Annotated in this window: 53 protein-coding genes and 1 tRNA gene (2 of these 54 cut by a window edge); 35 read left to right on the forward strand and 19 right to left on the reverse strand. The window is 57.2% G+C overall.

Annotation, left to right across the window (positions count from 1 at the left end):
• The 6 genes in view from rutA to EKM04_RS21710 are tightly spaced (at most 29 nt apart) and all read left to right on the forward strand, a layout consistent with a single transcriptional unit that may run on beyond the window.
• On the forward strand, window positions 1–459 hold the end of the coding sequence (gene rutA, locus EKM04_RS21685) for a pyrimidine utilization protein A (RefSeq protein ID WP_183893456.1). It extends 633 nt beyond the left edge of the window; 459 of the gene's 1,092 nt are visible here — the last part of the coding sequence; its start codon lies off the left edge, out of view; the stop codon is at window positions 457–459.
• A complete protein-coding gene (rutB, locus tag EKM04_RS21690) occupies window positions 456–1,196 on the forward strand; it encodes a pyrimidine utilization protein B (RefSeq protein WP_183893457.1) in 741 nt (246 codons plus the stop codon). Before rutA ends, rutB begins: the two co-directional genes overlap by 4 nt.
• A 29-nt stretch (window positions 1,197–1,225) precedes the next feature.
• The gene (gene rutC, locus EKM04_RS21695; protein WP_183893458.1) at window positions 1,226–1,612 is read left to right on the forward strand and encodes a pyrimidine utilization protein C; all 387 of its coding nucleotides are present in this window, start codon (window positions 1,226–1,228) and stop codon (window positions 1,610–1,612) included.
• An 18-nt stretch (window positions 1,613–1,630) separates the two neighbouring features.
• A complete protein-coding gene (gene rutD / locus EKM04_RS21700; RefSeq protein WP_183893460.1) occupies window positions 1,631–2,416 on the forward strand; it encodes a pyrimidine utilization protein D in 786 nt (261 codons plus the stop codon).
• Between the two features lie 15 nt (window positions 2,417–2,431).
• Complete coding sequence (locus EKM04_RS21705; protein ID WP_183893461.1) at window positions 2,432–3,016, forward strand: malonic semialdehyde reductase; 585 nt, start codon at window positions 2,432–2,434, stop codon at window positions 3,014–3,016.
• Window positions 3,017–3,041: 25 nt separating this feature from the next.
• The gene (locus EKM04_RS21710; protein ID WP_174154914.1) at window positions 3,042–3,566 is read left to right on the forward strand and encodes a flavin reductase; all 525 of its coding nucleotides are present in this window, start codon (window positions 3,042–3,044) and stop codon (window positions 3,564–3,566) included.
• 69 nt (window positions 3,567–3,635) lie between these two features.
• Here the strand turns inward: EKM04_RS21710 and EKM04_RS21715 are convergent, their stop codons facing one another.
• Window positions 3,636–5,522, reverse strand: a complete 1,887-nt coding sequence (locus tag EKM04_RS21715; RefSeq protein ID WP_183893462.1) for an MFS transporter — start codon at window positions 5,520–5,522, stop codon at window positions 3,636–3,638.
• Between the two features lie 497 nt (window positions 5,523–6,019).
• On the opposite strand from EKM04_RS21715, the gene EKM04_RS21720 reads away from it, so the two are divergent.
• Window positions 6,020–7,054, forward strand: a complete 1,035-nt coding sequence (locus EKM04_RS21720; protein WP_174154910.1) for an aspartate-semialdehyde dehydrogenase — start codon at window positions 6,020–6,022, stop codon at window positions 7,052–7,054.
• A gap of 192 nt (window positions 7,055–7,246) precedes the next feature.
• A complete protein-coding gene (locus tag EKM04_RS21725; protein ID WP_174154908.1) occupies window positions 7,247–8,062 on the forward strand; it encodes a lytic murein transglycosylase in 816 nt (271 codons plus the stop codon).
• Between the two features lie 26 nt (window positions 8,063–8,088).
• On the opposite strand, the gene EKM04_RS21730 is transcribed toward EKM04_RS21725, so the two are convergent.
• From EKM04_RS21730 to EKM04_RS21740, 3 genes are all read right to left on the reverse strand, one after another.
• Window positions 8,089–8,730, reverse strand: a complete 642-nt coding sequence (locus EKM04_RS21730; protein WP_174154906.1) for a carbonic anhydrase — start codon at window positions 8,728–8,730, stop codon at window positions 8,089–8,091.
• Window positions 8,731–8,807: 77 nt separating this feature from the next.
• Window positions 8,808–9,683, reverse strand: coding sequence for a pyridoxal kinase PdxY (gene pdxY, locus EKM04_RS21735; RefSeq protein ID WP_183893463.1), 876 nt, complete (start codon window positions 9,681–9,683; stop codon window positions 8,808–8,810).
• 123 nt (window positions 9,684–9,806) lie between these two features.
• Window positions 9,807–10,454 carry a GntR family transcriptional regulator gene (locus tag EKM04_RS21740; protein WP_183893464.1) on the reverse strand — a complete coding sequence of 216 codons (648 nt, stop codon included), beginning with the start codon at window positions 10,452–10,454 and terminating at the stop codon, window positions 9,807–9,809.
• Window positions 10,455–10,713: 259 nt separating this feature from the next.
• Between EKM04_RS21740 and EKM04_RS21745 the strand changes: the two genes are divergently transcribed.
• The 5 genes from EKM04_RS21745 to EKM04_RS21765 are packed head-to-tail and all read left to right on the forward strand — an operon-like array spanning window position 10,714 to window position 16,898.
• Entirely contained in the window at window positions 10,714–11,955 is a 1,242-nt protein-coding gene (locus tag EKM04_RS21745) for an NRAMP family divalent metal transporter (RefSeq protein WP_183893465.1), read from the forward strand.
• Window positions 11,956–11,965: 10 nt separating this feature from the next.
• On the forward strand, window positions 11,966–12,733 hold the full coding sequence (locus EKM04_RS21750) for a LamB/YcsF family protein (RefSeq protein ID WP_183893466.1): 768 nt from the start codon (window positions 11,966–11,968) through the stop codon (window positions 12,731–12,733).
• 10 nt (window positions 12,734–12,743) lie between these two features.
• Window positions 12,744–13,553 (forward strand): putative hydro-lyase, encoded by an 810-nt coding sequence (locus EKM04_RS21755; RefSeq protein ID WP_174154896.1) that lies wholly within the window; start codon window positions 12,744–12,746, stop codon window positions 13,551–13,553.
• Between the two features lie 7 nt (window positions 13,554–13,560).
• Complete coding sequence (locus EKM04_RS21760; RefSeq protein WP_183893467.1) at window positions 13,561–15,180, forward strand: 5-oxoprolinase subunit B/C family protein; 1,620 nt, start codon at window positions 13,561–13,563, stop codon at window positions 15,178–15,180.
• Window positions 15,177–16,898 carry an acetyl/propionyl/methylcrotonyl-CoA carboxylase subunit alpha gene (locus tag EKM04_RS21765; RefSeq protein WP_183893468.1) on the forward strand — a complete coding sequence of 574 codons (1,722 nt, stop codon included), beginning with the start codon at window positions 15,177–15,179 and terminating at the stop codon, window positions 16,896–16,898. Before EKM04_RS21760 ends, EKM04_RS21765 begins: the two co-directional genes overlap by 4 nt.
• A 75-nt stretch (window positions 16,899–16,973) precedes the next feature.
• On the opposite strand, the gene phnE is transcribed toward EKM04_RS21765, so the two are convergent.
• The 10 genes from phnE to phnG all read right to left on the reverse strand — a co-directional run bounded on the left by phnE (window position 16,974) and on the right by phnG (window position 24,974).
• Window positions 16,974–17,786: a phosphonate ABC transporter, permease protein PhnE gene (gene phnE, locus EKM04_RS21770; RefSeq protein ID WP_183893470.1), complete on the reverse strand. Its 813-nt coding sequence runs from the start codon at window positions 17,784–17,786 to the stop codon at window positions 16,974–16,976.
• A gap of 66 nt (window positions 17,787–17,852) precedes the next feature.
• Window positions 17,853–18,851 (reverse strand): phosphonate ABC transporter substrate-binding protein, encoded by a 999-nt coding sequence (gene phnD, locus EKM04_RS21775; RefSeq protein WP_183893472.1) that lies wholly within the window; start codon window positions 18,849–18,851, stop codon window positions 17,853–17,855.
• Between the two features lie 23 nt (window positions 18,852–18,874).
• Window positions 18,875–19,717: a phosphonate ABC transporter ATP-binding protein gene (gene phnC / locus EKM04_RS21780; RefSeq protein ID WP_183893474.1), complete on the reverse strand. Its 843-nt coding sequence runs from the start codon at window positions 19,715–19,717 to the stop codon at window positions 18,875–18,877.
• 84 nt (window positions 19,718–19,801) lie between these two features.
• Window positions 19,802–20,416 (reverse strand): DapH/DapD/GlmU-related protein, encoded by a 615-nt coding sequence (locus EKM04_RS21785; RefSeq protein WP_183893476.1) that lies wholly within the window; start codon window positions 20,414–20,416, stop codon window positions 19,802–19,804.
• Window positions 20,413–21,159, reverse strand: coding sequence for a phosphonate C-P lyase system protein PhnL (gene phnL / locus EKM04_RS21790; RefSeq protein WP_183893478.1), 747 nt, complete (start codon window positions 21,157–21,159; stop codon window positions 20,413–20,415). Before phnL ends, EKM04_RS21785 begins: the two co-directional genes overlap by 4 nt.
• A 1-nt stretch (window position 21,160) precedes the next feature.
• Window positions 21,161–21,934 (reverse strand): phosphonate C-P lyase system protein PhnK, encoded by a 774-nt coding sequence (phnK, locus tag EKM04_RS21795; RefSeq protein WP_174154881.1) that lies wholly within the window; start codon window positions 21,932–21,934, stop codon window positions 21,161–21,163.
• Entirely contained in the window at window positions 21,931–22,812 is an 882-nt protein-coding gene (locus EKM04_RS21800; RefSeq protein ID WP_183893480.1) for an alpha-D-ribose 1-methylphosphonate 5-phosphate C-P-lyase PhnJ, read from the reverse strand. Before EKM04_RS21800 ends, phnK begins: the two co-directional genes overlap by 4 nt.
• Window positions 22,809–23,900, reverse strand: coding sequence for a carbon-phosphorus lyase complex subunit (locus tag EKM04_RS21805; protein WP_183893482.1), 1,092 nt, complete (start codon window positions 23,898–23,900; stop codon window positions 22,809–22,811). Before EKM04_RS21805 ends, EKM04_RS21800 begins: the two co-directional genes overlap by 4 nt.
• A 4-nt stretch (window positions 23,901–23,904) precedes the next feature.
• A complete protein-coding gene (phnH, locus tag EKM04_RS21810) occupies window positions 23,905–24,501 on the reverse strand; it encodes a phosphonate C-P lyase system protein PhnH (protein ID WP_174154876.1) in 597 nt (198 codons plus the stop codon).
• Window positions 24,501–24,974: a phosphonate C-P lyase system protein PhnG gene (gene phnG / locus EKM04_RS21815; protein WP_174154874.1), complete on the reverse strand. Its 474-nt coding sequence runs from the start codon at window positions 24,972–24,974 to the stop codon at window positions 24,501–24,503. Before phnG ends, phnH begins: the two co-directional genes overlap by 1 nt.
• A gap of 105 nt (window positions 24,975–25,079) precedes the next feature.
• On the opposite strand from phnG, the gene phnF reads away from it, so the two are divergent.
• Window positions 25,080–25,805, forward strand: coding sequence for a phosphonate metabolism transcriptional regulator PhnF (gene phnF / locus EKM04_RS21820; protein ID WP_252094093.1), 726 nt, complete (start codon window positions 25,080–25,082; stop codon window positions 25,803–25,805).
• Between the two features lie 182 nt (window positions 25,806–25,987).
• Window positions 25,988–26,284, forward strand: a complete 297-nt coding sequence (locus EKM04_RS21825) for a hypothetical protein (RefSeq protein ID WP_183893486.1) — start codon at window positions 25,988–25,990, stop codon at window positions 26,282–26,284.
• 46 nt (window positions 26,285–26,330) lie between these two features.
• Here EKM04_RS21825 and EKM04_RS21830 read toward each other — a convergent pair whose 3' ends face one another.
• Entirely contained in the window at window positions 26,331–26,939 is a 609-nt protein-coding gene (locus EKM04_RS21830; RefSeq protein WP_174154868.1) for a J domain-containing protein, read from the reverse strand.
• A gap of 270 nt (window positions 26,940–27,209) precedes the next feature.
• On the opposite strand from EKM04_RS21830, the gene EKM04_RS21835 reads away from it, so the two are divergent.
• Together EKM04_RS21835 and EKM04_RS21840 are read left to right on the forward strand one after the other, a co-directional pair.
• Window positions 27,210–29,300 (forward strand): carboxy terminal-processing peptidase, encoded by a 2,091-nt coding sequence (locus tag EKM04_RS21835; protein ID WP_183893488.1) that lies wholly within the window; start codon window positions 27,210–27,212, stop codon window positions 29,298–29,300.
• Between the two features lie 279 nt (window positions 29,301–29,579).
• Entirely contained in the window at window positions 29,580–29,777 is a 198-nt protein-coding gene (locus EKM04_RS21840; RefSeq protein WP_183893490.1) for a hypothetical protein, read from the forward strand.
• Between the two features lie 248 nt (window positions 29,778–30,025).
• Here EKM04_RS21840 and EKM04_RS21845 read toward each other — a convergent pair whose 3' ends face one another.
• Entirely contained in the window at window positions 30,026–31,417 is a 1,392-nt protein-coding gene (locus EKM04_RS21845; RefSeq protein ID WP_183893492.1) for an aminotransferase-like domain-containing protein, read from the reverse strand.
• A 151-nt stretch (window positions 31,418–31,568) separates the two neighbouring features.
• On the opposite strand from EKM04_RS21845, the gene EKM04_RS21850 reads away from it, so the two are divergent.
• From EKM04_RS21850 to EKM04_RS23095, 6 genes are all read left to right on the forward strand, one after another.
• Entirely contained in the window at window positions 31,569–32,489 is a 921-nt protein-coding gene (locus EKM04_RS21850; protein WP_183893494.1) for a DMT family transporter, read from the forward strand.
• A gap of 85 nt (window positions 32,490–32,574) precedes the next feature.
• Entirely contained in the window at window positions 32,575–33,918 is a 1,344-nt protein-coding gene (locus EKM04_RS21855; RefSeq protein WP_183893496.1) for a fatty acid desaturase family protein, read from the forward strand.
• Between the two features lie 49 nt (window positions 33,919–33,967).
• A complete protein-coding gene (locus EKM04_RS21860; protein ID WP_183893497.1) occupies window positions 33,968–35,194 on the forward strand; it encodes a hypothetical protein in 1,227 nt (408 codons plus the stop codon).
• A gap of 9 nt (window positions 35,195–35,203) precedes the next feature.
• Window positions 35,204–35,863, forward strand: coding sequence for a 2OG-Fe(II) oxygenase (locus tag EKM04_RS21865; RefSeq protein WP_183893499.1), 660 nt, complete (start codon window positions 35,204–35,206; stop codon window positions 35,861–35,863).
• A gap of 376 nt (window positions 35,864–36,239) precedes the next feature.
• Complete coding sequence (locus tag EKM04_RS21870) at window positions 36,240–37,682, forward strand: DUF6880 family protein (protein ID WP_183893501.1); 1,443 nt, start codon at window positions 36,240–36,242, stop codon at window positions 37,680–37,682.
• 236 nt (window positions 37,683–37,918) lie between these two features.
• On the forward strand, window positions 37,919–38,743 hold the full coding sequence (locus EKM04_RS23095) for an SHOCT domain-containing protein (RefSeq protein WP_252094094.1): 825 nt from the start codon (window positions 37,919–37,921) through the stop codon (window positions 38,741–38,743).
• Between the two features lie 157 nt (window positions 38,744–38,900).
• On the opposite strand, the gene EKM04_RS21880 is transcribed toward EKM04_RS23095, so the two are convergent.
• Window positions 38,901–38,990: transfer RNA gene (locus EKM04_RS21880), tRNA-Ser, on the reverse strand.
• A gap of 225 nt (window positions 38,991–39,215) precedes the next feature.
• Here EKM04_RS21880 and EKM04_RS21885 point away from each other — a divergent pair.
• Genes EKM04_RS21885 through EKM04_RS21895 form a run of 3 tightly spaced genes read left to right on the forward strand, consistent with a single transcriptional unit; the run spans window position 39,216 to window position 42,962 of the window.
• A complete protein-coding gene (locus tag EKM04_RS21885; protein WP_183893505.1) occupies window positions 39,216–40,034 on the forward strand; it encodes an N-formylglutamate amidohydrolase in 819 nt (272 codons plus the stop codon).
• Window positions 40,031–41,905, forward strand: a complete 1,875-nt coding sequence (locus tag EKM04_RS21890; protein ID WP_183893507.1) for a flavohemoglobin expression-modulating QEGLA motif protein — start codon at window positions 40,031–40,033, stop codon at window positions 41,903–41,905. Before EKM04_RS21885 ends, EKM04_RS21890 begins: the two co-directional genes overlap by 4 nt.
• A gap of 10 nt (window positions 41,906–41,915) precedes the next feature.
• On the forward strand, window positions 41,916–42,962 hold the full coding sequence (locus EKM04_RS21895) for a glutathione synthase (protein WP_183893509.1): 1,047 nt from the start codon (window positions 41,916–41,918) through the stop codon (window positions 42,960–42,962).
• A gap of 21 nt (window positions 42,963–42,983) precedes the next feature.
• On the opposite strand, the gene scpA is transcribed toward EKM04_RS21895, so the two are convergent.
• Window positions 42,984–45,125, reverse strand: coding sequence for a methylmalonyl-CoA mutase (gene scpA / locus EKM04_RS21900; protein ID WP_183893511.1), 2,142 nt, complete (start codon window positions 45,123–45,125; stop codon window positions 42,984–42,986).
• Between the two features lie 277 nt (window positions 45,126–45,402).
• Here scpA and EKM04_RS21905 point away from each other — a divergent pair, with 277 nt between their 5' ends.
• The 7 genes from EKM04_RS21905 to EKM04_RS21935 all read left to right on the forward strand — a co-directional run bounded on the left by EKM04_RS21905 (window position 45,403) and on the right by EKM04_RS21935 (window position 55,708).
• Window positions 45,403–46,380, forward strand: a complete 978-nt coding sequence (locus EKM04_RS21905; protein ID WP_183893513.1) for an AraC-like ligand-binding domain-containing protein — start codon at window positions 45,403–45,405, stop codon at window positions 46,378–46,380.
• Window positions 46,381–46,480: 100 nt separating this feature from the next.
• On the forward strand, window positions 46,481–48,508 hold the full coding sequence (locus EKM04_RS21910) for a hydantoinase/oxoprolinase family protein (protein WP_183893515.1): 2,028 nt from the start codon (window positions 46,481–46,483) through the stop codon (window positions 48,506–48,508).
• Between the two features lie 3 nt (window positions 48,509–48,511).
• Window positions 48,512–50,479: a hydantoinase B/oxoprolinase family protein gene (locus tag EKM04_RS21915; protein ID WP_183893517.1), complete on the forward strand. Its 1,968-nt coding sequence runs from the start codon at window positions 48,512–48,514 to the stop codon at window positions 50,477–50,479.
• Window positions 50,480–50,608: 129 nt separating this feature from the next.
• The gene (locus EKM04_RS21920) at window positions 50,609–51,460 is read left to right on the forward strand and encodes an FAD binding domain-containing protein (RefSeq protein WP_183893519.1); all 852 of its coding nucleotides are present in this window, start codon (window positions 50,609–50,611) and stop codon (window positions 51,458–51,460) included.
• On the forward strand, window positions 51,460–51,933 hold the full coding sequence (locus tag EKM04_RS21925) for a (2Fe-2S)-binding protein (protein WP_183893521.1): 474 nt from the start codon (window positions 51,460–51,462) through the stop codon (window positions 51,931–51,933). The genes EKM04_RS21920 and EKM04_RS21925 overlap by 1 nt, the downstream gene beginning before the upstream one ends.
• A complete protein-coding gene (locus tag EKM04_RS21930) occupies window positions 51,926–54,274 on the forward strand; it encodes a xanthine dehydrogenase family protein molybdopterin-binding subunit (protein WP_183893523.1) in 2,349 nt (782 codons plus the stop codon). Before EKM04_RS21925 ends, EKM04_RS21930 begins: the two co-directional genes overlap by 8 nt.
• A gap of 51 nt (window positions 54,275–54,325) precedes the next feature.
• Window positions 54,326–55,708 carry an aspartate aminotransferase family protein gene (locus tag EKM04_RS21935; protein WP_183893525.1) on the forward strand — a complete coding sequence of 461 codons (1,383 nt, stop codon included), beginning with the start codon at window positions 54,326–54,328 and terminating at the stop codon, window positions 55,706–55,708.
• Between the two features lie 21 nt (window positions 55,709–55,729).
• On the opposite strand, the gene EKM04_RS21940 is transcribed toward EKM04_RS21935, so the two are convergent.
• Window positions 55,730–56,635 (reverse strand): LysR family transcriptional regulator, encoded by a 906-nt coding sequence (locus EKM04_RS21940; RefSeq protein WP_183893527.1) that lies wholly within the window; start codon window positions 56,633–56,635, stop codon window positions 55,730–55,732.
• Between the two features lie 137 nt (window positions 56,636–56,772).
• On the opposite strand from EKM04_RS21940, the gene EKM04_RS21945 reads away from it, so the two are divergent.
• Window positions 56,773–57,495, forward strand: a complete 723-nt coding sequence (locus EKM04_RS21945) for a LamB/YcsF family protein (protein ID WP_183893529.1) — start codon at window positions 56,773–56,775, stop codon at window positions 57,493–57,495.
• 73 nt (window positions 57,496–57,568) lie between these two features.
• Window positions 57,569–57,671, forward strand: the beginning of a protein-coding gene (locus tag EKM04_RS21950) for an acetyl-CoA carboxylase (RefSeq protein WP_183893531.1). The gene runs 131 nt beyond the window's last position; the window shows 103 of its 234 coding nt (coding positions 1–103); the start codon lies at window positions 57,569–57,571; the stop codon falls past the right edge of the window.

The raw sequence follows: 57,671 nt of genomic DNA on the forward strand, positions 1-57,671 counted from the left end.
AACACGCCCAAGGCTTTTGCCCCAACAAATGAGCGACTGCTGGCTGCGACTGAGAAGACAGGACGCGATGTGAGATCCTGTGTCCTGACCATGGTGCTGGCCGAGGAGAAGTCCGAGGACGCGTGGGCAAAATGGGAGCATTACAAGGCTGGCGCTGACCAAGAGGCCATCAAGTGGCTCGGACTGCAAAGCTCGGTGGATACGAAATCGGGCGCCGATACCAATGTGCGGCATATGTCGAACCCGGTTTCCGCCGTCAACATCAACATGGGAACGCTGATCGGCTCCTATGAAGAGGTTGCTGCCATGCTGGACGAGATGAGTGAGGTGCCGGGTACCGGTGGTGTCATGCTGACATTTGACGACTTTGTCGAAGGCATTGAAAAATTCGGCAAATATGTGCAGCCTCTGATGAAGAGCAGGCAGCATGTAATGGCCGCCTTGGAGGCTGCGGAATGACGGATACAGTGGTCGCAGGATATAATCCGCCCAGAAGCCTCTCGGAAAGCGTAACGCTTCCCGCAAGACCAGAACCGATTTCGTTGAAGCCCAGCGAAACCGCCGTCGTGGTCGTCGACATGCAGAACGCCTATTCCACGGAAGGCGGTTATGTTGATCTGGCCGGATTCGACATTTCGGGCGCAAAATCCACCATCGCGAATATCGGCAAGACAGTGACGGCCGCCCGTGCGGCTGGCGTGCAGGTCATCTATTTCCAGAACGGCTGGGATAGCGATTATGTTGAAGCAGGCGGCCCCGGCTCCCCCAACTGGCACAAGTCCAACGCGCTGAAAACCATGCGTTCGCGGCCGGAATTGCAAGGAAAGCTGTTGGCGAAGGGGACATGGGATTATGCCATCGTTGATGAGCTGCAGCCGCAGCCGGGCGATATTCTTGTACCCAAAACGCGCTATAGCGGTTTCTTCAATACCAATATGGACAGTGTGTTGCGGGCGAGGGGCATCCGAAACCTCGTTTTCGTTGGCATCGCCACCAATGTCTGCGTGGAAAGCTCGCTTCGCGATGCCTTTCATCTCGAATATTTCGGGGTGATGCTGGAGGATGCGACCCACCATCTGGGCCCGGATTTCATCCAGCAGGCGACCGTCTACAATGTCGAAAAGTTTTTTGGCTGGGTGGCGACGGTAAATGATTTTTGCGCCGTCATATCGCAGGCTGCACCCATCGAAAACTGATCAATCGCCATAAAAGAGGAGAACAGACAATGCCGAAAAAAATCATCGTACCGGAAGGCACAGCCAAGCCAATCGCACCGTTTTCGCCGGGAACACTGGCGGATGGCATCGTCTACGTGTCGGGCACGCTACCTTTCGACAAGAACAACGATGTTGTGCATGTGGGGGATGCGGCAGCGCAAACCCGACATGTGCTGGAAACCATCAAGTCCGTTATCGAAACCGCTGGAGGCACCATGGAAGATGTCACCATGAACCATATCTTCGTGACAGACTGGGCGAACTATCAGGCCGTCAACGCGGTTTACGCCGAGTATTTCCCCGGCGACAAACCGGCGCGTTATTGCATCCAGTGCGGACTGGTAAAGCCGGACGCGTTGGTCGAAATCGCAACCGTGGCGCATATCGGTCGGTGACGGACAGGATCTGACAAGATGTATTTCGAGGTTCAGGGTCGACGCGAACCGGACGCGCAAACTATTCTTTTGTCATCCGGTCTTGGCGGATCTGGGGCGTATTGGGCGCCGCAAATGGAGATGCTGGAGCAGCATTTCCGTGTGGTTATCTATGACCACCGTGGCACGGGACGAACGGGTGGCGCGGTTCCCGCAAATGGCGGCATTTCCGCGATGGCGGATGATGTGCTTGAGATTGCAAGCCAGTTGAACCTCGAAACATTCCACTTCATGGGTCATGCCTTGGGCGGTTTGATCGGGCTTGATCTTGCCCTGCGCAAGCCCGGTCTTTTGGATAGCCTCGTCCTCATCAATGCCTGGAGCAAGGCGGACGCCCATTCCGGACGGTGCTTTGACACACGCATTTCGCTGCTGGAAAATTCCGGCGTGGAAGCTTTCGTCAAGGCGCAGCCTCTTTTTCTCTATCCGGCAATATGGATGTCTGAGAATGCGGAGCGTCTGGCCAAAGATGATGCACATGGCGTGACGCATTTTCAAGGCAGGGATAACGTTCTGCGTCGCATTGCAGCGCTGAGGGCTTTCGATGTGGATGATCGGTTGGGCGAGATCGGCAACAGGACGCTTGTGGTGGCCGCAAAAGACGACCTGCTCGTACCCTACACACGCTCGACGCGGCTTGCAGAGGGCTTGCCAAATGCCGAGCTCTTCATGTTGGATGAGGGCGCTCATGCGGTTAATATTACCGATGCCACAGGTTTTAACGTGGGGTTGGAGAAATTCCTGCTCACTCCGAAATCGATATAATTGAGGATTTTCACGATGACTTTGGATCAACAGGCGCTCGCCACTGTGTTTACGGAAGCCCGCTCGCACAATGGATGGTCTGACAAGCCGGTCAGCGACGCATTGCTGCGCGACGTTTATGACCTGACAAAAATGGCGCCCACGTCGGCCAATTGTTGCCCAGCCCGTTTCATTTTCGTGCGCTCGCCCGAAGCCAAGGAAAAGCTGAGGCCTTCCCTGTCGTCCGGCAATCTCGAAAAGACCATGACCGCACCGGTTACGGTCATCGCTGCCATAGACAGCGAATTCTATGAAAAACTGCCAGAGTTGTTCCCGCATGCGGATGCCAGATCGTGGTTTACCTCAAGCCCGGCGGTTGCCGAGGAAACAGCATTCCGGAACGCCACGCTTCAGGCAGGCTATCTCATTCTGGCGGCAAGGTCGCTAGGATTGGACACCGGTGCGATGTCCGGTTTCGACAAGGCGAAAGTCGACGAGGCGTTCTTTGCCGGAACGACGTGGAAATCCAATTTCCTCATCAATCTTGGTTATGGCGATCCGTCGAAGCTGTTTGGTCGCTTGCCACGGTTGCCATTTGAAGATGCCTGCCTGTTGGCATGATCACGGATTAGGAAAAGGTGATGTGATGCAGCCACTGTCTCTCGAAAAGGATACCGCAATGGAGACGAAGACTGCCGAGGATCTGAGCCTCGGCTTCCGCAACGCCATGTCACGGCTGGCCGGTGCGGTGAATATCGTCACGACAGACGGACCGGCAGGCAAAGCGGGTTTTGCCGCAACGGCGGTATGCAGCGTGTCGGACAGCCCGCCGACATTGCTCGTCTGCCTTAACCGCAACTCCTCCGCCTACAAGTTCGTCGTTGAGAATGGAGTGGTCTGCGTGAACACGCTCGCTGCGGACCAGGAACAGTTGAGTAGTCTTTTTGGTGGCAAAACCCCCATTGAGGAGCGCTTTGCCGCTGGCGAATGGAATAAGCTCGAAACCGGTTCGCCGGTGCTGACTGGGGCTCTTTGCTCGTTCGATTGCCAAATCCGGACCATCCATGATGGCGGCACCCACGATATTCTGATTTGTGACGTGCGTGACACGGTGGTCAACACAGGCGAGGAAGCTTTGATCTATTTCAAACGGGCCTATCGCCACATCTGAAAAGTGACAAGCTGTCCTTACTAAAAAACCCGGCGATATCCTCGCCGGGTTTTCTGCTTCAAATGCTGACTATTGCATCTTGTGAATGTCGCGATCTTTCGTCTCGGGCAGGAACAGGAGGCCAACGACCACTGTAATGCCTGCGAAGATGATCGGATACCAGAGGCCATAGTAGATGTCGCCCTTGGCAGCACTCATGGCGAATGCCGTGGCAGGCAGAAGGCCGCCGAACCAGCCGTTACCAATGTGGTAGGGCAGGGACATGCCGGTGTAGCGAATGCGGGTCGGGAAGAGTTCGACCAAAAGTGCGGCAATCGGGCCATAGACCATCGTGACATAGATGACGAGAACGGTCAGAACGGCAATGATGACGATCCAGTTGACTGCAGCAGGATCGGCAAACATCGAGAATGCTCCACCGCCGGCGACCGTGTAGACAGCCATTTCGGTCACGCCGTTGACGTCTGCAGGTGTCAACAGCTTGTCGGCGACGAGCTTGTCTGCAGGTACCGTTTTGGCGGGTGTTGCGCGGATAGCATCTGCGTTGAGGCCGAGTTCGGGGTTCGCCGCGACGAAGGCGTCCAACTTTGCGGCTGGAACCTGAGCTGCACCACGAACCAGCGGGTAACCGCTATCGTGAAGCGCGATGTTGATCTGCTTTTGGAAGGCTCGGTCATTTGCAGCGGCATTGGCACCTGCTGCAATGGCGTCGTAGCTTGCGATCGTCGCATCGCCGATTTTGACGGATGCAGGCTGACCAGCAGGACCCTCAACAACATCATAGGGAACCGAGTTTCTGGTCAGAAACGAGGTCGCGATATCGCAGGAGGTGGTGAATTTTGCCGTACCTGTTGGGTTGAACTGGAAGCGGCAATCGCCGGGAGCTGCCGTAACCGTCGCACGAACCGTTGCTTGAGCCTGTGCAAGGGCAGGATTGCCAGCCCATGTCAGTGCTTTGAACAACGGGAAATAGGTCAGCATTGCAAGAACAAGACCTGCCATGATGATCGGCTTGCGACCGATCTTGTCGGAAAGCCAGCCGAACAGAACGAAGAAGCCTGTGCCCAGTAGCAACGCGCAGGCGACCATGATGTTGGCAGACTGTCCATCAACCTTCAAAATGCTCTGGAGGAAAAAGAGGGCGTAAAACTGGCCGGTGTACCAGACGACGGCCTGACCGATGACGGCACCGACCAGCGCAATGATCGCAATCTTGGCATTCTTCCACTGACCGAAGGCTTCGCTGAGTGGTGCCTTCGACGTCTTGCCCTCTTCCTTCATTTTCTTGAAGGCTGGCGATTCGCTCATTTTCAGTCGGATCCAGACGGATACGCCCAGCAGAATGACGGAAAGCAGGAACGGGATGCGCCATCCCCAATCGGCAAAGGCTTCGCGGCCAACAGCAAACTGCACGCCCAAGATGACGACGAGGGACAGGAACAGGCCAAGTGTCGCAGTCGTCTGGATCCACGAGGTGTAGTAACCGCGACGCCCGTTGGGTGCATGTTCGGCCACATAGGTTGCCGCTCCACCATATTCACCGCCGAGTGCCAGGCCCTGTGCCATGCGCAAAACGATGAGGATGATCGGTGCTGCAATGCCAATCTGCGATGCGTTAGGCAGAATGCCGACCAAAAAGGTCGAAAAACCCATGATCAGAATGGTGACGAGGAAGGTATATTTGCGACCGACGAGATCGCCCAGTCGACCGAACACCAGCGCGCCGAAGGGGCGAACGAGAAAGCCTGCCGCAAAGGCCAGCAGCGCAAAGATATTACGGGTTGTTTCCGGATATTGGCTGAAGAAATTCGCGCCGATATAGATGGCCAGAGAGCCGTAGAGATAAAAGTCGTACCACTCGAATACGGTCCCCAGAGAAGAGGCGAAAATCACCTTCTTCTCTTCGCCCGTCATCGGGCGCGCCTTTTCAGGCCTTGCATGTGCTATAGTCGCCATTGTCTGTCCTCCACAGAATAAATGGCACATCGCGGAAGCCTGTTTCTCCCCCAGGCGATCCTTGCGGTGCGATGTCCCTGACGACAGAGTGACAGAAAATTAACGAAAGGAAGAGCAATGCTTTCGGCTTATGACTTTAGTCTAAGGCGACGTTCGATTAATGTGGCGACTGAGGTCGGATTCCGTGGCGTGGGGACCGAAATGGCAGGCGTTTACGCTTGACAGAAATCGGAAACACCATAATAGCTTTGCCACGAAAAGGAGCACGATCTTGATGAGACATGTCATCGACATGGTTGTCTTGCAGCATCCGGCAGAACCTGCCGGTGGTCCATCGTGCTTGTCCCATTCCATCCGAATTACGGCCAAAACGACGATTAAAACCGTCTGACGTCTCTGGCCCACCGCTCTCTCCCCGGTTTGGTCGGGGAAAAGGAAGCCGCAGCCATGCGGGTTCCCCTCACCAAAAAGAGGAGAGGCAGAAAGAGAGCTTTATCATGGGTTTCAAAGTTGCAATCGCAGGTGCCACCGGTAATGTCGGTCGCGAAATGCTCAACATCCTTTCCGAGCGCGGCTTTCCGGTCGATGAGGTCGTTCCGTTGGCTTCCGCCCGTAGCCAAGGCACGGAAGTGTCCTACGGCGATCGGACGTTGAAGGTTTCCAATCTGGAAAATTACGATTTCTCCGATACCGATATCTGCCTGATGTCGGCTGGTGGTGATGTTTCCAAGAAGTGGTCGCCAAAAATCGGCGCGCAGGGCTGCGTGGTTATCGATAATTCTTCAGCATGGCGCTATGATCAGGATGTTCCTTTGATCGTGCCGGAAGTGAATGCCGACGCTATCGAAGGCTTCAAGAAGCGCAACATCATTGCCAACCCCAATTGCTCCACGGCTCAACTTGTCGTCGCGCTAAAGCCTCTGCATGATTTTGCCAAGATCAAGCGCATCGTCGTCTCCACCTACCAGTCGGTATCCGGCGCCGGTAAGGAAGGAATGGACGAACTCTTCCAGCAAACGCGTGCGGTGTTCGTAGCGGACTCGATCGAGGTCAAGAAGTTCACCAAGCGCATCGCCTTCAACGTCATCCCGCACATCGATGTCTTCATGGAAGACGGTTACACGAAGGAAGAGTGGAAGGTTCTGGCTGAGACCAAGAAGATGCTGGACCCGAAGATCAAGGTGACGTGCACCGCCGTGCGTGTGCCTGTGTTCATCGGTCATTCGGAATCGGTCAACATCGAATTCGAAAACGAAATCACCGCCGATCAGGCACGCGATATCCTGCGTGAAGCACCCGGTTGCCTCGTCATCGACAAGCATGAGAACGGTGGCTACATCACGCCGGTCGAATGTGCAGGTGAAGATGCGACCTATATTTCGCGTATTCGTGAGGATGCGACCGTTGAAAACGGCCTGAACATCTGGGTTGTGTCGGACAACCTGCGCAAGGGGGCTGCCCTCAACGCCATCCAGATCGCCGAGCTCTTGGTCAATCGTGGATTGATTAAGCCGCGTAAGGCTGTTGCCTGATACGGTTTTTTAACAAATATTAACTATAACCCGTCCACTCCACTGCGAGAATGGGCGGGTTTTTGAGTTTGTTGCTATCACGGGCAGTTTATTTGCTGGTTTTGATGTTGGCAGGCACTTTGAAATCAGCACATTTTCTGTGACGTGGCCACAGGTTGGGTATAATCCCCGAAATATTGAAGGCAGGTTCTGATGCGGGCAATGAAAGCTTTTTCCGTTGGCGTGGTGATGGTTTCGGCATTGGCGGCAACGCCGTCACTGGCCGCACAATGCGGCAATACCTCGGCCGGCTTTGACGCCTGGGTCGGTTCATTCAAGCAAGAGGCCGCAGGCCGTGGTATCAGCGCGTCTGTTCTGGATAGGGCGTTTTCGAATGTTTCCTACAACCAGCCAACTATACGCGCCGATCGCGGTCAGCACAGCTTCAAGCTGTCCTTCGATCAGTTCATGCAAAAGCGTGGCGGTCAGGCGATCATTTCTCGTGGCAAGGCCATGAAGAAGAGCAATGCCGCATTGTTTGACAACATTGAGCGGGCCTACGGTGTACCTGCGGGGCCACTTCTGGCGATCTGGGGTATGGAAACAGGTTTTGGCGGTTTCTTGGGCAACCAGCACACCCTGTCTGCGGTCGCGACACTATCCTACGACTGCCGTCGCTCTGACTATTTCACGGAGCAGCTTTACGCCGCTCTGAAACTGGTCGGCAGTGGTAATCTGAGCGTAACGGCCAAGGGTGCTGCTCATGGTGAGATTGGCCAGACGCAGTTCCTGCCGCTCAACGTTGTCCGCTATGGCGTCGATTTCGATCGCAACGGTCGTATCGATCTGGTTGGATCGCGTGCGGATGCTCTGGCGTCCACGGCAAACTTCCTCGTTGGTCATGGTTGGCAGCGCGGTGCCGGTTATCAGCAGGGCCAGACGAACTTCGCTGCTATCCAGGGATGGAATGCCGCCAGCGTTTATCAGCAGTCCATCGCCTATATCGGCAAGGCCATAGACGGCCAGTAGACCTGGCCGTCATCGGATAACATCAATCAGACAGTCGGGCGGCGAAAGTCGCCCGTTTTGCTGTCCATGACCCACAATTCGCCGGTTGAGATATCGAACCAGGCGCCGTGCAGCTTCACTTGGCCAGCGGCTTCCTGTGCCTTTACGAAAGGAAAGCCACGCAGATTGCTGATCGAGTTTCGAATCGAAACGCGCTCCAGCGCTGTCTGGCGCTCAGACGTTGTCATCACGTCATTGCTCTGTATTTGCTCGGCTGCGGATTTGACCATGTTCATCCACTTGCCGATGAAGTCACCCGGAGACAGAGACTCGAAATTGGGGTCGAGCGCAGCCTGAATTCCGCCGCAGCGGCCATGGCCCATGACGACGATGTTCTTGACCTTCAACACCTGCACGGCATACTCAATGGCAGCCGATGTCGCGTGGTACTGCCCATCGGGTTCGAACGGTGGCACCATGTTGGCCACGTTTCTCATCACGAAGAGCTCGCCCGGGCCGCAATCGAAAATGGTTTCCGGCGCAGAACGGGAGTCGCAACAGGCGATAATAAGGGTTTGTGGCTTCTGTCCGGTGTCGGCCAAGACACGATAACGTTCGCGTTCATCGGTGTAACGACCGGCCATAAAATTCTTGTAGCCATTGAGAAGGTAGTCGGGGAAATCTTTCATGGATATCTCGGTACCATTATGCTGGGCCAGTATCGTAAAATGATGCTTGGCGCGTTGAAAACCCTTTTTTTGCTCTGCTATGTGCGCTTGCTTCGCGACGGATGCAAGAGATGGCGCATCTGAACCATTGCCATGGGTGTGGAAAGGCTTGAGGCATCCGTTTCCAGTGTCAACTCATTGACGCCCCGTTTCATGGTTCGAGCCAAGACCTCAAACACGCTTGCCGTGGCCAGTTGTAACGCTTTTTCGTCATCGAGACCCTGAAGCAACCGCGCCAGAAAAAGCGCAGCGAACAGGTCGCCCAGGCCGTTCGGCACATTCTCTATCGAGCGATGCTCAGCCAGCAAAGCATGGCGACCGCTTAGGAACAGATTTCCTATGCCACCCGCCATCATCGGAACAGCCGAGGTTACCAGCATTTTCGCCGGTCCGAGTGCCAGTGCCGCGTCCATGATCTCGTTGTTTGTTTCAAGCTCCGCCCCGCTCATCCAACCGAGTTCGTAGCGGTTTGGTGTGGCAACGGTGGCAAGCGGAATGAGTTCGTCACGTATGGCTTGTGCCGTTTCGACCGGCACATAAAGCCCGCCATTGTCGCCCATGACGGGGTCGCAGACATAGATGAGATCAGCATGGCGTGCTTTCAGCGAGCGAATGAGCGTTGCTGCGGAGCGGACCTGGTCGGCGCTGCCGAAATATCCCGTCAGGACCGCTCTGACTTCGCCCGCCCATTTGCAACCGGCCAGATCCTGCATGGCCTTCTCGAACTCGCCATTGTCGAATCGCAGCCGCGTGGACGGCCCATGGCCCGGATGCCACGGCATCACGATGGTGGGCACGGCCCATACCGGAAATCCAAGTGTTTCAAGCGCAAACACAACGGCTCGGTTGCCGACTGAGCCGCGCATGACGTGGCTTGAAATGACGATGACGGAGCCGTTGGTATTATCCTGCATGGCATACTCGTTCAGCTTGGCGACGGTCGGGAATTTTACTCTGAAGCACCGGTTGTCTGATAGGTCCCTCATGGCATATTGGCACGTTGCTTTCCACTGCAATATCGGCGCGTTTTGCTGGGTCTATTTGGCTGCCCGTTCCAGTGCCTTGAGAACCGTGCGTTCGGAAAGGTTGAGGTATTGCTCCATCTGAGCGGCGGCCTCGACGACGTTGCCTTTTTCGACCAGAGAGAGGATCTGCTCATTCATGTCGACAAAGGGCGAGTGTAATTGCTCGGGGTCTTTCAACAGCCCGAAGCTGAGACGCAGTTCCGCAGCAACACGGGCATAGAAATCGCTCAGTCGGCTGCTGTCGGACAGATCGACCACGGCTGCGTGGAACCTCATATTGGCGCTACCGACTTCACGCCATTGCTTCAGATCGCGGTGTATCTTGGCGTACTCAACCGCGTCGCGCATGGTTGTCGTTGCCGGATGCCTGGGCCATGCCTGCCGTAACGCGCTGCATTCCAGCATGCGGCGTACACGGTAGATATCGATGATCTGATCCGTACTGGGCGCAGAAACGAAAACACCGCGATTGGCTTCGTGCCGCAACAGGCCGTCTTTGGTTAAAAGGCGAAAGGCCTCCCGTAGCGAGTTTCGAGACACGTCAAGGCGTTCGCTGAAAGCCGCTTCCGACAGACGCTGCCCCGGCGCCAACGCGCCGGTGATCAAAAGGTCACGAATATCCTTGGCCACACGATCTGCAAGCGGCAAATTTTCCGTCATGGCATTTCCTCAAAGCTCTTCAATCGGACATCCATCGTCCGATAGCGTTTTTGTCGCGCCGCTAATGCGGGTGCAATATCACAAATTGCGAGCAGAACAGGTAAAAATCGTGCTTATTTTCAACGCATATGTTCCAAAGATTGCGCATAATGAAAGAACGATATAATTTTATTGTTCAACAATATTGACAATTTTGTAGATGACGCCAAGATCACTGCACAGCATCCGCGAGGGGCGGAGTGCGATAAGGAGAAAATCCATGGAGCAGAACAAGCTTGCCCAGAGCGTCGAGTTTGCGAAATCGCGGCGCGCATCTCTCACAGCCGCCATCTTTCTGATGGCGACCTCGGCCATCGGCCCGGGCTTCATTACCCAGACGGCCACCTTTACCACCAAGCTCGGATCGGCCTTCGCTTTCGCCATTCTTGCATCGATTTTGATCGACTTCGTCGTCCAGTTGAACATCTGGCGTATCGTGACGCTTACCCGCATGCGCGCCTCCGACATCGCCAATGCGGCGATCCCCGGTTCGGGTTATGTGCTGGCCATTCTCGTTATTGTCGGCGGACTGTTCTTCAACATCGGCAACATCGGTGGCTCCGGCCTTGGCCTCAACGCCATGCTTGGGCTTGATCCGAAGTGGGGCGGGGCGCTGAGCGCACTTCTTGCCATCGGCATCTTCCTGTCGAAACGCGCCGGTATGGCCGTTGACCGCTTTATCATTTTCGCCGGTCTTCTGATGATCGCGCTTACGGTCTATGTGGCGTTTGCATCCAATCCGCCGGTCGGCGATGCGCTGTTCCAGACATTCCTGCCCTCCACAATCGATTTTGCGACAATTACCACCATCGTTGGCGGTACTGTCGGCGGGTACATCACCTATTCGGGCGCCCATCGTCTTCTCGACAAAGGCATGGTCGGCGTTGAAAATCTTCCATCCATCAATCGCGCCGCACTCACCGGCATCGCCGTGACGGGCGTCATGCGTTACGTACTCTTCCTTGCCATTCTGGGCGTTGTCGCCAGTGGCGTCATTATCGACGTTTCGGGCAAGGGCGCAAACCCTGCCGCGCAGGCCTTCCAGTCGGCCGCCGGTGATATCGGGTTGAGAATATTCGGCGTCGTTCTGTGGGCCGCGGCCATCACCTCGGTGATCGGTGCTGCCTATACGTCGGTCTCCTTTATTACGGTCTTCAAGAAGGATATCAGCGAACGCGGTCGCAATATCGCGACGGTCATCTTCATCGCGGTTTCTCTCTTCTTCTACCTCGTCATCACCACGCCACCAGCACAGATGCTCGTCTTTGTCGGTGGTCTCAACGGTCTCATTCTTCCCATTGGCCTGTCGATCTTTGTCTATGCGGCTTGGGCGCGGTCTGATCTGATGGAAGGGTACCGTTATCCGCGCTGGCTTCTGGTGCTCGGCATTCTGGTCAGCGCGCTGACCTGGTACATGGGCTACAAGTCCATCGGACCCATCTTCGCGCTTCTGACGGCATAAGGAGAAAGACATGGCTTCCATTGATCTGAACAGCGATCTTGGCGAAAGCTACGGTGCCTGGAGCATGGGAGACGACGGCGCGATGCTATCTGTCGTCTCCAGCGCCAACATTGCCTGCGGTTTTCATGCGGGCGATCCGGCCGGTATTTTCCGCACCGTCAAAGCGGCTGCCGACAATAGTGTCGTCGTGGGAGCCCATGTCTCCTATCCGGACCGCGTCGGCTTCGGCCGTCGGGATCTGGATGTGACGTCGGAAGAATTGATTGCCGATGTCATCTACCAGATTGGCGCGCTGAAAGGTATTGCCGCAGCCGCTGGCACCACGGTGCGTTACGTCAAACCGCACGGCGCGCTGTATAACCGCATCGCCAATGACGCAAAGCAGGGTCAAGCGGTGATCGACGGTATCAAGGCCATCGATCCCTCGCTGGTTCTCATGGGCCTTGCCAATGCGCCGATCCTCGACCTTGCACGCAAATCGGGTCTGGCAGTGGTTGCCGAAGCCTTCGCCGACCGTGCCTACACGCCGCAAGGTCAGCTCGTCTCCCGCCGCGAGGCCGGTGCGGTGTTGCATGATGCGGAAAAAATCGCTGACCGCATGGTGCAGCTTGCCCGAACGGGTACGCTTGAAGCCATCGATGGCAGCATCATCAAAATCGAGGCGCAATCCATCTGCGTTCATGGCGATAGCCCCGGTGCCGTCGCCATTGCGCAGCAAATTCGCAAACGGTTCGAAGCGGAAGGCATCGACATCCGTTCTTTCGCCTCCAACAATTAAGGAGCGATCCATGACGATCCCCACTTCCTACCTGAACCACACGGATGCCACAGCAGCACGCAAGGCGCGTGACGATTATCGCGGCGGTCTGGTCGCGCCGACATCCGGCATCGCACCTGGTTTCACGCAGGCCAACATGATTGTCCTGCCGCGTGACTGGGCGTTTGATTTCCTGCTTTATGCGCAGCGCAACCCCAAGGCCTGCCCGGTTCTGGATGTTTCCGACCCTGGCGTTCCGACCACTGTGCTTGCTCCCGGTGCCGATCTCAGAACCGATCTGCCGCAGTACCGGATCTGGCGGGATGGCAAGCTGTCGGAGGAAACCGCAGACGCTACCGCCGCATGGGCAGAGCGCGATGACCTCGTGGCCTTCCTCATCGGGTGCAGCTTCACGTTTGAAACGCCCATGGTGGAAGCCGGCATTGAAATCCGCCATATGACGGATAAATCCAATGTGCCGATGTATCTCACCAACCGGCCATGCCGTCCTGCCGGTCGGTTGAAGGGCAATATGGTTGTTTCCATGCGCCCAATCCCCGCCACGCGCGTGGCAGATGCCGCAACGATTTCGGGTCGCTTCCCGGCTGTTCACGGCTCGCCCGTGCATGTCGGTTCGCCGGCAGAACTCGGCATTGCCGATCTCGCGAAGCCGGATTTTGGTGACGCGGTGCGGATCGAAGCTGGTGAAATTCCGGTGTTCTGGGCCTGCGGTGTTACACCACAAGCCGCAGTGATGGCGTCCGGTGTGCCGTTCGCGATCACACATTCCCCAGGTTACATGTTCATCACCGATATTCCCGATTCCGCCTATCATGCGTGAGGACACGATGCGTTTTTTACCCGTCAGCCTCACGACTATTCTGGTGGAACTTGATGACCTCGACCAGACACTTGCCCTGTTTGCATCGCTTGAGGCCAACCCCGTCGAAGGTGTCGAGGAAACGGTTCCGGCTGCTCGCACGCTGATGATCCGGTTTCGGCCTGAAACCATCGGGGCGCAGGCGCTGGCGGCTGAAATCGCCACCCGTGATCTCTCGGCAAAGATTGCTCCGTCCGACAATCTGGTGGAAATACCGGTTCGCTACGATGGCGAAGATCTGGCCGATGTCGCCGAACTGACGGGCCTCAGTGTCGAAGAGGTTATTCGGCGACATACGGACAGTGAATTTACCGTCGCGTTCTGTGGTTTTGCACCCGGGTTCGGATATCTGGTCGGCGGTGATCCGGCGCTACATGTGCCGCGCCGCAAAAGCCCGCGCACCCGTATCCCTATGGGCTCGGTTGCCCTTGCCGGTGCCTTCAGTGGCGTTTATCCGCAAAACAGCCCCGGCGGCTGGCAAATCCTCGGCACCACGCCCCTGAAAATGTGGGATATCGACCGCGATCCCGGCGCGCTGTTTCAGCCCGGTTATCGCGTCCGCTTTTTCGATATGGACAAGGCTGACCGCAACATCGACATTCCCGCAGCAAAGCCTGCTGTCGCGAAACCCGTGGCGAACACAGAAGCCGCTCATTTCGACGTGCTGGCCGCACCCATGCCCGCCGTGTTTCAAGACCTTGGGCGGTTTGGCCAGACGGGACAAGGCGTGTCCGCGTCCGGCGCTCTGGATCGTTCCGCCTTAAACACGGCAAATCGCATCGTTGGCAACCCGGCCAACACCGCCTGTCTGGAAATCACACTTGGCGGCTTTTCCTTTAAAAGCACCAGCCGCGCAGTCATCGGTGTTGCAGGCGCATCCTGTATCATAACCGTGAAATCTGATGCCTACAGCGTCGAAGCCAACCCCTACATGCCAATCTCTCTGGAGGCAGGCGATGTGGTGACATTTGGCAATCCTGCAAAAGGTATGCGCTGTTACCTCGCGGTCCGAGGCGGTTTCGAAGTCGCGCCGGTTCTTGGGAGCACATCCACGGATACGCTTGCGGTTGTGGGGCCGGATACGGTCACTGCGGGGTCGATCCTCAATCTGAAAAAGAATAAAAACGGCCTTTCCAGCGTGTCCATCGATGAGGTTCCAGCCTTTGATCTGCCCCAAGTGGGTGATGTCGTCACGCTGGATGTCGTGATGGGTCCACGCACCGACTGGTTCACACAACGCGGTATCGAAACACTGACAAGCCAGCTCTGGCAGGTCACGCCGCAGTCCAGCCGCGTCGGCATTCGCCTTGCTGGTGAAACGCCGCTGGAGCGCAAGGACAGTGCGGAATTGCCGAGCGAAGGCACAGCAACGGGTGCAATCCAGATACCCCATAGCGGTCAGCCGGTGCTGTTTCTCGCCGACCATCCGCTGACGGGAGGATATCCGGTCATCGGTGCCGTTGCGGAATACCACTTGGACCTCGCGGGTCAGATACCCATCAACGCCAAAATCCAGTTTCGCCCGCTTGGGCCATTCGCGGAGATTTCGGCCATAAAAAACACAGAGCTTTCGGGAGAACGCCCATGAAAAAAGTGCTGATTGCCAATCGCGGTGAGATCGCGGTGCGCATCATTCGCGCCTGCCGAGATTACGGTATCGGATCGGTTGCCGTTTATGCCGATCCTGATCAGGACGCAGTTTTCGTGCGACTGGCCGATGAAGCCTACGCCCTGGACGGCGTGCGTCCGGCGCAAACCTATCTCGATATTGAAAAGCTGATTGCTATCGCCAAGCGCTCCGGTGCGGATGCGGTCCATCCCGGTTATGGCTTCCTGTCGGAACGTGCCGAATTTGCGCAGGCCGTTATCGACGCAGGCCTGATCTGGATTGGCCCTGACCCTGATGTAATCAAGGTTCTGGGTGACAAGGTGGAAGCGCGCCGCATTGCCACCAGCGTTGGCGCGCCTCTGGTCGCAGGCAGCGATGGGCCGGTTGAAACAGCAGCGGAAGTTACCGCCTTTGCCCAACAGCACGGCCTACCGGTTGCCATCAAGGCCGCCCATGGCGGCGGCGGACGCGGCATTAAGGTTGCCTGGAAAATGGAAGAGATCTCCGATCTCTACAGTTCTGCAGTGCGCGAAGCGACAGCCGCCTTCGGGCGTGGCGAATGTTTTCTGGAACGGTTCCTGGACCGTCCGCGCCACATCGAAGCGCAGGTCATTGCCGATAAGCACGGCAATGTTCTGGTTCTCGGCACGCGCGATTGTTCGTTGCAGCGCCGTAACCAGAAGCTGATCGAAGAAGCACCGGCGCCGTTTCTGTCACCAGAACAGCGTCAGAAAATCCATGAGGCGGCAAAGGCCATCTGTGCGGCGGCCGGTTATTCCGGGGCGGGCACCGTGGAATTTCTGCTGGGCGTGGACGGTACGATTTCTTTCCTTGAAGTCAACACACGTCTTCAGGTGGAGCATCCGGTAACGGAAGAGACCTCAGGCATTGATCTCGTCATAGAGCAGTTCCGTATTGCGGAAGGCCATAAGCTGCGCGTCTTCGAAACGCCGGAACCACGCGGCCATTCCATGGAATTCCGCATCAATGCCGAAGATCCCGGTCGCGGCTTTCTGCCGACGCCCGGAAAAATCACCCTGTTCGATCCGCCATCAGGCCCCGGCATCCGCATGGATAGCGGCGTCGTCACCGGCTCGACGATACCCGGCGTGTTCGATTCGCTAATGGCGAAACTGATCGTGACAGGTGCGGATCGAGATCAGGTGCTGCGCCGCGCCCGCCGCGCCCTGAAGGAATTCCGCATCGAAGGCATCGCCACGGTTCTGCCGTTCCACCGCGCCGCCATCGATACGGATGATTTTATCGGAACGGATGGCTTCAAGGTTCACACCCGCTGGATCGAGACCGATTTTGCCGACATGCCCGATGCCATGGAGCGCCCCGCACCGGGAGACGACGCCACGATGACCCGCACATGGCTGGAAATTGACGGAAAGCGCGTATCCGTCGGCCTGCCGCATCTATTGCTGGCAGGTTTTACCGGTGCTGGCGTACGTTCCACAGAAGCAGTCGAGGCGATCCCCAAAACAGAGGGCATCCTGGCACCCATTTCCGGCACGCTTCAATCCTTCAAGGTCGAAGACGGAGCGGATGTGGCCGAAGGCGATCTCGTCGCCGTTATGGAGGCGATGAAAATGGAGACGCAGGTGACGGCTCCGAAAGCAGGCAAGGTCCGTCTTGTGGCCAAAGAGGGCGGGTATTTGCAAGCGGGTGAGGTTCTGATCTCCTTCGATTGACCGCCGGACAACCTACAATCAAGACATGGTCTCGCGGTTGCCAATGACCGCGAGACGAGAAAGCTTTGGATCTTGTCAGATGACGAGCTTGCGGAGCTGTTGCGAAATCAGGTCCATCACGGTCACCGTCAAAACGATAATGATGATGATGGCGGAGGCTTGCGGGTAATAGAAGCCACGAATGGTTTCGAAGAGGATCTGGCCGATGCCGCCTGCGCCGATCAGGCCAAGCACGGTTGCCGAGCGGACGTTGGATTCCAGTCGGTAGAGGGAAAACGAAATCCATAAAGGCAAGACCTGCGGAATAACGCCGAAGATGACCTGCTGCACTCTGGACGCGCCAGTGGTTCGGATCGCTTCGACGGGCCGCGGGTCGATGGCTTCCACTGCTTCCGAAAACAGTTTTGCCAGAATTCCGGTCGTATGAATGAACAGGGCCATGACGCCGGCGAACGGGCCAAGCCCTACTGCAACCACGAAAAGGACCGCGAACACGACTTCGTGGATGGCACGGAACATGTCCATTAATCGCCGTACTGGCTGGTTGATCCACCAGGGCGTCATGTTGTGGGCAGAGAGAATGCCAAATGGTATCGATACCAGGACCGCGAGACATGTGCCCCAAAGCGCAATCTGCACGGTGACCATCATCTCTTCGAGATAATAGGGCCACGTCTTGAAGTCCGGACGCAGGAAGTCCTTGGCATATTCCGCCATGTTGCCGCCATCGGTAAACAGGTAGGTCCAGCGATCCATCTCTGCCGGGCTCCAGCTGAAAATCAATGCAGCCGCCAGACCGAGCATCAGGCTCCAATTGCGAATGCTGCCCGGTTGCCTGCCAGTTGGCAGACCGGCTACAGCACCCTTAGAAAGAATTGTCTCGCTCATGGCACACGATTCCGGTTTTTCAAAAGAGGGGCGGGCAACTTCTCCCGCCCCTTACGCGTGGTGACCTCAGGTCTTGGACGCCTCTGCGAGTTCGGCTTCGAACCTGGTCTTCTGGTCGGTCAAGGACTTGATCTTTTCAGCCTTGGCTTCGGCAGAAAGAGACGTGTCGGCTTCGACCTGCGAGAGTGATTTCGTTAGCTCCATCACGCGGATCGGCAGCAGCTGCTTGTTGGTCGAGGGACGGAACGGTCCCCACTTCAGGCTGGCAAGGATCTTTTTCTCCTCGGCAACATTACCTGTCGACTTGTCGGTGCCGTAGGTCACGAAGAACGTCCGGATTTTTTCCTTGGTCGCATCGGGAAGATCCTTGCGCCAAACGATCGGGTCAGACGGGATCAGCGGCGAGCGCCAGATTTCGCGGATTTTCGCAAATGCGTCCGGCTTGTTCTGCTTGATCAAGGCCATGTTTTCGGTGTTGTTGGCTGCAGCATCGACCTGCTTGTTGGCAACCGCCATTGCATTGGTTTCGTGGTTGGCGTTGGTGACATTCTTGAAGCAGGTCTTGGGATCGATACCACGAGCGCTGAAGACAAACGTCATCGGCACGAGATATCCGGATGTCGAATTCGGGTCGCCCAGACCGAAGTTGAGCGACTTGTCGCATGTCAGCACGTCATCAATGGTCTGGATCTTGCTGTCTGTAGGTACGATGACGACGGACCAATAGCCCGGATCACCATTGATCGGCATGCTCTGGACGAAGACTTCGCCATCAGCGCGATCGACCGCTTCCATCGCAGACTTGTTGCCGTACCAGGCGACCTGCACCTTGTTGAAGCGCATGCCTTCGATGATGCCGGCATAGTCGGACGCGAAGAAGGCCTTGATGTCGAGGCCTGTCTGCTTCTTCATATCGGCCAGAAGCGGGTCCCAGCTGGTCTTGAGGTTTTGCTGGGATTCCGTGGAGATAATGCCGAAATTGATCGTGTTGTCCTGCGCCAAGGCTGCGGAGGAGATCGTCAAGGCGACAGACATCGCCGCCATGCTTTTCAGTATCGCGTTCATGAGTGGTCTCCGGTGATCGTCGGTCAGACGCCTAAAAGGGCCAACTGACGGTGTTGAGGCTCCGCACAGGGTTGGGGAGCCGGGTACTCCGCCGGAGCTTCCGGCAGGACGAGTTCTTCCGACGCCGAACCGTAGAGTTCGGCAAGGAATGCATTGGAAAGTTCGCTTGAAGCGCCGTCGAACACGATTTCGCCGTCGCGCATCGCAATCGTTCGCTTGCAATATCGCCGCGCATATTCGACCTGATGCAGCGAGACCAGAATGGTGATGTTGTCTTGCGTGTTGATGGTGGCGAGAACGTCCATCACCCGCCGAGCCGAAGACGGATCAAGCGCCGAAATCGGTTCGTCCGCGATCAGAATTTCAGCACCCTGCACCAGGGTCCGCGCGATGGCCGCTCGTTGCTGCTGGCCTCCGGAAAGCGTCGAAGACCGCTGGGTCGCCACTTGTGGAATACCCACGCGGGCAAGGGCCGCAATAGCCGCATTCTTTTCTTCCCGATTGAACAGACCAAGCGTTCCACGCCAGCGCGGTATCTGGCCCAGGTGGCCGATAAGGACATTGGTGAGAACCGACATGCGGCCCACCAGATTGAACTGCTGGAAGATGACCGAGACCGCGCCGCGCTTGACCTTGTCCGTCAGGCGTCCGGCGCTCTGCGACACATTGCCTAAAACATCGATCCGGCCATTACGACCATCGCCGGTTTCAAGGCCCGCAATATGACGGATCAAAGTGCTTTTGCCGGAGCCGGATGCTCCGATGAGGGCGACCATCTCGCCTTTTTCGACCATCAGGCTGACACCGGACAGGGCTCGGGTCGAGCCGTAAGTCTTCGAGAGATTGGAAACCATAATCGCCGTCATTGCCCGTCTCCGTGCTTGGGTCTGTTCAAAGAGATTGGATGGCTTTTGATGATCGTTCAGTGACGGTTCGGTGAAAGTTTCGTGTCAACCGCCATAACGGCTGATGAATTCTTCGGCTGGGAGATCGCGAAAATCTTGGAGTGCTTCGAAAAGGCGATCATGCGACCAGTCCCACCATGCAAGGTTATCCATGCGCTGACCGGTCTGGGCGTCGAAGCGAGCCCGGATCAGACGGGCGGGGACGCCGCCGACAATGGTGTAGGCCGCGACATCGCGCGAGACGACAGCACCCGAACCGACGACGGCACCATTGCCGATTGTCACGCCCGGCAGGATGGTGGCGCCATGGCCGATCCAGACATCATGACCAATCACCACGCGTTTCGCACGCCTTGCGGCAAAGAAATCGGCCTCTTCTTCGCCTTGTGGCCAGTAGTCTCCGGCGCGGTAGGTGAAATGATGCAGGCTTGCCCTGTCCATCGGGTGGTTGGTGGCATTGATGCGGACACTGGCGGCGATATTGGCAAACTTGCCGATGGTCGCGCACCATACCTGACCGTTGCGCTCGATGTAGGAGTAGTCAGCGAGGATCGTCTCCGAGATACGACATCCCCCGGCGATCTCGGTGTAGCGCCCAAGTTGGCAGTCGCTGACCTCTGCTGTCGAATGAATCAGAGGCTCTAGGGAAAGCTTGGTCATGCTGACATCTTTCGAGCGGAAAAGGTTGATACATCCAGAATGCGGGTCGCCACCGCGTCTCGCACGGGTTGGTCATGGAAAATTCCAAGCACCGCTGTTCCAGCATCCGTCTTTTCCGCAATCATCGCAACCACGATGTCGCGGTTTTCCGAGTCGAGTGACGCCGTCGGCTCATCGAGAAGCAGGATGGGGTGATCTGTGATAAAGCCGCGTGCAATATTGACGCGCTGCTTTTCTCCACCCGAAAAGGTCGCTGGCGGCAGGCTGAAAAGTGTCTGCGGCAGGTTCAGTCGCAAAAGCATGACCTCTGCACGCTCCAATGCTTCGGCCCGGGATATGCCGCGGGCCAGCAGAGGTGCTGCAACGACATCAAGAGCGGAGACACGCGGCACGGCTCTTAAAAACTGGCTGACATAGCCGATGCTTTCGTTTCGCAGTTCCAACACCAGTCTCGGATCGCCGCCTCCCAGATTACGCATGGCTCCAGACTTGGTGTCACGGACCCAGATCTGGCCACGGTCGATGGCGTAATTACCGTAAACCATCCGCAATATCGACGATTTTCCGATGCCCGATGGTCCGCCGAGCACCACGCATTCGCCGCGATGGAGCTCAAAATTGACATCGTTGACGACGGGCAGAACAAGTCCGTCGCGCAGATGCATGGTGAAGGATTTGGCGACGTTCTCCACCGATAGAAGAACGGTCTCGGCAGCATTGATGGACGGTTGATGAAGGCTCATCTCAACTCTCCGGTATCGAGGCGACAAGAAGCTGCGTGTAGGCATGTTGCGGGTCGTCCAGCACGCGATCGGTCAAACCGTTTTCGACGACCTTTCCATCTTTCATCACGAGCATCCGCTGCGACAAAAGGCGCGCCACAGCGAGGTCATGGGTGACGAGGACGACAGACAGACCAAGGTCGCTGACCAGCCCGCGAAGCAGATCGAGAACACGCGCCTGAACGGAAACGTCCAGACCGCCGGTCGGCTCATCCATGAAAATCAGGCGAGGGTGGGTCACCAGATTGCGGGCGATCTGCAATCTTTGGCGCATGCCGCCTGAAAATGTCACAGGCTGGTCATCGATACGATCAGTGGCAATTTCGACACGCGCCAGCCAATCGCTGGCGTTGCGGCGAATATCGCCGTAATGACGCTCTCCAATGGCCATAAGGCGTTCACCGACATTGGCGCCTGCCGAAACCCGCATCCGCAAACCGTCGGCCGGGTTCTGGTGAACGAAGCCCCAGTCCGTGCGCATCAAGAAGCGTCTCTCAGCCTCAGATAGATCGGCAAGATCGGGAAAACGCCCGTCACGCATCCGATACCGGACGCTACCGGCAGAGCGGTCGAGCCGCGCCGAAGTACAGTTCAGCAATGTCGTCTTGCCGGACCCGGATTCGCCGACAATTGCGATGACCTCGCCCGGCCAGACGTCGAAAGAAACACCGGTGCAGCCGATGAAGGCGCCATAGCGACGTTCAAGATCGCGCACGGACAGTATGGGATCGCTCATGGTTGCTCTCCCATCGCAGCCTTCGGCATTCCTAGACCCTGATGGCCGTCTCCCTGTCTCGTTTCGCAATGATCTGTGTCGGAACACACGAACATGCGTCCGCCTTGGTCGTCGGTCACAACTTCATCGAGGTAGACGCCGGTGGCATTGCATAGAGCGCAGGGTGCAGTGAACGTCTGGACCTCGAAAGGATGGTCTTCGAAGTCGAGGCTAACGACGTCCGTGAAGGGTGGAAGCGCATAAATCCGCTTCTCGCGACCAGCACCGAACAGCTGTAATGCGGGCGAATTGTGCATTTTCGGATTGTCGAATTTCGGAATGGGCGAGGGGCCCATCACATAACGGCCCTCGATCTTGACGGGGTAATCGTACGTCGTTGCGATATGGCCGTGTCTGGCGATATCCTCATAAAGCTTGACCTGAATCAGGCCGTATTCTTCCAACCCGTGCATGATGCGCGTCTCCGTTTCACGCGGTTCGAGGAAACGTAGCGGCTCAGGAATGGGGACCTGATAGACAATGGTTTGGCCGGCCTTGAGAGGCGTCTCGGGAATGCGGTGGCGCGTCTGGATGACACTGGCTTCTGTGGTTTTCGTCGTCGTTGCCACGCCCGCGGTCTTGGCAAAAAAAGCACGGATCGAGACTGCATTCGTCGTGTCGTCGGCACCCTGGTCGATGACCTTGAGAACGTCGTCCGGGCCGAGGATCGCAGCCGTCACCTGAACGCCGCCGGTTCCCCAGCCATAAGGCATGGGCATCTCGCGGGAGGCGAACGGCACCTGATAGCCGGGGATGGCGATGGCCTTCAGGATTGCCCGACGGATCATGCGTTTCGTCTGCTCATCCAGATAGGCGAAGTTGTAACTGGGCAGGTTCATTCTGCTGCCTCCTTGCTGGCCGAGGTCTCTTCGTTTTCCTTCCGCAACATGCGCAGCAGACCGAGTTCGGCCTGGAAATCCACGTAATGCGGTAATTTGAGATGTTCGACGAATCCGGTGGCTTCGACATTATCGCAATGGGCCAACACGAACTCTTCGTCCTGTGCGGGCGCGGTCCGTTGCTCATCGAATTCATCGGCGCGCAACGCTCGGTCAACGAGGCTGACAGCCATAGCTTTTCGTTCGGACTGCCCGAACACCAGCCCATAGCCCCGCGTGAAGCGCGGGCCGTCTGCCGTGGTGCCCTTGAACTGCGACACCATCTGGCACTCGGTGACACGAATGGAACCAATGGAAACCGCAAAGCCAAGCTCCGGGACATCCACCTCGACCTCGACGAGCCCGATGCGCACTTCTCCGACAAAGGGGTGAGTGCGGCCGTAGCCTCGTTGCGTGGAGTAACCGAGCGACAGCAGAAATCCCTCGTCGCCACGCGCTAGCGCCTGAAGTCGCAGATCTCGGTTCGCCGGAAATGACGTCGGCTCACGGGTCATATCCGTCGGCTCTTCTTCCGACTGGATGTCAGGCTCGATCAAGCCTTCATCGTTGAGGATATCCGTGATGCGTGGATAGGTGCTCTCTTGCTGGGCCTCGCGCCGTTCCGGCTGATCAACGGTCTCGTCAACGGCCATGGCGGGGTCGATCAGGCGGTGGGTATAGTCGAAGGTGGGTCCCAACAGTTGGCCACCGGGGATATCCTTATAGGTGGCAGATACCCGGCGTTCGATCTGCATGGCCCCCGTGTCGATCGGTTGGGAATATCCGAAACGGGGCAGGGTGGTGCGATAAGCCCGCAGCAGAAAAATCGCCTCGATGAGGTCGCCGCGGGATTGCCGAACGGCCATAGCAGCCAGTTCTGGATCATAGAGAGAACCCTCGGCCATGACGCGATCAACGCCAAGCGAAAGCTGACCGGCAATCTGCTCCAATGTCAGCGCAGGCACATCGCGATCGCCTCGGCGTCTGTCGGCCAACAGCTTATGAGCTTTGTCGATAGCGGCTTCACCGCCCTTTACGGCCACATACATCGCTTCAAATCTCCTTGATGCGCGTTGTGCGCGGGAGGGCCAACGCCTCGCTGCCACAAACGATGATGACGTCGAGGCCCAGTGGGTAAGACGCGTTGTTCTCCAGCGCCCATTTGGCAAAGCCTTCCGGCAGGCCGGATGGTGAAATGGCGTGCGTGTTTTCAATCCCGGGGCCGGAGAGTTGCAGCATGGTCCCGCCAGTCATGGCGTGAACCGGAAGGATCAACGTTGCAGAGCGGTCGGGATAGCTCATCGTCCCCACAGCAAAATCTTTCCAGTTATCAATTCGGCTTTTCTCACTAAGAACCGCAAAGCTTGCCTTGCCTTGCTCTGGTGTGACCGGTGCGCCCGAATGGAAGACCAGCCATTCGGCAGCACTCTGCATGTCGCCCGCGTTTTCAAACCAGACCGGGGTGTCATAATCCGCAAGCGTCAGCAAAATGGCAGAGGCAGCGCAGGTGAGGGGCGCAGGGCCGGTTGCGACGGTGCCGAGATCAACGTTCGTTCCAGGTCTGGAAAAAGCATCCATTACCGCTCGGAAAACACTCTGGGAGGCGAAAACAGGATCGGTGAAGCCGCCATCGAATGTTGCTGTTTGCATCAGTCTTCTCCTCGTGTGACGGTGAAGAAATCGACCTTTGTCGCTTCCGTCTCTTCGGCGCGCTTTTGCTTCTCGTCGTTGATTGCGGAGAGGATGGGCCGGGTGATTTCGTCATCGATACGTTGCTGCCAGGTGTCGATTTGCCGTAGCGCATCGAGATGGGCGACGATGCGTGCCTTGTTTTGGTCCCGGCCCAGCACGATGGAGTGGCCGACCTCACCTGTCACGAGCTTGATCGTTGCACGAGTGACGCTCGCTTCGCCTAGATTAAAGGTGGCACCACCACCGCCAATTCTGCCTCGAACCATGACGGTGCCGATTTCCGGGCCGCGTACCGGTGAAGCGGTGGGCAGCGATGGAGCCATCCGCGAGTAACGTTCATCCAGCAGAACAGCAGGCGCCGCCGACAGGATGTCGAGAGCGCTTTTTCTTGAGAGAACTGCAGTGTCAAAGGGGTGCTTGATGCGTGTCATCTCTCATCCATATTTATCTAGTTGTGTAGACAACTAATCATATTTGATATATACACTCAATACGGTGACAGAAGAATGACAGCCTGGTGTTTGTGGAGGGCTTGCGTGGACGATCTCGATGATGGCGTTTCACGGTGGCGGCGCGTTGCAGACGGCATCCGCAATGCCATCAGCGAGGGGGCGATAGACGATCAATTGCCAACGGAGGGCGCCTTGGCGTCTCAGTACGGGGTCAATCGCCATACCGTCAGGCGAGCAATCGCTGCGTTATCCAGTGAGGGGCTTCTTCGCGCTGAGCGCGGTCGCGGCACCTTCGTCAATGCGGTGCCCCAGCGCATTGTTTATCCGATTGGCACGAGGGCCCGCTTTTCCGAAAACATGATGCGACAATCGTTGGAGCCATCGGGGCGATTGATCAATGCCGAGCTGATTGTTGCCAACGCTGCACAGGCAAGCCTGCTGGATTGCAAGATCGGAGCGCCGCTGCATCGTATGGAGCATCTGGCCGTGGCAGCCGGTGTTCCGCTGTCCAGATCGACCTCTCTTTTTTCCGCAGACCGGTTTCCCGGGATCATCGCCGCCTATGCCGAGACCGGCTCCATCACAAAGGCACTGGAAATGGAGGGTCTTGCGGATTATCGGCGCAAGGAAACGAGATTGACCGCTGAACGCGCATCATCTCGCGATGTCAGCTTCCTCACTTGTGCGCCCGATAGTATCGTCCTTGTCAGTCGGGCAATCGATATCGATCAGAACGATGCACCCGTACAAAGCATCGTCACGCGTTTCTTGGCAGACCGTATGGAACTTGTCTTCTCGAATGCGCCATAGCTTCTATCTTTCCGCGATCACATACAGAGCGAAACTGGAAGACGGACCGGGCTTGTACAAAACTTTTCGGGAAAAAAGACAACCGTATCAAGGTTGTTCTCACCGCTTAAGCTGTTAGAACCAAAGGACCACGCCGACCGTGTGGTCTGCATACGGTGGGTTAACCCTGGAGAGCTTTGTCGATGAATTATGCCGCACTCATCTCGGAGCTGTTGGAAACCTCTGAACACGTTTCAGACACCGACCCCGCCAAAATCCGTGAACTGCTTGATCACGCCGTTGTCGCGGTGCGGGACTTGAGAGACAAGATCGACAGACATCCAGCGCAAAACGTCCGCGATGCCGTGACGTTTCTAGAGAAGATTTCCGCTGATTTGGCCGTCGGTGACGTTCCTGTCGATCAATGTCGAAGCGCGTTGAAAGACGCTTCGGTCATGATCGAAGACCTCGCAGCAAAGTCGCGTTCCAAGATTTATTAGAACACGACCCCCTTATTGCGACATTACGGTTGACGATCACAACGCGTCAGCAAAAGCCATTCAGCTTCAGTATCTTGTGTGCCTCGATCGTCGCTTGAAGCGCTGCTTCCGAGGTGCGGTCGCCCTGGTTGCCATCTGGGTGATGCATCTTAAGCCTTTCCCGGTAACGGCGCCTGATATCTTCAGGCGTCGCATCTGCTTCGAGGCCTAGCGTGTCGAAAGCCTTTGCTTCGAGCACCTTGAGCTTGCGTTTCTGAAGATCGGCTTTTTGCGCCTGACGCTGAGCTGCCGTCTTGCGCTGATTCAATGCTTTTGCAGAACCGGAGCGTGCGGTCGAGGGCATCGGAATTTCCGTCGACCGGTCGACCCGTGTGCCAAAGGTCACGCGGCGACCTTCAGCAGCTTCCTTTTGGTAGCGCGCCACTTCATCGCTCGATGGGGCTGACGTGAAGCTGTATCCCTTGTTGTAATCTCTGACATGCTCGATGCAGAACATGAGATACAGTCCTTCGGCCATGGGTCCAACAGGTGCGCGATGCGTACCGGTCTTGTCGCAACCGTCCCACTGACATTTCGGACCTGTCGGCTCGCTAGCGCTTGTCGATTTTTTGCGCGCGGACTTCAGTCCAACGAATATTTTTGAATCAGACGTCATGACGTGTGTATGGACTCAGTGCGCCATCCCGGCAAGGGTTTTTGCGCGACCTGCCCAATGGTTTTTGCGCACCCGATATGCATGGAGGGAATTGCGCGCCATTTATCTGTGAGACGATGGTGGGAAATTGATGATGAATTGGCTGCTGCACATCGTGTAATGATCGCATCATTGTGTTCAAGACACACGGTGCGGACTTGTTAAAAAATCACAATTGCTCTCTAGATTTCAGTAGAGTTGATTCAAGACGTCGATAAGGAATAACGCTGAATGCGCATGAAGTATGGTTTTGTTGGCTTAATTCTGTTTGTTGCGTCCTCTGCTTTTTCTCAAGAGCTCGCGAAACCTCCTGTCTTGGAGCCATCCAGCACTCAGGCGCAAGCCGCCAATCTGAGTGCGCAGTTCCTTGGGAGGTATGCCTATAAGCCTGTTCCGCTCGATGACGCGCTCTCCGCAAAAATCATGGACAAGTTCATCAAGTCTCTCGACCCGGACAGGATGCTGTTCATGCAGGCTGATATCGACACCTTCATGGTTGGCAAAAACAGCATCGATAACGGGATACTGGACGAAAACCTAGAAATTCCGTTTTCCATTTTCAACGTTTATACCCAGCGGGTCGTCGATCGCATGACCTACGCCCGTGGCCTGCTCAAGCAGCCGTTCGATTTCACAGCAAAAGAAGAATATTCGCTTTTCCGAGAGGATGCCCCATGGGCGCAATCTGCGCAGGAGAGCAATGAGCTTTGGCGCAAGCGGGTTAAAAGTGACTGGCTGCGTCTGAAGCTGGCGGGTCAGGCCGATACGGCGATTCGTGATACTCTGGACAAGCGTTACAAGAATATTCTGGAGCGCGTTTATCCCTACAAGAGCGACGACGTGTTCCAGACGTTCATGGCCGCCTACACAACGGCAGTGGATCCTCATACCGACTATTTCAGTGCCGCAGCGTCCAACGAGTTCGACATCTCGATGAGACTTTCTCTGGTTGGTATCGGTGCCGTTCTGCAGGAACGTGATGGTTACACCACAATTCGTGAACTCGTTGCAGGTGGTCCGGCCCAATTGTCCGGAAAACTTGCCGTTGGCGATCGCATCATTGGCGTGGGGCAGGGTCAGGATGGCGAGATTAAAGAGGTTGTCGGAACCCGGCTGGATGAAGTGGTCCAAATGATACGGGGTGAAAAAGACTCCACCGTTCGACTGGATATCTTGCCTGCAGATGCGGGTGGAAATGCAAACCACCGTGTTATCACTCTCATCAGAGACAAGGTCAGCCTGGAAAAACAGGCCGCTCAAAAGACGATCGTCCCCGTGCTCAAGGATGGTGTCACGCGCAAAATTGGCGTGATCACGCTGCCGACCTTTTACGAGGATTTTGAAGCGCGCCGAAAAGGTGACAAGAATTACAGAAGCGCCAGCCGAGATGTTGCCAAGCTGCTTGGAGAGTTGAAGCAGGAGAATGTGGACGGCGTGCTTGTCGATCTGCGTGACAATGGCGGCGGATCCCTGTCGGAGGCAATTGATTTGACCGGCTTGTTTGTCGGCAAGGGGCCGGTTGTCCAGCAGCGGGACGCAGAGGGCAAGATCAAGGTCGAAAGCGATGATCTGTCAACGCCGGCATGGTCAGGTCCCGTCGGCGTTCTGATCAACCGCGGTTCTGCTTCGGCCTCGGAAATTTTCGCGGCCGCCATACAGGATTATGGCCGTGGGGTGATCGTGGGCGAGCCGAGTTTCGGTAAGGGTACGGTCCAGACGGTTGTCGATCTCGATCAGGTTGCCCGCAACACCAAGCCGGAATTCGGCCAGCTGAAACTCACCATCGCACAGTTTTTCCGTATCGATGGTGGCACGACGCAATTGCATGGTGTCACACCCGACATCAGCCTGCCGGGTCTGTCCGATCCCAAGCTGCTGGGTGAATCGAGCTACGACAACGCATTGCCGTTTTCCGAAATCAAGCCTGCGAAATATGCCGCTAAAGGAACGACAAGCGCTCTGTTGCCGCAACTCCAAAGCCGCCATGAGGCCCGTATCAAGGACGACAAGGCTTTTCAGCGATTTGAAGCGGATGTCGCCGACCTCAAGGCCCAACGCGAGAAACGAACTTTGTCTCTCAATGAAGCTGAACGCAGGAATGAAATGACCGCGTTGGCGGATCGTCTGAAAGCGCGCGGAGAGGCAGACGACGGGGTTATGCGCGGTAGTGATGATGGTTTGCAAGCAAACGAGCGCAGTCTAAGTGCTAATCTCGCGATCGAGACCGCTCGGAAAAATGCAAAAGACGTTCTACAGATCGAGGCAGCAACGATCGTTGCCGATGAGGCAGACCTGTCGCAGGACGTCAAGAAAAAGCAGTAAAGTCTGCAAAACAGGCTCAAAAGCATCAAGTCGCCGACCAGAGCTCACATGCAGGTCGGCGGCTTTTCTTCGACGTCGGTGGGTAACATGTGTCGCCCAATCGAGCGGATTGTCCAAAAGAAAATCGCCATGAAGATCATACCGCGGTGGATGATGCATGTGACCTCCATGGTCTGAAGGCCGTTTCACTTTATCCGTTTAAGCCGCGAAATAACGATAGTTCTGGAACCTGTTGGCGTACCACCAGTTTGCTTGGCAGTACCCTAAAGGAGAAATGTCATGAGAGATATCAACCCGGCTCCAGATAACCCCGCAGAAACGCCACGCGGCCCAACGTCGACACCCGGCATTCCAGATCGCGTGCAGGAAAAGCCACCCGTCCCGCCCATCAGTGATCCCGGTGACACGAAAAACCCAAACGATCCGACACTCAACCCAGCCTTGTTGCCGATCGGCGACCCGGCTGGTGCTGCCTGATGCCTATGACGTTTTGAATGAGGCGCGGCCCGACCGCGTCTCATTCGCGTAATGCGGCAATGGACTCACCTGTTGATCGCGGCATCTTTTGCGCCGACGACGTTCGTGAAGATTAAATCTGTTGTTATGCAGTGATTGAAGACAACAAATTTGTGTGCGCTGATTGACACCCCGGTCAAACCGCTAAGCCTGCGCGCGTGTGGGGGAGGGGCTCTCGTCTAGCCGGTTCATCCCAGTTATAGGGCCTGTTACGTCGAGATGAGCAAGGGTCGCAGCGAATTGAGACCTGCTGTGAGATCCTCGAAACTGGGCGCACCCAGACAGAGCCGCAGTCCCGACTGGCCATCTCCGGACCCTTCGATAGAACTTGGCGGTGTGATGGCAATGCCGTTCACGACCGCCGCCGACAAAACCTCTTCGGCTTTCTCGGCGGGCATCGGCAGCCAGATATGGAAGCCTCCGTCCTTGGATTTGAGCGCGACGTCCGGGCCCAGTAGTTCTTGCGCCGCCCGTGTCCGGCGTTGAGATTCTGTACGCACGTCGTCAATGATGATCCGAGCGGCACCAGTCTCTATCAGGCGAGAGGCAATGACCGTATCAAGGGACGTAGCCGTGATCATGGTTGCTTGTAGCCGACTGCTAATCGCGCTGAAAAAACGGTCGTTGGGCGCAAGGATAAATCCTGTTCGCAGAGCCGGGCAGACGGTTTTGGAAAGGCTGCTGATGTAAAAGCAGATGTCGGGCGCCAACGCCGCCAGTGGCGGTGGTGCTCCAGGGATAAGGGCGCCGTAAACATCATCTTCGACGAGGATGAGATTTAACCTTCGGGCAATCTCGATGATGTCCTCCCGACGCTTCAGGCTCATCACGCTGGTTGTGGGATTCTGCAAGGTCGGCACCAAATACGCAACCCGAGCCCCCGTTCGCCGGGCTGCCTCTTCGAGGGCTTCGGGCAAAATCCCTTCGTCGTCCATGGGAACAGCACACAGCCGAAGATCGTTCTGGGCCGCTGCAGATCGAACGCCCGTATAGGTGAAGCTCTCAACCAGCACAGTGTCTCCCCGCGCCGTGCTTACGGAGAAGGCAAGGCTGATGGCATGCTGTGCCCCTTTGCACACAGCCATCCTTCGCGAGTCTGCTGGCAGGCCCTGCGAGGTGATCCATCGTGCGAAAGAGACCCTGTGCGCATCGAAGCCTGCTGACGGGCCGTAGCTGCAGAAGTCGAGCCAGCTTTCGGGATTGTTGCCGAGTTCGGCAAACACGTCTGCAAGACGATAAAGCGACTGCACCATCGGTGGTTCATTGAGGGCAAGATTGAGCGTTGCGAAATTGCGGTTACGGATCTCTTCGGATCGTGGTTTTGCACTGGCGGTTTCATTGGCCTGACCGGCACGGGCGGCAAGCCCGCTGACACGTGTGCCTCGCCCAACATGCCCTTCAATCAATCCACGCGTTTCGGCCTCGAGGTAAGCTCGCGTAATCGTGCCTGGACTGACTCCCAGTGCCTTCGCAAGGTTTCTGTGGGGCGGCAGGGCGTCACCACCGACAAGATGACCCGACGCAACGTCACGCGACAGGGCCTCGACGATGCGCAGATAGATCGGCGCGGTGTCGACCGATCCTGTGCCTATTTTAGGCATCCACATTTCATCTCCTTACGCTTGACTCATTTTTTGTGACGTGACATTTTGTACTGGTGCATTAAATGCAAATTTTTAGATAATGCTCTAGTTCATTTTGTTCGACTGATGATATTATCAGCTGCACACGCTTGCAGAAGGAATTTTCTGAATGGCCTTATTGCAGAACGCAGGCGCGCGCGCCACAACCTCAGCTCACGAAAATATCGGCCTCATACTCGGAACAGTAGCGGTTTTGGCCTTCTCTCTTACGCTCCCTATCACGCGGTATTTAACGCACTATCTCAATACATGGGATATTGGTTTGGGGAGAAGTTGCCTTGCTGCAATGGGTGCGGTGGTTGTCCTCATGGCGACTCGTCAGCGGTTTCCAACACGGCAACAATGGGGGCGACTTGCTCTGACGGCTTCAGGTATAGCGTTCGGTTTTCCTCTGTTGACGGCGCTGGGCATGAAAACGGTGCCAGCTAGTCATGGAGGGATTGTCCTTGGTAGCCTTCCCCTCGCTACGGCCCTTATCGGCTGCTTTCTTTCTAAAGAGCGGCCATCTTTTGCTTTTTGGGTGGTCGCGTTGGTCGGCTTCGCCCTGGTTTTCACGTTTTCGCTCTACAGTCAGGGTGGTACAGCGGATTTGTCGTTCTATACCGGTGACTTGGCGCTGATCGGCGCCGTGGTAATGGCAGGGATTGGTTATGCGCAGGGAGGCATACTGGCCCGCTCCCTGGGGGGGTGGCAGGTTATCTGCTGGACCCTGGTTGCCAGCTTGCCGCTCCTCATACCTGCCACGATCGCGACGGCCAACTGGGATAATTTCGCTGCCTTGCCAGTTGTGCCATGGGTCGCCTTTGCTTTTCTTGCGCTCGTCAATTCCCTGATCGGATTTTTCTTTTGGTATCAGGCTTTGGCGATTGGTGGCATCGCTCGCGTTAGCCAAGTGCAACTCCTCCAACCGTTCTTCACATGGCTTTTTGCTGTTTGGTTCCTCGGTGAGGATCTCAGTCTCGTGACGCTGGTCTTCACGGCATTGACCATCGCCACTGTGATCATAGGTAAGAGAACACTCGTCCGATAACGCAATAGATCAATCATTCAATATTGTTATATATCAATTTAATTTCATACTAGACATTTTCAGCGATACAAGAGAGGAAATATTCATGCCTCGAGAGAATGCTTGCCCGCGCCTAGAATTGAGTTCCACCGGCAGTACAAGCCGTCATTCAAACAGGACCGACGTCGCCGATTTCGGCTCCCGCTCCTCGCGTTATGGCTGGGGGATCGATGTTCGCGCTACATATGCCCATCTTCCATGCCAATGGTTCTGGACCTGGCTGACCGGGAAGTATCCGGTCCGGCACGAGCCGCGCCGTCCTGTCGAAACGTTGCTCGCGCCCTGGCAGCTCGGTCTACAGCTTCTGTGGTCTTGGGGACTGATCGCAGCATCCTTGGTCCTTGGCGCCCACCTTTACAGCAGCCCCTACATCGGCGTGGTGACCAAGGTGGTCTGCACGCTGGCACTGTGGGTCATCGTAACCAACAGGACCCGCGGCCTGCTCCATACTTTCCACTATACCAACCATGGTGCCTCCATCCGCAACCAGCAACTGGCGCGGTTCCTCGGCAAGTGGTTCATGTCTATTCCGGTCATGCACCTGACCTGGGACGAATATCATCGCATCCATGCAGGCGATCATCATGCCAGCACATCCCTCTGCACGGAGGATGATCCGGATGAACAGTTCATGACGGACCACGGATTCTATCCCGGCATGCCGGAGCGGCTGTTCTGGCAGCGTCTGGTGCTGGCACCATTTCACCCGCGAGCGATCTGGAACCACATCCTCTTTAGGCTGCGACACAATTTCATTATTCCGGAGCGCTCTGAAATCATTTCGCGTATCGCCTTCTGGGCGGTGGTGCTTTCCGTCGTCGCGGCCACCGGTACGATGGACATCTTCCTCATCTACTACATGGTACCGCTTTTCGTGGTCACCCAGTATTCGTCCTGGTTACAGCACACGACCGAGCACCTTTGGTTTGCCACCCGGCCGGCAGACGTCCCGCCCTTCGTTTTCTATGCATCACTGACGTGGGGACGTTTCCTTGGTCGGCCTTATCCGCGCGATGAGCGGGGCTATCGCGGCTTGCTGTTGCGAGGAACATGGTGGGCGCAGGTTTTCCTCGTCGATCTCCCGGTCAAGCTGTTTTCCTTCATGCAAGATCTGCCGAGCCACGATTTCCATCACCGCTCGCCCCGGGTGAATTTCTGGTCGATTGCCCGTGAACGCGCGGCTGCCGAGGGGCTGCCTTCGAAATATGGTCCAATGGCCGAAACCTGGAGTCTTATCGAGAGCTGGAAAGTCGTCCGCGACCAGGTTTGCTACGGCGAGACAGATGCCTTCGGTATCTGGAAATGGGCACGCGAACGCGAACGTAGCGCACGACAGGTGAACCAGTGCCCATTGTGGGACTCTGCTCAGCGCGGGCGGGAAACCGCCTAAGTTTCAACTTCCACGTTTCCATATTTTCACAGTTCGTCAGGAGAAAGCAATGACGCCGGAAGCCGCGCGTGCCCACAACCTGTCTCATGGCTTTATAGACAGGGGCCTCAGTCAAACCATCTTGAAGGAAATAGCAAGCTCCACCAAGGCGCCGCCATCCGCGCCCTATCAGCCCGAAATCAATCTCGACCTGGAGATGCTCCACCGCCGTTATTGGGAAATACGCAACTCGATACCCAGCCTGCAGTGCCGAAATCTGCCTTTCTACCTGATGATCAGGGAGAAATACGCAGATTTCAGGTGGCATATCTCCGACGATGGGGTCGTCATCGATTATCATTATAAAGGGCTAAAACCGAGCCTTCTGTCGCTGCTGATGGAGCGGGTTCCGCACTACACTGCGAGACCCGCGGATCCGCTCGATCGCCTACTTCCAGACATCGCAGCCGAGATCCGCGTGGTATTTCACGAGGTGGGGATCGTCGCGCCGGAAAAGGCGCAGCTGGAGAAGCTGGCGCTCTGGCTGCGCAAGGGTCTCGATGGCGAGACCCTGACCATCGTTTCGCCGGTCTGCCCTGACTATGCGGTGGAGCCCATCAACGAAACCGAAGAAGCGGCCGGTAACGGACCCGACCGGCGCGTGCGCGCCCGCCGCCATCGGTTCACATTCGCAGGCCTCGGCGAGGATATCGGCGTGACGGCTGCCCATCTGTTCCAAGCGGCGCCACGGCTGCACGCGCTACTCTGCGAGCGGCTTGGTCTGGATGTCCGATATCTCGTGGCGCCCGGCGATTTCGAAGGGTTTTCCGACGAGACCTGCCAGCGCCTCGGCGTTGATGATGCGACCTTCCTGAGGAAGGTCGCGGCCCAGGCGCGGACGATCCAACAGCGGGCGCCTATTGCCGTTGCCAGCCATCCCTTCACCGACCTATGCGGCGGCCGACAGGGTTGGATGATGCGATGGAAGGAAATGCTTTTGCGCATACGGGACGGCGACCTGTCCGCCATTGGGCGGGAACCGTGGGTACGCGCCACCGCGCTCGGTCGACGCGAGCTCTATGATCGCTGGTACGGCTGCAAGAATCGGGAAGACGGTTTCTATCTCGATATCGCCCTCAGGCAAGCTGCGGAATATGCGGCAATGGGGCAGATCGTTGCCGCAAGCAAGGACCTGCAAAATCCCCTCATCCTGGGTGCGGACGACCATAAAATGGGGCGCTTTTATTCCATCGCCTCGGAAATTCCTGTTCTCTATCTTCAACGAAACTATGAGTAGGGCCAATATATGCTGAAGAATGTTGGTGAAGTCAGTGAGTTCCAACCTGTCCCGATCCCGATCACCAGCGAGCATTTCGATATGCTCGCAGATAGCGGTACGGCAATGTTTCCCCCCGAGATCATCTTCACGCCGGAAGAGCTGCAGCGTATCGACACAGCGCAGTCGCAACTGCCGGAAGAAAAGGTTCTGATCGGCGATGCGGGAGAGCCCAATCTACTGCATGTCCGGCGGATCGTGGTGGATCTTGCCGGAGAACTGCCGCGCCGGGTCAATTCGCCCCATTCGGACGCGATCCTGGCTATCCTCGACGACGAGAGCAGGCGCGATTTCTTTCGGCGGCTTCTCGGCACGGAGAAACATCTTCGCCGCTGCCAGATCAATCGCATGACCCAGGGGTCCTTCATCGGACGGCATGTCGACCGCGACAGCAACCCGGATTACGATGTGGCCGTGGTCATCCAGCTCGGCAAGAGCTTTTCAGGCGGCGAATTCGTCGTGCACCCCACAGAAAGCGAACCGACTGTGTTTCGTCCCGAATACGGCACCGTGCTGGTCAGTCGTTGCGAGGTCCCGCACGAGGTGCTGACCGTCACCTCGGACGAACGTACGTCACTCGTGTTCTTCCTGTCGGATCATGCTGGTAAAAACCGGCGTGTCCTTCCCTGAGACGCCAGTCCTGCAGCCGGTGACCACGGGCTGCAGGAAACCCTTCCTGACCAAGAAGGCTCGCAACATCGATCCCGCCTCCGTATGGGGCCGGAGCGAGAGCGACGCGTCCGACCGGGTCTGCGGTTTCTGCTGGTCGGCCAAAGGCGGCGCACTGTTCTGTCCGGAGTGCGGAGACACTTGGGTTTTATGCTTCGACGACGAACCTGTGCGTGCGAGCGTCCTCTGCGTTTAACGATTGCTGCCATCTCAATCTCCAGGTGCGATCGACATGACGCGCAGGAAGCCCCTTTGCCAAGGATAATTTCAGCACGCTCGCCTTGGCCAGAAGGACCAGACCGGTTAACGTTGGCGCGAAGCAAATCGAAGACGACGCATGGCAGCCAAGACGACACTCAACGCGAAGAACCTAGAGGTGCTCGGCGCACAAAGGCTTGCCGAGCTTCTCATTGAGATCAGCACTGGCAGCGCCGCACACAAGCGTCGTCTCCGGATGGAGATCGCAGGCAGCCACAGCAGCGCGGATGTTTCCAGAGAGGTTCGCAAGAGGCTGTCAACGATCATGCGCGCCCGTACATTCATCGATTGGCGCAAGGTCAAGGCAATGAAGATGGACCTGGAGACCCAGCGCAAGACGATCGTTGATGCCGTTGCGCCGCATGACCCCGCCGAGGCCTTCGAGCTGATCTGGCAGTTCCTGGCGGTCGCAGATCCGCTGTTTGGGCGGTCGGACGACGGCAGCGGTTTGTTGATCCAGAGCTTCCATCAGGCATGCCATGATGCCGGGGCGATCGCCAAGGCTGCGAATATCGACATCGACGTGCTCTCCGAAAAGATATTCACGGCATTGCAGGACAACGGCTATGGCCAGTTTGACCGGCTGATCACGGCCATGATCCCAGCTCTGGAGAATGAGGGCCTTACGCGTCTCAGAGCGCTTTTTGTCACCTGGTCGAAAGAACCGAAAGAGAAAGCTCGCAAGACGGACCGGACAGTCATCGGTTGGAGCAGTGCTGGCGCGATCTACGAGGACGAGGTCTACGGCAACCATAAAGACCTCACAATCCGCATCGCTCTCCAGGAAATCGCTGACGCTTTGGGCGACGTGGATGCCTATATCGCACAACAGCCCGAAAAGACACGCGCAACGCCGATGGTTGCAGCAGACATCGCCAACCGCCTCGTATCAGCGGGACGAGCCGAAGAAGCTTTAGAGGTGCTCGACAAAGTTGAGACGAACAGACGAACGGATGTCCCCTTCGAGTGGGAGTTGGCCCGTATTCAGGCGCTGGACGCACTAGGGCGTGGTCAAGAAGCCCAGGCATTCCGGTGGAGGTGTTTTGAGCAGTCGTTGAACGATGAGCATCTGCGCGCCTATGTCAAACGCCTGCCCGACTTCGATGACATTGAGGCGGAGGCGAAGGCGTTCGGCTACGCGCAGGCATTCCCGAACGTCCATCGTGCTCTGCACTTTTTCCTGCGCTGGCCCTCACCAGCAGAGGCAGCAAAGCTGGTCATGAAGCGAGAGGCGGAGCTGGATGGGGACCTCTACGGACTGATGACGCCGGTTGCGGACGCACTGTCCGCGAAACAGCCGCTAGCAGCGACAGTCGTCCTTCGATCCATGATCGACTTCACTCTGAGAAATGGCCGATCGAGCCGATACAAGCACGCAGCACGACACCTTGCAGAATGCGGCTCGCTGGCGAGCCAAATCGAGGACTTCGGGAGCAGACAGTCGCACGATGCTTATGTCGCTGACCTGAAACGAGAGTACGGGCGGAAGTCGGGGTTCTGGAGCCAGGTGCAGTCATCCTAGCCCGAGCTTGCGAGCGTCCTTCGAGTGTCCGTGCCATCGCCATGTGATCTCCAATCGACATTGAAGATCACGCACAGGATGCGCCTGAAGGGAGTTCCCGGTATGATTCTGGCGGATTTTTGAACCTGAGAGCCTTAAACTAACTCTGTCTCTCGATGTTGCCTCACGTGCTGCAACGCCTATCTTCACGGCCTCGCAAATGTAATAAGAAATTCCGAACCAATGGAGCGCAGCTTGTGATCAGAGATACTCAGGAACAAAGCATTGTCGATGGCCTATCCCAGCGACACGGCGTCAGCCAAGGCGTCATCGAGCATCTCACAATGGCGTTGATTGCAGGCAACACCAATCAGGCGCAGTTCAATCACTCCGAGCTTGGCGGGATGGGGCAATGGTCGAACGGCGGCATGATCATGGTCGGAGACATGTTCAACAATGGCCTGAAGCATCGCGTTGACATGCTCTGCTCCGAGATCGCCGATCACATAAGGTCAGGTAGACTGTCTGGCCCGAAACTGGATCGGCCTCATCAGTCTCAAAGCCAGGGAAACGGTAACAGCTTTTTCTACCAGTCGAGTTCGCAAAACAGCTCCTGGCCGCAACATCTGGGACAGGCGTCGTCAACGGGTTCCCAGAACAACCTCCGCTACGCGTTCTTTCCGGCAAGCCGCCGGTTGGCCATCGATGTCAACGGACAGATCACTGTCTACGATACTCAAGATCACAACATTGGCGGCTTTTCCCAGCAACAGAGCGGCGACCAGTCCCTGACCTTCACATCCCAGCATGGTCTTATCCGTGTGGCTGATCTCGATATCGTCCCCACGAGCGACAACCCGGACGCGCCCCAAGTCCCACAGAGTGCGGCTCGGATACAGATGCAGCCAGCGGAAGTTCCGCCAATGGCGCCTCCAAGTGTAAGCGCGGTTCCAGAACAGACAGCTTTCCACCAAGACGACATCATCAGCAAAATCGAGCGGCTCGCAGGTCTGCGTTCAAAAGGTATAATTTCAGACGAAGAATTTGCCGCCAAAAAGACAGAGCTACTTGACCGACTATGAGGTCGGCAAAACGGAAAACGCGCTGGTCGACTTCATAGAAAGGCTGGCGTTCAGTGGAAAGGGCCGCAGTTGTGACGTTGATCAATGTGAGCCGAATAATAAACCGAAGATAAAGCCAGGTTTTTGACCAAAGCCATTGTCACCCCTGGGTCTGTTATGGCGGAGAGGGTGGGATTTGAACCCACGATACCCTTGCAGGTATGCCGCATTTCGAGTGCGGTGCATTCGACCACTCTGCCACCTCTCCGCGGGCACGAACTGTAAGGTTCGTGCGGGCGTTCTCTTAACCAGCAAACAGGATGCGCGCAAGGGTTAAATGGCTGCTCTGGCAGCGGCGGTGCAAGTTTTTGATGCTTTTGTGACCTGACACTGTTTTGCTTGGCGAAATGGGTCAGCAGAAGCGGTGCTCCGATCAGAATAAGGAACAAGTTCCCGGTTTTCGTGTTTCCAAATCAACGTATGAGGGGGAAACATGACAAATGGCGTCGCGGAAACGGCTCGTGGAGAACAGCAATATTGGTCGGTTGTATCAGGTGATTCTCCCGTCATCGCCACAGCCATTCACGATGGTCATGCAACGCGCTCTGAGGTCGAGGAACTGATGGCGCTGTCTGGCGCGCAGCGGCTTCGGGAAGAAGACCCGTTCACAGCCGATATGATCGCTGGACTGGTCAACCGCGTTGTTGTCAACCACTCCCGGTTTGAAGTCGATCTCAACCGTGCAAAAGATGAGGCGATTTACCTTGAGCCGCAGCAGGCATGGGGGCTAGAGGTGTGGAAGGACAGACCGCCCGAACAGGTGATTTTAAGATCCCTCAATTTTCACGATGACTATTATGCCACGCTCGAGCATCTGCTGATGCAAATGCAGGCTCGTCACGGAGCATTCGTGCTTCTTGATGTTCACAGCTACAATCATCGCCGCGATGGTGCGGACGAAAAGCCTACAGCGCAAGCCAAGGCGCCTGATGTCAACATCGGCACGATCTCGATGCAGAGAGACCGCTGGGCGGATGTGATCGACGCGACGATAGAGCACTTTAGCGCTGCCAAGATCGGCGGGCGACGCCTTGATGTGCGGGAAAATGTAGCTTTTCAAGGCAAGGGCGAACAGACACGCTTCGTGCATGAGCGCTTTCCTCAAAATGGCTGCGCGATTGCAATCGAGTTCAAGAAAATCTTTATGGACGAGTGGACAGGCGAGCCGGACGTCTCGATGATTCAGGATATCGGCAAAGCGATCCAATCGCTTGAACCAATCCTTGAGGATCTGCTGGCGGGGCGCAGATGAGTGCGTCACAAACCAAGGACTTTACTGAAACAAATCGAGGCCTGGAACAGGTCGCAGCGCTCTTGGGTGAGGGGAAGGCCATTCGGCAGGATATTGGCCTTGATGGACGGCTGCACATCGACAGACCATTGCCTTTCATCTGCCTGCACCTCATCAACGGCGCAAATGGGCTTGCGGCGCGTGACATCGCGGCTGCAAATGCGTCCTATCTGATTGCCGCCGACGTTGCGGAAGCGATGCCGATTCTGGATCTGGTCGGCACCGAGATGAAAAAGCGTTTCGGCGCCTTCATCGTGCTTGATATGGGCGAGTTGGAACACGACGTCCTCTTGGCGGACGATTCGCCATTTTTGCCGCAGTACGACGTGAGGGTCTCCGCCACGCCGGACCTCGAGGCGCAACATGCGGAGCGTGTTTTTGTCAAAGCCGTTTGCGACGCTGATATTCGGTTTCGGACGCCTCGCATTATCTACCCGGACGCTGAAAACAATCCCGTCTCTCATCTGAAGGCAGCCGGGCTGCGATTTTCCTGTATCGGCGTACGCTTCGCGCCCATTTATCGCCAACCGGAATCGGGTGCGGATTACCCCGGGCTTCGCGAAACGATGATTGCGGATCTGTTCGATGCGGGACTGCGTGCGTTTGCTGCATTTTCCAGCACGTCGGACATCTTGAAAGTCACGTCTCATCGCGCATTGGGCCGTAAGGCATTTGTGGACGCTGTGCGCAGAGCCGATCGCTCGGTCGATGATATCGCGGCATCATTCGATTTTCTGCTTTCGGTGACGCCGATCAACGCACGCAAGGCGCTTGCAGACTTCAAAGCGAGCAATTTTCAGTCCGCTCCGCATTTTCTTTATCGTCCTTTGAGTGTCGATATCGAGGAGCAGAAACGCAAACTTTATTCGGTGGCTTTTGATCACCTGGAAGACCCTGTCCTTTACAATCTCTACCGTGAAAAACAGCAGGAGATCGATCTCCAGCTGAGTATGCTGGCACATCTCCACAAACGTCAGTTCACAGATTTCAGCCGGGCGCTTTACGGCTCTGTCGAGCCGTCCTTACTTGCTCTTGCCCAGACCGTCCTGGGGCAATGCCCTCGTCCAGATCATGGCGAGGAGATTGCCATGGCGGATTGTTACGAGGTAACGAAAAAAGCGCGCGAAATGGTGAATGCCTATCACCTCGAAGATCCTACGTTCGACGCGCGTGTTGATATCCGTGACGATCTGCCGCCGGGTTTGATGGTATCTGGCAGCAAGTTGTTCGTGTCGCGACACACAGTCATGGAAAAAAGACGACTGGATGCATTGTTGCATCATGAGATCGGCGTTCATCTTCTCACCTATTTCAATGGCTCCGCGCAGGGTCTGCGGCTCTTCAGAACCGGGCTTTCGGGATACGAGGGTGTGCAGGAGGGCTTGGCCGTTCTGGCTGAATATCTCGCAGGAGGCATGACGCGTGATCGATTGCGGTTGATCGCCGGGCGCGCTGTTGGTTGTGCCGCGATGCTGGATGGTGCTGAATTTCTGGAGACGTATCGCTTGATGACGAGCGAACATGGCTTTGATGATGCGGCCGCGTTCAACATGGTGCTGAGAATTTATCGCGGGGGAGGGCTTTCGAAGGACGCAATCTATCTTCGCGGACTGAGTGAAATCCTCGAGCATTTGAAAAAAGGTGGCTCACTCGATCCGTTCTGGATGGGAAAGATTTCTGCGGCTCATTTTCCCATCATGCAGGAACTGGCGTTGCGCGGCCTTCTGCGTTCACCCGTCATCAGACCCGCATTTCTCGGTTCTACCGAAGCCCAGGAACGCCTCGACATCATACGATCAGGATTACCGATAGCCGAGATGGCAACCTTGTAAGGGAGGACACATGCGTATCGCTTTTTTCGTGAATTCAATCGAAGGCGAGCAGCCGACATTCGCGACGGGACTGCTGGCTATGGCAGCACTCAACCGTGGCCACGAGGTCATCTATCTGACGCCGGGTGATTTCACGTTGCGACGGGACGACTCGCTTGTGGTGCATGGCCTCGTGGTTCCACGCCAGAAATACAAGAAGACCGAAAACTTCCACGCGCTGCTTCAGGAAAAGAAACTGGAGCGGGAGACGATCGACATCGAGGATATAGACGTGCTGATGCTGCGGAATGACCCCTCTCTGGATCAAACCGCACGTCCATGGGCGGTTCATTCTGGTATTCTGTTCGGTCGTCTGGCCGAGCAGCGGGGCGTCGTTGTCTTGAACGATCCTGAAGGCCTGGCGCTCGCTCAGAACAAGCTCTATTTCCAGAGCTTTCCAGAAATCGTCAGACCGACGACGCTCATCTCGCGCAACGTCGAGGAAATCAGAGCCTTCGCCGATGCCCACCCGAAGGGCGTCATCGTCAAGCCTCTGCAGGGTTCGGGCGGCAGAAATGTCTTCAAGATCGGATCCAGTAAGGAGACCAATCTCAACCAGATTTTCGAGGCCGTCAGCATCGAAGGATATTTGATTGCGCAGGCCTATCTGCCTGCCGCAAAAGAGGGTGACATTCGCTTTTTCATGATGAATGGCGAGCCGTTGATGCGCGACGGTCAGTATGCCGCCCTTCGTCGTGTGCCTGCAAAGGGCGACCTGCGATCCAACATCCACGCCAGCGGCACGGCAGAGGCCGTCGAAGTGAATGATGCGGTGATCGCACTGGCAGAAATGATGCGGCCGAAACTGGTGGAAGACGGCATGTTCTTGGTCGGCCTCGATATCGTGGGAGACAAGATACTCGAGGTCAACGTCTTTTCACCCGGCGGCCTTTCGCACATTCGTGAACTCGCGAATGTGGATTTTACCGATACGATTATCGAAGCCATCGAAAAGAAAGTCGCCATGCAGCAGGCATCTGCGGGCATGCTGAACAACCGGTTGCTGGCGACGCTGTAGAGGCCGCCAGTCCGATTGCCGTCACGCGTTGCGAAGCCGCCCTTGCATCAGATCGATGACGGCACGGGCGGCTTCCAGCACGTTGGTGCCGGGGCCAAAAACAGCCGCCACGCCATTGGCGAGCAGGAACTCGTAATCCTGCCGGGGAACCACACCGCCCACGATAACGATAACATTCTCCGCACCCTTGTCTTTCAGGGCTTGGACCAGTTGTGGCGCAAGCGTCTTGTGACCCGCAGCGAGCGATGACATTCCCACCACATGAACCTTGTGTTCGACGGCGAGCGTTGCAGCCTCATCCGGTGTCTGGAACAAGGGGCCAGCCAGGACATCGAAACCGATATCACCAAAGGCCGACGCGATGATTTTTGCGCCGCGATCATGCCCGTCCTGACCGAGTTTCGCGATCAACATTTTCGGTTTCGAACCAACAATGTTGGACAGTTCACCCAAGCGGGTACACAGCGTTATATATTCCGGGTCGTCCTCATATGCGGCGCCGTACACATCATGCACAACTTCCGGAACTGCTGTATGGTCTCCGAAAACGCTGCGCATCGCGTCTGAAATTTCTCCGACGCTTGCGCGGGCGCGGGCGGCTTCAATCGCGGATTCCAGCAAATTGCCGTTCCCGGTGCGGGCAATTTCGGTCAATCTTGAAAGAGCTGCATCGACGGATGCTTGATTTCGTTGGCGGCGAAGCATCTCCAAGCGTTTGATCTGCGATGTGCGAACGACGGTGTTATCGATATCAAGGATGTCGATGGGGTCTTCATTTTCGAGACGATACTTGTTGACACCGACAATGATTTCCTCCCCACGGTCGACGGCTGCCTGTCGCTTGGTGGCCGCTTCCTCGATCAACCTTTTCGGCAGGCCATCATCGACGGCTTTCGTCATCCCACCGAGCGCCTCGACCTCCTCCATCAGGGCCCACGCTTTTTCCGCGAGGTCGTTCGTCAGGCTTTCGACGTAGTAAGAGCCAGCCAGCGGATCGATGACTTTCGTGACGCCGGTTTCGTGCTGGAGGATAAGCTGGGTATTGCGGGCAATGCGGGCGGAGAAATCGGTCGGTAGTGCCATGGCTTCGTCGAGCGCATTGGTGTGGAGCGATTGCGTTCCGCCGAGTGCTGCCGAAAGTGCTTCATAGGCAGTGCGGATGATGTTGTTGTAAGGGTCCTGCTCCTGAAGCGATACGCCCGATGTCTGGCAGTGGGTGCGCAGCATCGAAGACGATGCCTTCTGCGGCTTGAATTCTTCCATGATCCGCGCCCAAAGCAACCGTGCGGCGCGCAGCTTTGCCGCCTCCATGAAAAAGTTCATGCCGATTGCGAAGAAGAACGACAGTCGTCCGGCAAAATCATCGACGTTCAAACCCTTTTTCAGCGCCGCGCGGACATATTCACGTCCATCTGCCAGGGTGAATGCCAGCTCCTGCACCAGTGTCGCTCCGGCTTCCTGCATGTGATAGCCGGAAATCGAAATCGAATTGAAACGCGGCATTTCCCTCGCCGTATATTCGATGATGTCGGCAATGATGCGCATGGAGGGTTCGGGCGGGTAGATATAGGTGTTGCGCACCATGAATTCTTTGAGAATGTCGTTCTGAATGGTGCCGGATAACTTTGCTCTGGAGCAGCCCTGCTCCTCACCCGCGACGATGAAGCTGGCGAGGATGGGGATGACCGCGCCGTTCATCGTCATGGAGACCGACATTTCGTCGAGCGGTATCCCGTCGAAGAGGATCTTCATATCTTCCACGCTGTCGATGGCGACACCGGCCTTGCCAACGTCGCCGACCACACGCTCATGGTCGCTGTCGTAGCCACGGTGGGTCGCAAGATCGAAGGCGACGGAAAGTCCTTTTTGTCCTGCGGCCAGATTGCGCTTGTAGAACGCATTGGATTCTTCCGCCGTTGAGAAGCCGGCGTATTGGCGGATGGTCCAGGGACGGCCCGCATACATGGTGGCGCGAGGCCCGCGCACGAATGGCTTGAAGCCAGGCATGCTGCCGAGGTGGGGAATGTCCTGGATATCGTCGGCGGTGTAGAGCGGCTTGATATCGATACCTTCCGGCGTCTGCCATACAAGGCTGTCCGGCGACTGCTTGAGCTCTTTTTCCGCAAGCCCAGCCCAGTCCTTTACCGTCTTTTCGTCGGACATTCCCGTCTCCTCACCTTGTTGCATTCCAGCCCTTGGCAACCGAAATGCGTCGCTCCCGAACGGGTGTGCGCACTCCACACACCTCTAACGGCAAGATAGGGAGCCCGCAGCGGCAGCACAACCAAAAACACCGCGCGTGAAGGCAGCCCGGCCCTGACAGCGATACGGCTGGCTTCAGAAACTTGTGCGTTTTTTAACAATACGCTCCTCGAAATTGATGTATCCTGACGTCAATAAAAGGAACCGGAAAATTCGGACCACAGGGGAATATCGAAGAATGAGATACGTCGTCGATAATGTCGGCGGTCTTGCTGGAGGCGATGCCTGGCAGGCCGCAGTAACGGAAACATACTTTCCGCTGGATACCGAGTATCGCAGCCGACGCGAATTTACCGGGACACTGGAAACCTGGTCTCTGGGGCTGGTGGGTGTGTCGCGGATGCAGTGCGACGGCGTGAGCTACAAAAGGCACCGCCGCCATTTCCTGAACGAAAGTGATGCCAGCCTTCTGGTTTCCATTCCCGAGCTCAGCGAGATCAATTTTTCTCAGGGCTCGCGTAGCGTCAAATGCAATCCCGGTGGTTTTTTGCTGGAACGGGGTGATGCGCCCTACGAATTCTGGCATGGGCGGCCCAACGCCTTGTGGGTCCTGAAGGTGCCATCCGCCAGCGTGCGATCCCGCATCGGCTCGACTGACCGGTTCAGCGCCTTGAGTTTCGATGGTACGAGCGGCGTTGCCGCATTGTTTCTGGATACCGTGCGCACCACCATCGGGCATGTTGAGGGTCTCAGTGAAGCGGCACGAGAAATGACCGGCAGACATATTCTTGAAATGCTCTGCCTGTCGATCGTCAGTGACGACCGGGTGCTGGACAGCAGTATTTCCTCCATCCGGGCGGGCCATCTGCATCGGGCCGAGCAGTATATCCGCGACAACATCAAGAGCCGGTCGCTTGGGCCACAGGCCGTGGCGGACGCTGGCGGAATTTCCCTGCGCTACCTGCAGGGACTGTTTCAGGAAAGCAACAAGTCGATCAACGGCTTCATCCGCGATAGCCGCCTCGACCATTGCGCCGAGGAATTGATGTCGGGGACCAATACGGCGACTATCGCCGAAATCGCCTATCGCTGGGGATTTGCCGACCAATCGCAATTCTGCCGACACTACCGGACCAGATTTGGGTGTTCTCCCAGCGATACGCGCCGGCAGGCCGTGCTGCGGGCACGCTCATCGCCGGACACGCTTCGACACTGACGCAATAAACCATCCCATTTGAGAGGATGTCGACTCTGGCCGCCTGTGCGGTTGGCCGGGCAGCATAACTGCGGCCTCAAACAGCCTTAAGGATACGAGAATGACCAGAACCAGAGTTGCCGTGGATGTCGGCGGAACCTTCACGGATATCTGCATCATGGACGAGGATACAGGTGCTATCCGTATCGAGAAAACCGGTTCGACGCCGGATGATCCGATGCGCGCCATTCTGAACGGCGTAGAGCAGGCCGGTATCGACCTGTCCGAAGTGACCATGTTTTCCCATGGCACGACGGTGGCGACCAATGCCCTGATCACGCGCCGCCTGCCGCGCGCCGCGATGGTCTGCACCGAAGGTTTTCGTGATGTCGTCGAAATTCGCCGGGCCAACAAGGAAGACCTTTGGGACACCTACAAGGATGTTGCCAAGCCTTACATTCCCAGGCGCGACCGGCTGACGGTGCGCGAGCGCGTGGATGCAGAGGGCGTGGTTTTGGAGGTGCTGAACGAGGAGGATGCCCGACGCGTGGCCGAAATCCTCAAGAAGCGAGACGTGAAATCGGTGGCGGTCTGCTTCATGAATTCCTACGTCAATGGCGCGAATGAGCGGCGTATGCGCGACATTCTGAAACAGGTCATGCCGGATATTCCGGTGTCGGTGTCTTGCGAGGTCATGCCGGAAATTTTCGAGCACGAACGGTTCTCAACCACCATGGCGAATGCCGTCTGCGCACCGGTCGTTGTGGATTACGTGTCGCGCCTCAGCGACAAACTCGCAGCAGGAGGATATCATCGGGATCTCTTGCTTCTCCACTCGGGCGGCGGCGTCATGACGCCTGCCAGCGTCAGAGAATTTTCGGCTCGCCTTGCCGGTTCCGGCATCGCCGCCGGTGCCATCGCCAGCCGTTTCATCGGCAATCTCTGCGGCTTCCCCAATTCCATCGGCTTCGATATGGGCGGGACCAGCACAGATGTGTCGTTGGCATGGAACGGCCAGTCCCGGATCACCAAGGACTGGTACATCGAATATGGATATCCCATTCGTTTCCCGTCAATCGAGGTTCTGACCATCGGTGCCGGTGGTGGTTCTCTCGCATGGCAGGACGAGGGCGGATCGCTGCGCAACGGTCCGCAGTCCGCCGGTGCCCATCCGGGACCCGCCTGCTATCGTAACGGCAACCCGGTCGCCACGAATACCGACGCGAATGTGGTTCTGGGGCGGCTCGGCAGCAGCCTTGCGGGCGGCAAGATCACGCTTGACCCGACGCTTGCGGCGACGGCGGTTCAGGAAACGGTCGCAACCCCGTTTGGAATGAGCCTTCACAAGGCTGCCGAAGCGATCATCGCGGTTGCCAACGCCAATATGGCCAATGCCGTACGCCTTCTGTCCGTCAGTCGTGGTTACGATCCGCGTGATTTTGCGCTGGTCGCCTTTGGCGGTGCTGGCGCGCTCCACGGGGCGGCGGTCGCCAGGGAACTCTCCATCCCAACGGTCATCGTGCCACCCAACCCCGGTGTCACCTCCGCCCTTGGATGCCTGCTGGTGGATGTGCAGCACGATTTCTCCGAAAGTTTCATGGCGGACGCATCCGCCGTTGCCCCCGACGAGATGGAAGCGGCGTTCCAGCGCATGGAAGGCCAAGCGACGGAGCGGCTTTCTCATGAGGGGATCGCGGCCGGTGACATGGCTTTGCAGCGCATGGTGGAGATGATGTACCAGGGCCAATGGCGCTCGCTTGCCGTCAATGCCCCCGCAAAGATCGAGAGTATCGGCGCGTTGATCGAGGCCTTCCACGCCGAACATGAACGCGAGTTCAATTATCGCCGTGATGAGGCCCCTGTCTCGATCTTCCGTATTGCCATCCAGGCTGTCGGCATCGTTCCCAAGGCCGACCTGCCGAAATACGAGGTGAGGGACCACGCACCCGACCCGGTGACACGACGGGCGGTCTGGTTCGATGGCATCGCCCATGACGCCGCCATCTATCAGCGCGACGTGCTGGAGGCGGGGGCGATGTTTACCGGACCCGCCATCGTGGAGCAGTTCGATTCCACCACAGTTGTGCCACCGGGCATGAGCGCGCGGGTCGATGCTTTCCTGAATATTCTGATCGGTACGAAAGGCTGAGACATGACCAAGTTTGCGGAAACAGAAAACGGCCTCGACCCCGTGACCTTCGAGGTCTTGAAGAACTCGTTCATCACCACGGTCGATCAGATGGCGGAGCAGATGCTGCGCACCTGCTATTCCTTCGTCATCTACAACAGAGACTTTTCCAACGCGCTGCATGATGCCGACGGCAATTCCGTTGCGCAGGGCAATTACGACATCGCCGTGCATGTTGGCACCCTGCACAACACCTGCAAGGAGGTCATCCGTGTTTTTGAGGGCGATATGGCCCCCGGTGACGTCTACGCGATCAACGATCCCTATGCCGGCGGCACGCATTTCAGCGATGTCCGCTTGGTGCGACCCATCTTCGACGAGGATACGCTGATCGGCTTTGCCCAGTCCAACGGTCACTGGTCCGATCTTGGCGGCTCCGTTCCCGGCTCTTTCGATGTCACGGCGCGCGACATGTTCCGCGAAGGTTTGCGGATTACGCCCGTGCGGCTTTTTCGGCAGGGACGGTTCTGCTCTGATGTGGCCAACATGATTGCCGCCAACACGCGTGACCCCGCGTCCATCATCGGCGACATCCACTCGCAGGCACAGGCGACGCAGGCGGCAGAACGCGAACTGCTGCGGTTGACGAAAAAATACGGTCGCCACAAGGTCACGCGCGGCATGGAGGAGGTGCAGGATTATGTCGAGCGTGCCGTGCGAAAGCGGCTCGCGGAACTGCCCGATGGCACGTGGGAGACTGTCGATTATATCGACCGCGATCTGGGTGCCGGGGAGGGGATGATCCCGATCCGCATCAAGATGACGATCAAGGGCGATGCCGTTCACTACGATTTCACCGGCAGCCATTCGACGATTGCCTCCATGTACAACTCGGCGCCCGGTGCGACGTTCTCGGCTGTCGTTGCGGGCATGAAGACCTTCTTTCCCGATCTTCCGCTCAACAGTGGTTTTTACCGTATGATCCATGTGACAGCGCCAAAAAACAGCGTCGTCAGCGCCGAGTGGCCTGTTGCCGTGACCGGCTTCCTGATGCCGTTTGAAAAAATCATGAATGCCATTTTCGAGATGTGGTCGCAGATCATGCCCGAACGCGCCATCGCCTGCGCGTTCAATCTCGAATATCTGCTGGCCGGTGGCCGGGACGCACGCAAGCCTGAAAAGCCGATTTTCATGTTTTATGAATGGCTACCAGGCGGATGGGGCGGTCGCAACGGCAAGGATGGTGCAGACGTGACGACCGCGTGCTTCGGCACCGGGCTGATGTCCCAGCCCAATGAGGGCAATGAGCGCGTCAATCCAACCCGCACCACCGAGTTTCAGATCAAGAGGGATTCCGCCGGTCCGGGCAAATGGCGCGGTGGCGTCGGTGTTCAGAAAACGTCCCTTCTGCTGGAGGCCGAAGGCGCCGTCATGTCCTATATCTGCGACCGCGAACGCGCCGTCGTTTGGGGCGTCGAGGGTGGGCTTCCATCCATGCCGCATGGCTTGACCATTCGCCGTGCCGGTGAAGACGCCGACACATGGCTCGGCTCCGTGTTTTCGGATTACCCCGTCTATACGGGTGACGAGTTTGCGAGACCGACAGCAGGCGGCGGCGGTTTTGGGGATCCACTGGAGCGTGATCCGTCCCATGTCATGGAGGACGTGATCGATGACTATGTGTCCATCGAACGTGCGAAGGTGGATTATGGCGTGGTCGTGAAAGTCATCGATGCCGATCTTTGCGCATACGAGGTCGATAGCGCTGCTACGCAGGCAGCACGCGACGAGATACGGGCAAACCGCAAGGATTGGGCGCGCATGGATCCGCACGCGGTATCCGCCCGCTACAAGGCGGGTGAAATCGATTCACTGGACGCCGTGCGCCGTTTCGCCGTTATTCTCGACTGGGAAAGCGGTGACGTCTTGGAAAAAACAACGGCGCAGTTTCGCGAGAGTTTCGAGAAGCGCAGTGTCGCGCACTGGGGGTGACCGACGCTGGACACCAGAGCCATCTGTTTAATCGATATGACTTTCAAGAAACAACTATTTCACATGGAGTGCGGGCTCGGCCACTATGACGCAACGCCGCAAAAGACGGCATAAAAGGGGTTTTGAACGATGGTCGACAATCTGGAACGGTCACTGACCGTTGCCGGCACGATCGGTGAGGCACTCGCTGCAAAACGGCGAGGTGCCGCGATTCTGGCGGGTGGTACCTGGTTGATGCGTGATCCCAGACGCGGCATTTCGCTGCCACGCGATCTGGTCTCTGTGCACGCATTGGACGGTTTGAAGGCCATCGATATCGATGTCGGTACCGTCACCATCGGCGCGTCCGTCACGCACGAGGCGCTCGGGCAGGCCCTCCGCGGCGTTGCCGGTCTGGAAGCCATCGCAAGCGCCGCCTCGGTTTCTGCCAACCCGGCCATTCGGCGTGTCGCAACGGTGGGCGGAAACCTGTGTACCTCCGATTTTTCCGCAGCCGACCTTGTTCCGGCACTTCTCGCAGTGGATGCCATTGTGGAGTTGCGGGCTGATCACGCACAGATGCGATGGCCGCTTTCGTCCTTCCTTGCCAATCGCCAGGAACTGCTGGCCGATGCCATAATGACGCGTATTCTTGTTCCACGGGCGACGACAGCCAGCGTCCATATCCGCCTGCCACTGCGCCGTGCCGGAGATTACCCGGTTGCAATCGTGTCCTGTGCCCTGTCGAGCAAGGGTAGGATCAACGTGGCGGTTGGTTCCGTCGAGGATGTCGCACGACGCTGGACGAGCCTTGAAGACGCATTTTCGAAAGAGCCCGGTGGACGTCCCGCGACTGCGCAGATTGCCGCATCGCTTGCACGGGAATGCAATGACTTCAACGGGCGAGACGGAATCGAAGCCGACAGCTGGTATCGCTGCCAGGTTCTACCCGCACTGGTTCGTCGTGGCATGGAAACGCTTTTGCGCGAGGACGCGTCTTGATGACGGTTTCATTTCAAATCAACGGTTCGACTTGCCGTTACAGCGGTGATCCGATGACGCCACTGGTCGATGTGCTGCGAAACGAACGGTTTCTGACCGGAACCAAGGCCGTATGCCGGGAAGGCTTCTGCGGTGCCTGCACCGTGCATGTCGATGGAGAGGCCGTCATGTCGTGCCTTCAGCCGGTCGGCTTGCTGGACGGCGCGAGCGTCACCTCTATCGAGGCCATGTCGACCGGCGACGGGCCGTTGCACCCGCTTCAGGCAGCCTTCGAAGCCGCTGACGCAGTTCAGTGCGGCATGTGTTTTCCCGGCATGGTAATGAGCCTCTCGCATTTTCTGCGCGACAATGCAGGCGCGAGCCGTGCCGATGTGAAGGCGGCAATGGTCGGCAATATCTGCCGTTGCACGGGTTACGAGCGGATCATCGATGCCGTCATGGGCGTCATTTCTGGAGCGCGCGCCGATGGTTGACGTTTCCACCACCGTTATGGACCTTCCGCGCCGTGACGCCCGCGACAAGTTGCGTGGTCGCACCCGCTATACCAATGACCGCGCCCGTCCAGATATGCTGCACGCCGTGTTATTGCGCTCTACTGTTCCCTGCGGTCGCATTGTCAGGCTCGATGTGTCTGCCGCACTCGGTTGCCCCGGTGTGCTGGCGATTGCCACGGCTGCGGATGCGCCGGGAAATTACGGCATCGGCATTGCCGATCATCCGCTGTTTGCCGTGGATATGATCCGCTACAACGGCGAACCCATCGCCGCAATCGCTGCTGAAACCGAGGCTGAAGCACGTGCGGCGCTGAAAGCGATTACTCTAGAGATCGATACGCTCGACCCGGTTCTCACCATGGCCGACGCTTTGGAGACTGACGCGCGGCTGGTTCATGAAAACTGGCGTGATTACGAGGTTCTGGCGGAGGGCGGTACCCGCTCCCGCAACATTGCCTGGGAAGCGAAATCGGTCCGGGGCGATGTCGATGCAGCGTTTGCGCGCGACGACGTGACGATTGTTGAAAGCAGCTTTTCGGTTGGCCGGCAGAGCCACGTGCCGTTCGAACCGCGTGTGGCGATTGGCAGTTGGGAAGACGGGCGCGCGCATATTCAGACGTCGACGCAGGTGCCTTGGACCGTGCGCAATGTGACCGGGCGCGTCATGCAACTGCCACCAGGGCGCGTTCGCGTCACCGTGCCACCGGTGGGCGGTGCTTTCGGCCTGAAATTCGATGCTTCCATTGAGCCGATCACGGCCCTTCTTGCCCGTATGACCGGGCGCAGCGTCATTCTCGAAAACACCCGTCAGGAGGAAATGGCGACGTGTCTGTGCCGGGAAAATGCGGAGATCACCATTCGCTCGGCAGTGACGGCGCAGGGTGAAATCGTTGGACGCGAGGCCGTGGTGCTGATGGATTGCGGTGCTTATGGCGGTGAGCAGGTGTTTCTCACCACCATGACATCGCACACTTTGGGCGGCAGCTACCGGCTGGGAAGCGCCCGGCTCGTCAGCCGTGCCGTCTATACCAACACGCCACCCAACGGTGCGTTCAGGGCGTGTAACGGTGTTTACAATGGTTTTGCGCTGGAACGTCACACCGACGAGATTTGCGATGCCATCGGCATGGACGGGGTCGAGTTTCGCAAGCGCAATGTGCTTGGCGATGGCGATCCCGGTCCGACCGGTCAGATATTCGAAGGTGATGTGTTACGTCCGATGCTGGAGCGTATGGACGCATTGCGAACGAAAACCGGCACTGCCGAAGACAAGGCCGATGGTCGGCTTTACGGTCGCGCGACCACGGTTGGGACGTGGTTCATCTTCGTCGGCCCGTCTGCCGCGACAATTAACATGAATGCGGATGGTAGCGCCACGCTGGTGACCTCGGGTGTCGAGATCGGCTCAGGCACCATGATGCAGTCCCTGCCGCAGATCGTGGCTGGCCAGTTGGGATTGAGCCCTGATCAGGTGGTGGTAAAAGAGGCCGACACGGACGCGGCAGCTCTGGATGCGGGCGTCGGCGGTGGACGAACCACCGTCTCCATCGGCGCTGCCAGTGTCGGTGCTGCCGCCGAAGTGAAAGAGAAGCTTTTGCGCGCCGCAGGCGAGATGCTCCAGACCGCGCCGAACGATCTGGTCTTGCGAGCAGGACGGGTGGAAATCACCGGGCGTCCCGGCTCCGGGGTCACGATCCCGGCTGTCGTCGCACACGCCCAGGCGACGACGGGTCCGATCACAGGTACCGGCAGCTTCACCGCGAAGAACACGCCTGCCATGGCGGGTTGCGCGATGGGGCATTTCATCGACGCTCTCGATATTCCGGTCTTTGTCGTCCATGAGGCAGAAGTGGCAGTTGATCCAGATACCGGTCACGTCGAGGTGCTGGCCTATCGCGTTGTGCAGGATGTCGGGCGGGCGCTCAATCCGCGCGCCATCATGGGGCAGGTTCAGGGTGGTGTCGTGCAGGGTTTTGGCTATGCGTTACACGAAGAGGTGACGATGACGGATGATGGTCGCATCGCGCAGGATGGTTTCGAGACCTATCGGGTACCGCTGGCGCAGGATGTCATTCCCGTGGTGGCCGATCTCTACGAAGGCGCCCCGTCGATGGGGCCGCTGGGAACGAAAGGGGCAGGAGAGGTCCCGATTCTCGCCGTCGGGTCCGCCATTGCCTGTGCGGTTTCACGCGCTATCGGCAAGCCGGTTTCGCGCTTGCCGCTGACCGCTCCGCGGGTTCTGCGTCTGCTCCATGATCGGGAGCCTCCCTCTTTGCATCCTCATATCGCGCCCGCATGGATCGATAACACGTTGCGCTGAAAACCGCATTGAACGATATTTCGCATTACAACTCCAGCCAATGGGTCCGACATGAACATTCTTTCCAATTCGCTCGCCGCCGCAGACATTGCCTCGACAATGCACCCCAATACCAACCTGCGTCAGCATGAGCGCACGGGTCCACTGGTCATCGAGCGAGGCGAGGGCATTCGTGTTTATGACGATCGCGGCAAGGAATATATCGAAGGTCTGGCTGGTCTGTGGTCGGTGGCGGTCGGGTTCTCGGAGCCTCGTCTGGCTGAGGCAGCCTACAAGCAGATGCTGAAGCTGCCTTACTATCACACGTTCTCGTCCAAGTCGCATGAGCCTTCCATCCGGTTGGCAGAGAAGCTCGTCGAGATGACGCCTGCCAACATCACCCGCGCCTTCTTCACGTCGTCTGGCTCGGAGGCCAACGATACGATCGTGAAGATGGTCTGGTACATGAACAATGCGCTAGGCCGTCCCAAGAAGAAGAAATTTCTGTCACGGATCAAGGGATATCACGGCATCACTGTCGCATCTGGCAGCCTGACGGGCCTGCCGATCAATCACAGGGACTTCGATCTGCCCGCCATTCCGGTACACCACCTGACCTGCCCGCATTTTTATCGCTTCGGTGCGGAGGGAGAAGATGAGGCGGCGTTCACATCGCGCCTGCTTGCCGAGCTCGAAACCGTCATCACAACGGAAGGCGCCGATACCATTGCTGCCTTCATCGGTGAGCCGCTAATGGCTGCTGGTGGCGTCATGCCGCCGCCGGCGGGCTACTGGGAGGGTGTCGAGCGGATTTGCCGCGCAAACGATATCCTGATCGTTTCGGACGAAGTCATCTGCGGTTTCGGTCGCCTCGGGACGCCATTCGGTTGCCAGAAATTCAATTTCACGCCAGATATCATGACGCTTTCCAAGCAGATTACCTCCTCCTACATGCCGTTCGCGGCAGTCATGTTTTCCGATGCCATCTATCAGGCGATCGCAGACAATTCTGAAAAAATCGGCGCGTTCGGTCACGGTTTCACAGCATCCGGTCATCCGGTGGCTTCGGCCGTTGCGCTGGAAAACCTCGCCATTATCGAGGAACGTGACCTGATGGGGAACGCGGCCCGGTTGGAAGCACAGTTTCAAGCCGGTCTGCGTTCCTTTGCGGATCATCCACTCGTCGGCGAAGCGCGCGGTACCGGCCTGATCGGTGCGGTGGAACTGGTGGCCAACAAGGAAACCCGAAAGCCGTTCGAGAAGATCGGCAAGGCTGGTGCGATCGCGTCACTGATCGGCCATGAGGAGGGGCTGATCTTCCGCGCCATTGGCGACCAGCTGGCTCTTTGCCCGCCCATGATCATCACCTCGGATGAGGTCGACGAAATCATGGTTCGCATGGGCCGTACGCTTGACCGTTTGACCGGGGCAATAGCCGCTGAAGGGCTGGTCTAGAGTCACCGAGACGTCGCGCTTTCAGCCTCCGCCGCCCATCGTGACGGACATGAAAGCGCGGAAGGTCTTGGCTGCGGCTGGAAGAGGGCGGGCTTTTGCCCATGCAAGACCGACGTCCATACTCGGAATGGGCTCGACCAGTCGTTTGAGTTCGATGCGCTGTCCTTCAAGCGACCAGGGGCGATAGACCATATCCGAAAGAATCGTCACACCGACGCCTGCCGCCACAAGCGAGCGGACGGCTTCAACCGAGCTGGTGGTCAATACCGTACGAGGTTGCAGCCCGGCCACATCCCAGTATCGTGCAGCGGTTTCGTTGGCTTCATCGACTGTCAGCATCACATAATCTTCCTGCGCAATATCTGCCAGACTGATGTGATTGCGCAAGAGCAGATGGTGATCTGCCGAAAGCCACAGGCGACGGCTGGATCGCATCAAAACCTCCTCCTCCAGCTCCTCCGTGTTGCAAAGGTTCGACACCAGCATCAGCGCCATATCGATGTCACCGCGGGCCAGTTGTCGTTCAAGTTCCGTGCGCGGCAACTCTTTCAACTCGACGGAGATTTGCGGATAGGTCTTGCGAAACCGCGCATAGTATTTGGACATGAAGTAGCCGGTGACGGTATAGGTCATTCCAAGCGTCAGTTTACCCGAGTAACCTTCGCGCTCTCTCAAGGGGCTGTGCACGGCAGCGGCCACTGCGCCGGTGATGATACGGGCATGTTCCAGAAACCTTGCGCCTTCCATGGTCAAGCGCACTCCGGCGTGGGTGCGTTCCAGCAGTTTTACACCCAGTTCCTCTTCAAGCGCTTTTATCGCCGCAGTGACCGCCGATTGGGAAATATTGAGATTGACGGCGGCATGGCTGACCTGTCCGCTCTCAGCCGAAGCAATGAAATAATCAAGCTGTTTCAATGTGATGCTCATGAAAGTTCACCTCTCGAATGATTATCGTTTTTTTTGATATTACATTAAAAAAATTACTATTTCACAAGAGTAAAAACCTCAGACAAGATTTGTGCAACGCCGCAAAGACGGCAGCATATACAAGGGGAATTTCGATCATGAGCGTCACGCTGAACTGTGACATGGGGGAGAGCTTTGGCCTCTACCGACTGGGTGATGATGCTGGCTTGATGCCGCTCATCGATGCCGCCAACGTTGCCTGCGGCTTCCATGCCTCCGATCCCGACCATATGCGCTCGACGGTGCGGCGTGCCAAGGAGCATGGCGTAAAGGTTGGTGCGCATCCCTCGCTCCCCGATCTTCAGGGCTTTGGCCGTCGCGAGATGAAGATGAGCCGCGAGGAAATTGCCAACAGCGTCATTTATCAGGTTGGTGCTTTGATGGGCTTCCTCAAGGCTGAGGATATGCCCCTGCACCACATCAAGCCACATGGCAGCCTTTACGGCATGGCTGCGCGTCAGGAAGAGATTGCACACGGAATTTGTGATGCGGCTGAAATCTTTGGCGTGCCACTGTTTGGCATGACCAATACCATGCACGAAAAAATCTACCGACAGCGCGGCATCACCTTCATCCCGGAGTTCTACGCTGATCTGGAATATGCTCCAGGTGGAGCACTGATCGTGACCCGCGAGCATGATGCGAAAGATCCTGACCTGATGGCGGAGCGTTGCGTGCGGGCGCTGAAGGACGGTCAGGGCACGGCAAACGATGGAAGTCTGTTTCCACTCGCATGCGAGACCATCTGCGTTCATTCCGACACGCCGAATGCTATCGATATTGCCAAGGCCGTGCGCGAAGCTATCGCGCCCTGGCACTGACATCGACAACGGCCGCCAACGGCTGTTTTATGTTTGCAGTTTTCTCGCATTGTCGGAACCGGAGAACCACGCCATGACACACATTCTATCGCCCCTTCCCGGAACATTTTATCGTAGTGCAGCCCCCGGCCAGCCGCCACTCAAAGCAGATGGCGAGGATGTGGCTGTTGGTGACG

Origin of the sequence: Rhizobium skierniewicense Ch11 (assembly GCF_023757665.1) — a bacterium.
Classification (GTDB): domain Bacteria; phylum Pseudomonadota; class Alphaproteobacteria; order Rhizobiales; family Rhizobiaceae; genus Agrobacterium; species Agrobacterium skierniewicense.

Coding starts and splice junctions, on each gene's coding strand:
- rutB (WP_183893457.1), top strand. CDS start 456: ATGACGGATACAGTGGTCGCAGGATATAATCCGCCCAGAAGCCTCTCG.
- rutC (WP_183893458.1), top strand. CDS start 1,226: ATGCCGAAAAAAATCATCGTACCGGAAGGCACAGCCAAGCCAATCGCA.
- rutD (WP_183893460.1), top strand. CDS start 1,631: ATGTATTTCGAGGTTCAGGGTCGACGCGAACCGGACGCGCAAACTATT.
- EKM04_RS21705 (WP_183893461.1), top strand. CDS start 2,432: ATGACTTTGGATCAACAGGCGCTCGCCACTGTGTTTACGGAAGCCCGC.
- EKM04_RS21710 (WP_174154914.1), top strand. CDS start 3,042: ATGCAGCCACTGTCTCTCGAAAAGGATACCGCAATGGAGACGAAGACT.
- EKM04_RS21715 (WP_183893462.1), bottom strand. CDS start 5,522: ATGGCGACTATAGCACATGCAAGGCCTGAAAAGGCGCGCCCGATGACG.
- EKM04_RS21720 (WP_174154910.1), top strand. CDS start 6,020: ATGGGTTTCAAAGTTGCAATCGCAGGTGCCACCGGTAATGTCGGTCGC.
- EKM04_RS21725 (WP_174154908.1), top strand. CDS start 7,247: ATGCGGGCAATGAAAGCTTTTTCCGTTGGCGTGGTGATGGTTTCGGCA.
- EKM04_RS21730 (WP_174154906.1), bottom strand. CDS start 8,730: ATGAAAGATTTCCCCGACTACCTTCTCAATGGCTACAAGAATTTTATG.
- pdxY (WP_183893463.1), bottom strand. CDS start 9,683: ATGCAGGATAATACCAACGGCTCCGTCATCGTCATTTCAAGCCACGTC.
- EKM04_RS21740 (WP_183893464.1), bottom strand. CDS start 10,454: ATGACGGAAAATTTGCCGCTTGCAGATCGTGTGGCCAAGGATATTCGT.
- EKM04_RS21745 (WP_183893465.1), top strand. CDS start 10,714: ATGGAGCAGAACAAGCTTGCCCAGAGCGTCGAGTTTGCGAAATCGCGG.
- EKM04_RS21750 (WP_183893466.1), top strand. CDS start 11,966: ATGGCTTCCATTGATCTGAACAGCGATCTTGGCGAAAGCTACGGTGCC.
- EKM04_RS21755 (WP_174154896.1), top strand. CDS start 12,744: ATGACGATCCCCACTTCCTACCTGAACCACACGGATGCCACAGCAGCA.
- EKM04_RS21760 (WP_183893467.1), top strand. CDS start 13,561: ATGCGTTTTTTACCCGTCAGCCTCACGACTATTCTGGTGGAACTTGAT.
- EKM04_RS21765 (WP_183893468.1), top strand. CDS start 15,177: ATGAAAAAAGTGCTGATTGCCAATCGCGGTGAGATCGCGGTGCGCATC.
- phnE (WP_183893470.1), bottom strand. CDS start 17,786: ATGAGCGAGACAATTCTTTCTAAGGGTGCTGTAGCCGGTCTGCCAACT.
- phnD (WP_183893472.1), bottom strand. CDS start 18,851: ATGAACGCGATACTGAAAAGCATGGCGGCGATGTCTGTCGCCTTGACG.
- phnC (WP_183893474.1), bottom strand. CDS start 19,717: ATGACGGCGATTATGGTTTCCAATCTCTCGAAGACTTACGGCTCGACC.
- EKM04_RS21785 (WP_183893476.1), bottom strand. CDS start 20,416: ATGACCAAGCTTTCCCTAGAGCCTCTGATTCATTCGACAGCAGAGGTC.
- phnL (WP_183893478.1), bottom strand. CDS start 21,159: ATGAGCCTTCATCAACCGTCCATCAATGCTGCCGAGACCGTTCTTCTA.
- phnK (WP_174154881.1), bottom strand. CDS start 21,934: ATGAGCGATCCCATACTGTCCGTGCGCGATCTTGAACGTCGCTATGGC.
- EKM04_RS21800 (WP_183893480.1), bottom strand. CDS start 22,812: ATGAACCTGCCCAGTTACAACTTCGCCTATCTGGATGAGCAGACGAAA.
- EKM04_RS21805 (WP_183893482.1), bottom strand. CDS start 23,900: ATGTATGTGGCCGTAAAGGGCGGTGAAGCCGCTATCGACAAAGCTCAT.
- phnH (WP_174154876.1), bottom strand. CDS start 24,501: ATGCAAACAGCAACATTCGATGGCGGCTTCACCGATCCTGTTTTCGCC.
- phnG (WP_174154874.1), bottom strand. CDS start 24,974: ATGACACGCATCAAGCACCCCTTTGACACTGCAGTTCTCTCAAGAAAA.
- EKM04_RS21825 (WP_183893486.1), top strand. CDS start 25,988: ATGAATTATGCCGCACTCATCTCGGAGCTGTTGGAAACCTCTGAACAC.
- EKM04_RS21830 (WP_174154868.1), bottom strand. CDS start 26,939: ATGACGTCTGATTCAAAAATATTCGTTGGACTGAAGTCCGCGCGCAAA.
- EKM04_RS21835 (WP_183893488.1), top strand. CDS start 27,210: ATGCGCATGAAGTATGGTTTTGTTGGCTTAATTCTGTTTGTTGCGTCC.
- EKM04_RS21840 (WP_183893490.1), top strand. CDS start 29,580: ATGAGAGATATCAACCCGGCTCCAGATAACCCCGCAGAAACGCCACGC.
- EKM04_RS21845 (WP_183893492.1), bottom strand. CDS start 31,417: ATGCCTAAAATAGGCACAGGATCGGTCGACACCGCGCCGATCTATCTG.
- EKM04_RS21850 (WP_183893494.1), top strand. CDS start 31,569: ATGGCCTTATTGCAGAACGCAGGCGCGCGCGCCACAACCTCAGCTCAC.
- EKM04_RS21855 (WP_183893496.1), top strand. CDS start 32,575: ATGCCTCGAGAGAATGCTTGCCCGCGCCTAGAATTGAGTTCCACCGGC.
- EKM04_RS21860 (WP_183893497.1), top strand. CDS start 33,968: ATGACGCCGGAAGCCGCGCGTGCCCACAACCTGTCTCATGGCTTTATA.
- EKM04_RS21865 (WP_183893499.1), top strand. CDS start 35,204: ATGCTGAAGAATGTTGGTGAAGTCAGTGAGTTCCAACCTGTCCCGATC.
- EKM04_RS21870 (WP_183893501.1), top strand. CDS start 36,240: ATGGCAGCCAAGACGACACTCAACGCGAAGAACCTAGAGGTGCTCGGC.
- EKM04_RS21885 (WP_183893505.1), top strand. CDS start 39,216: ATGACAAATGGCGTCGCGGAAACGGCTCGTGGAGAACAGCAATATTGG.
- EKM04_RS21890 (WP_183893507.1), top strand. CDS start 40,031: ATGAGTGCGTCACAAACCAAGGACTTTACTGAAACAAATCGAGGCCTG.
- EKM04_RS21895 (WP_183893509.1), top strand. CDS start 41,916: ATGCGTATCGCTTTTTTCGTGAATTCAATCGAAGGCGAGCAGCCGACA.
- scpA (WP_183893511.1), bottom strand. CDS start 45,125: ATGTCCGACGAAAAGACGGTAAAGGACTGGGCTGGGCTTGCGGAAAAA.
- EKM04_RS21905 (WP_183893513.1), top strand. CDS start 45,403: ATGAGATACGTCGTCGATAATGTCGGCGGTCTTGCTGGAGGCGATGCC.
- EKM04_RS21910 (WP_183893515.1), top strand. CDS start 46,481: ATGACCAGAACCAGAGTTGCCGTGGATGTCGGCGGAACCTTCACGGAT.
- EKM04_RS21915 (WP_183893517.1), top strand. CDS start 48,512: ATGACCAAGTTTGCGGAAACAGAAAACGGCCTCGACCCCGTGACCTTC.
- EKM04_RS21920 (WP_183893519.1), top strand. CDS start 50,609: ATGGTCGACAATCTGGAACGGTCACTGACCGTTGCCGGCACGATCGGT.
- EKM04_RS21925 (WP_183893521.1), top strand. CDS start 51,460: ATGACGGTTTCATTTCAAATCAACGGTTCGACTTGCCGTTACAGCGGT.
- EKM04_RS21930 (WP_183893523.1), top strand. CDS start 51,926: ATGGTTGACGTTTCCACCACCGTTATGGACCTTCCGCGCCGTGACGCC.
- EKM04_RS21935 (WP_183893525.1), top strand. CDS start 54,326: ATGAACATTCTTTCCAATTCGCTCGCCGCCGCAGACATTGCCTCGACA.
- EKM04_RS21940 (WP_183893527.1), bottom strand. CDS start 56,635: ATGAGCATCACATTGAAACAGCTTGATTATTTCATTGCTTCGGCTGAG.
- EKM04_RS21945 (WP_183893529.1), top strand. CDS start 56,773: ATGAGCGTCACGCTGAACTGTGACATGGGGGAGAGCTTTGGCCTCTAC.